The organism is Micromonospora sp. NPDC048935, from assembly GCF_043197875.1.
In the GTDB taxonomy this organism is placed as follows: Bacteria; Actinomycetota; Actinomycetes; order Mycobacteriales; family Micromonosporaceae; genus Micromonospora.
In genome coordinates this window covers 56,407-101,786 of record NZ_JBICTZ010000019.1, presented here as the reverse complement: position 1 = coordinate 101,786, position 45,380 = coordinate 56,407, and the positions used below count along the sequence as shown (strand labels likewise).

43 protein-coding genes (1 of these 43 running past the window's edge) are annotated in these 45,380 nt (G+C 72.4%); 17 read left to right on the top strand and 26 right to left on the bottom strand.

Going from position 1 to position 45,380, the window contains the following annotated elements:
• Window positions 1-378: 378 nt before the first annotated feature.
• From ACGFIW_RS33005 to groES, 4 genes are all read right to left on the bottom strand, one after another.
• A complete protein-coding gene (locus tag ACGFIW_RS33005; RefSeq protein WP_393324229.1) occupies window positions 379-771 on the bottom strand; it encodes a hypothetical protein in 393 nt (130 codons plus the stop codon).
• Between the two features lie 127 nt (window positions 772-898).
• Window positions 899-2,626, bottom strand: coding sequence for a molybdopterin-dependent oxidoreductase (locus ACGFIW_RS33000; protein WP_393324226.1), 1,728 nt, complete (start codon window positions 2,624-2,626; stop codon window positions 899-901).
• Window positions 2,627-2,753: 127 nt separating this feature from the next.
• Entirely contained in the window at window positions 2,754-4,391 is a 1,638-nt protein-coding gene (groL, locus tag ACGFIW_RS32995) for a chaperonin GroEL (RefSeq protein WP_357402942.1), read from the bottom strand.
• A 70-nt stretch (window positions 4,392-4,461) separates the two neighbouring features.
• Complete coding sequence (gene groES / locus ACGFIW_RS32990; RefSeq protein ID WP_030330046.1) at window positions 4,462-4,776, bottom strand: co-chaperone GroES; 315 nt, start codon at window positions 4,774-4,776, stop codon at window positions 4,462-4,464.
• 397 nt (window positions 4,777-5,173) lie between these two features.
• Here groES and ACGFIW_RS32985 point away from each other — a divergent pair, with 397 nt between their 5' ends.
• The 8 genes from ACGFIW_RS32985 (at window position 5,174) to ACGFIW_RS32950 (ending at window position 12,783) form a co-directional block, all read left to right on the top strand.
• On the top strand, window positions 5,174-6,406 hold the full coding sequence (locus tag ACGFIW_RS32985; protein ID WP_393324223.1) for a methyltransferase domain-containing protein: 1,233 nt from the start codon (window positions 5,174-5,176) through the stop codon (window positions 6,404-6,406).
• 22 nt (window positions 6,407-6,428) lie between these two features.
• Window positions 6,429-6,908, top strand: coding sequence for a Cys-tRNA(Pro) deacylase (gene ybaK, locus ACGFIW_RS32980; RefSeq protein WP_393324221.1), 480 nt, complete (start codon window positions 6,429-6,431; stop codon window positions 6,906-6,908).
• 180 nt (window positions 6,909-7,088) lie between these two features.
• Entirely contained in the window at window positions 7,089-8,183 is a 1,095-nt protein-coding gene (locus tag ACGFIW_RS32975; protein ID WP_393324218.1) for a sugar ABC transporter substrate-binding protein, read from the top strand.
• Window positions 8,184-8,297: 114 nt separating this feature from the next.
• The gene (locus tag ACGFIW_RS32970; protein WP_393324215.1) at window positions 8,298-9,116 is read left to right on the top strand and encodes an ATP-binding cassette domain-containing protein; all 819 of its coding nucleotides are present in this window, start codon (window positions 8,298-8,300) and stop codon (window positions 9,114-9,116) included.
• Window positions 9,113-10,375, top strand: coding sequence for a sugar ABC transporter permease (locus tag ACGFIW_RS32965; RefSeq protein ID WP_393324212.1), 1,263 nt, complete (start codon window positions 9,113-9,115; stop codon window positions 10,373-10,375). Before ACGFIW_RS32970 ends, ACGFIW_RS32965 begins: the two co-directional genes overlap by 4 nt.
• A gap of 20 nt (window positions 10,376-10,395) precedes the next feature.
• On the top strand, window positions 10,396-11,577 hold the full coding sequence (locus ACGFIW_RS32960; RefSeq protein WP_393324210.1) for an ROK family protein: 1,182 nt from the start codon (window positions 10,396-10,398) through the stop codon (window positions 11,575-11,577).
• Between the two features lie 19 nt (window positions 11,578-11,596).
• A complete protein-coding gene (locus ACGFIW_RS32955; protein ID WP_393324208.1) occupies window positions 11,597-11,893 on the top strand; it encodes a DUF1707 domain-containing protein in 297 nt (98 codons plus the stop codon).
• 149 nt (window positions 11,894-12,042) lie between these two features.
• Window positions 12,043-12,783, top strand: a complete 741-nt coding sequence (locus ACGFIW_RS32950) for a DUF4142 domain-containing protein (RefSeq protein WP_393324206.1) — start codon at window positions 12,043-12,045, stop codon at window positions 12,781-12,783.
• 24 nt (window positions 12,784-12,807) lie between these two features.
• Here the strand turns inward: ACGFIW_RS32950 and ACGFIW_RS32945 are convergent, their stop codons facing one another.
• The 10 genes from ACGFIW_RS32945 to ACGFIW_RS32900 all read right to left on the bottom strand — a co-directional run bounded on the left by ACGFIW_RS32945 (window position 12,808) and on the right by ACGFIW_RS32900 (window position 20,965).
• Window positions 12,808-13,062: a hypothetical protein gene (locus ACGFIW_RS32945; protein WP_088987640.1), complete on the bottom strand. Its 255-nt coding sequence runs from the start codon at window positions 13,060-13,062 to the stop codon at window positions 12,808-12,810.
• Window positions 13,063-13,076: 14 nt separating this feature from the next.
• On the bottom strand, window positions 13,077-14,123 hold the full coding sequence (gene tsaD, locus ACGFIW_RS32940) for a tRNA (adenosine(37)-N6)-threonylcarbamoyltransferase complex transferase subunit TsaD (RefSeq protein WP_030330026.1): 1,047 nt from the start codon (window positions 14,121-14,123) through the stop codon (window positions 13,077-13,079).
• Window positions 14,116-14,598 (bottom strand): ribosomal protein S18-alanine N-acetyltransferase, encoded by a 483-nt coding sequence (gene rimI, locus ACGFIW_RS32935; protein ID WP_393324204.1) that lies wholly within the window; start codon window positions 14,596-14,598, stop codon window positions 14,116-14,118. Before rimI ends, tsaD begins: the two co-directional genes overlap by 8 nt.
• Entirely contained in the window at window positions 14,595-15,272 is a 678-nt protein-coding gene (gene tsaB, locus ACGFIW_RS32930; protein WP_393324202.1) for a tRNA (adenosine(37)-N6)-threonylcarbamoyltransferase complex dimerization subunit type 1 TsaB, read from the bottom strand. The genes rimI and tsaB overlap by 4 nt, the downstream gene beginning before the upstream one ends.
• A gap of 137 nt (window positions 15,273-15,409) precedes the next feature.
• Window positions 15,410-16,111, bottom strand: a complete 702-nt coding sequence (locus ACGFIW_RS32925) for a uracil-DNA glycosylase (protein ID WP_393324199.1) — start codon at window positions 16,109-16,111, stop codon at window positions 15,410-15,412.
• A 65-nt stretch (window positions 16,112-16,176) separates the two neighbouring features.
• Window positions 16,177-16,659 carry a tRNA (adenosine(37)-N6)-threonylcarbamoyltransferase complex ATPase subunit type 1 TsaE gene (tsaE, locus tag ACGFIW_RS32920; RefSeq protein WP_393324196.1) on the bottom strand — a complete coding sequence of 161 codons (483 nt, stop codon included), beginning with the start codon at window positions 16,657-16,659 and terminating at the stop codon, window positions 16,177-16,179.
• Window positions 16,656-17,759, bottom strand: coding sequence for an alpha/beta fold hydrolase (locus ACGFIW_RS32915; protein WP_393324193.1), 1,104 nt, complete (start codon window positions 17,757-17,759; stop codon window positions 16,656-16,658). Before ACGFIW_RS32915 ends, tsaE begins: the two co-directional genes overlap by 4 nt.
• Before the next feature lie 114 nt (window positions 17,760-17,873).
• The gene (gene alr / locus ACGFIW_RS32910) at window positions 17,874-18,992 is read right to left on the bottom strand and encodes an alanine racemase (RefSeq protein ID WP_393324191.1); all 1,119 of its coding nucleotides are present in this window, start codon (window positions 18,990-18,992) and stop codon (window positions 17,874-17,876) included.
• Window positions 18,993-19,071: 79 nt separating this feature from the next.
• Complete coding sequence (locus ACGFIW_RS32905; protein WP_393324188.1) at window positions 19,072-20,541, bottom strand: NAD(P)H-hydrate dehydratase; 1,470 nt, start codon at window positions 20,539-20,541, stop codon at window positions 19,072-19,074.
• A 55-nt stretch (window positions 20,542-20,596) separates the two neighbouring features.
• Window positions 20,597-20,965 (bottom strand): holo-ACP synthase, encoded by a 369-nt coding sequence (locus ACGFIW_RS32900; RefSeq protein WP_393324186.1) that lies wholly within the window; start codon window positions 20,963-20,965, stop codon window positions 20,597-20,599.
• Between the two features lie 174 nt (window positions 20,966-21,139).
• Between ACGFIW_RS32900 and ACGFIW_RS32895 the strand changes: the two genes are divergently transcribed.
• Window positions 21,140-21,436 (top strand): hypothetical protein, encoded by a 297-nt coding sequence (locus ACGFIW_RS32895; RefSeq protein WP_393324183.1) that lies wholly within the window; start codon window positions 21,140-21,142, stop codon window positions 21,434-21,436.
• Window positions 21,433-23,040 carry an alpha/beta hydrolase gene (locus tag ACGFIW_RS32890; RefSeq protein ID WP_393324180.1) on the top strand — a complete coding sequence of 536 codons (1,608 nt, stop codon included), beginning with the start codon at window positions 21,433-21,435 and terminating at the stop codon, window positions 23,038-23,040. The genes ACGFIW_RS32895 and ACGFIW_RS32890 overlap by 4 nt, the downstream gene beginning before the upstream one ends.
• 4 nt (window positions 23,041-23,044) lie before the next feature.
• Here the strand turns inward: ACGFIW_RS32890 and glmS are convergent, their stop codons facing one another.
• Entirely contained in the window at window positions 23,045-24,958 is a 1,914-nt protein-coding gene (glmS, locus tag ACGFIW_RS32885) for a glutamine--fructose-6-phosphate transaminase (isomerizing) (protein ID WP_393324177.1), read from the bottom strand.
• Window positions 24,959-25,251: 293 nt separating this feature from the next.
• Between glmS and ACGFIW_RS32880 the strand changes: the two genes are divergently transcribed.
• Window positions 25,252-26,445 carry a pyridoxal phosphate-dependent aminotransferase gene (locus ACGFIW_RS32880; protein ID WP_393324174.1) on the top strand — a complete coding sequence of 398 codons (1,194 nt, stop codon included), beginning with the start codon at window positions 25,252-25,254 and terminating at the stop codon, window positions 26,443-26,445.
• 267 nt (window positions 26,446-26,712) lie between these two features.
• On the opposite strand, the gene glmM is transcribed toward ACGFIW_RS32880, so the two are convergent.
• From glmM to ACGFIW_RS32845, 7 genes are all read right to left on the bottom strand, one after another.
• A complete protein-coding gene (gene glmM, locus ACGFIW_RS32875) occupies window positions 26,713-28,068 on the bottom strand; it encodes a phosphoglucosamine mutase (protein ID WP_393324171.1) in 1,356 nt (451 codons plus the stop codon).
• Window positions 28,069-28,186: 118 nt separating this feature from the next.
• Entirely contained in the window at window positions 28,187-28,663 is a 477-nt protein-coding gene (gene rpsI, locus ACGFIW_RS32870; RefSeq protein ID WP_393324168.1) for a 30S ribosomal protein S9, read from the bottom strand.
• A 20-nt stretch (window positions 28,664-28,683) separates the two neighbouring features.
• Window positions 28,684-29,127, bottom strand: a complete 444-nt coding sequence (rplM, locus tag ACGFIW_RS32865; RefSeq protein ID WP_053653864.1) for a 50S ribosomal protein L13 — start codon at window positions 29,125-29,127, stop codon at window positions 28,684-28,686.
• 209 nt (window positions 29,128-29,336) lie between these two features.
• Window positions 29,337-30,719, bottom strand: coding sequence for a nitrate/nitrite transporter (locus ACGFIW_RS32860; RefSeq protein ID WP_393324165.1), 1,383 nt, complete (start codon window positions 30,717-30,719; stop codon window positions 29,337-29,339).
• Between the two features lie 141 nt (window positions 30,720-30,860).
• A complete protein-coding gene (locus tag ACGFIW_RS32855; RefSeq protein ID WP_151488090.1) occupies window positions 30,861-31,154 on the bottom strand; it encodes a hypothetical protein in 294 nt (97 codons plus the stop codon).
• Entirely contained in the window at window positions 31,144-31,401 is a 258-nt protein-coding gene (locus tag ACGFIW_RS32850; protein ID WP_088950199.1) for a DUF6364 family protein, read from the bottom strand. Before ACGFIW_RS32850 ends, ACGFIW_RS32855 begins: the two co-directional genes overlap by 11 nt.
• A gap of 89 nt (window positions 31,402-31,490) precedes the next feature.
• Window positions 31,491-32,186 carry a class I SAM-dependent methyltransferase gene (locus ACGFIW_RS32845; protein ID WP_393324162.1) on the bottom strand — a complete coding sequence of 232 codons (696 nt, stop codon included), beginning with the start codon at window positions 32,184-32,186 and terminating at the stop codon, window positions 31,491-31,493.
• A 237-nt stretch (window positions 32,187-32,423) separates the two neighbouring features.
• Here ACGFIW_RS32845 and ACGFIW_RS32840 point away from each other — a divergent pair, with 237 nt between their 5' ends.
• From ACGFIW_RS32840 to ACGFIW_RS32820, 5 genes are read left to right on the top strand one after another with little or no spacing between them, the layout of a single operon-like run.
• Complete coding sequence (locus tag ACGFIW_RS32840; RefSeq protein WP_393324159.1) at window positions 32,424-34,559, top strand: molybdopterin oxidoreductase family protein; 2,136 nt, start codon at window positions 32,424-32,426, stop codon at window positions 34,557-34,559.
• Entirely contained in the window at window positions 34,556-35,995 is a 1,440-nt protein-coding gene (locus ACGFIW_RS32835) for an FAD-dependent oxidoreductase (protein WP_393324156.1), read from the top strand. The genes ACGFIW_RS32840 and ACGFIW_RS32835 overlap by 4 nt, the downstream gene beginning before the upstream one ends.
• Window positions 35,992-38,529, top strand: coding sequence for a nitrite reductase large subunit NirB (nirB, locus tag ACGFIW_RS32830; RefSeq protein ID WP_393324153.1), 2,538 nt, complete (start codon window positions 35,992-35,994; stop codon window positions 38,527-38,529). The genes ACGFIW_RS32835 and nirB overlap by 4 nt, the downstream gene beginning before the upstream one ends.
• Complete coding sequence (nirD, locus tag ACGFIW_RS32825; RefSeq protein ID WP_393324150.1) at window positions 38,526-38,873, top strand: nitrite reductase small subunit NirD; 348 nt, start codon at window positions 38,526-38,528, stop codon at window positions 38,871-38,873. Before nirB ends, nirD begins: the two co-directional genes overlap by 4 nt.
• Window positions 38,873-39,961 carry a uroporphyrinogen-III synthase gene (locus tag ACGFIW_RS32820; RefSeq protein WP_393324148.1) on the top strand — a complete coding sequence of 363 codons (1,089 nt, stop codon included), beginning with the start codon at window positions 38,873-38,875 and terminating at the stop codon, window positions 39,959-39,961. Before nirD ends, ACGFIW_RS32820 begins: the two co-directional genes overlap by 1 nt.
• Before the next feature lie 43 nt (window positions 39,962-40,004).
• Here the strand turns inward: ACGFIW_RS32820 and ACGFIW_RS32815 are convergent, their stop codons facing one another.
• The 4 genes from ACGFIW_RS32815 to ACGFIW_RS32800 form a co-directional block, all read right to left on the bottom strand.
• A complete protein-coding gene (locus tag ACGFIW_RS32815; RefSeq protein WP_184178649.1) occupies window positions 40,005-40,628 on the bottom strand; it encodes an ATP/GTP-binding protein in 624 nt (207 codons plus the stop codon).
• Window positions 40,609-40,974 carry a DUF742 domain-containing protein gene (locus ACGFIW_RS32810; RefSeq protein ID WP_007465174.1) on the bottom strand — a complete coding sequence of 122 codons (366 nt, stop codon included), beginning with the start codon at window positions 40,972-40,974 and terminating at the stop codon, window positions 40,609-40,611. Before ACGFIW_RS32810 ends, ACGFIW_RS32815 begins: the two co-directional genes overlap by 20 nt.
• Window positions 40,975-41,063: 89 nt before the next feature.
• On the bottom strand, window positions 41,064-41,471 hold the full coding sequence (locus ACGFIW_RS32805) for a roadblock/LC7 domain-containing protein (protein WP_030329975.1): 408 nt from the start codon (window positions 41,469-41,471) through the stop codon (window positions 41,064-41,066).
• Window positions 41,468-44,587 carry a nitrate- and nitrite sensing domain-containing protein gene (locus ACGFIW_RS32800; RefSeq protein WP_393324145.1) on the bottom strand — a complete coding sequence of 1,040 codons (3,120 nt, stop codon included), beginning with the start codon at window positions 44,585-44,587 and terminating at the stop codon, window positions 41,468-41,470. The genes ACGFIW_RS32805 and ACGFIW_RS32800 overlap by 4 nt, the downstream gene beginning before the upstream one ends.
• Before the next feature lie 444 nt (window positions 44,588-45,031).
• On the opposite strand from ACGFIW_RS32800, the gene ACGFIW_RS32795 reads away from it, so the two are divergent.
• On the top strand, window positions 45,032-45,380 hold the start of the coding sequence (locus ACGFIW_RS32795) for an ABC transporter substrate-binding protein (RefSeq protein WP_393324142.1). The gene runs 830 nt beyond the window's last position; 349 of the gene's 1,179 nt are visible here — the first part of the coding sequence; it begins with the start codon at window positions 45,032-45,034; its stop codon lies off the right edge, out of view.

Below are 45,380 nucleotides of genomic sequence, written 5' to 3'. Positions count from 1 at the left end.
ACCGTCCAGGTCTCCGCCTACCCCGACGCCTACGCCCAGTGGGAGCAGCAGGCCACCGACCTCGTCGCCCAGCACTGGAACAGCTGACCCACCACAGCACCACCGGCACCACCGGCACCACCGCAGCACCGCAGCACTGCACCACCGCAGCACTGCACCACCGCAGCACTGCACCACCGCAGCACCAGCACCAGCACCCACCGCACGACACCGACCGCTGGCCGGCACCCCGCAACTCGGGGGTGCCGGCCAGCGGCGTACCCCTGGTGTGGTCGGAACGACGGGTTGCGACGACCCGCTGCCCAGTGCGCGCGCCCACTACGCCCACGCAGCGGTCGACCCGCCCCCGACGCCCCGCTCATGGATCCGCCGACGACCTCAGCGAGTGACCCCCGGCCGCCGGGATTGGTGACTCTGCGGCATGCGACGGGCGGCGTTGGTGGCGAGCGCCCCGGCGACCAGCGCGGTCAGCACCCCGATCAGTTGGATCAACTGGCCGGTCGCCACGTCGGCGCCGTGCCGCCCGAGCAGGTTGTCCACCCCGGTCGGGCTGATCGCGAACCCGACGGCCACGAACAGGCCCAGCAGCGCGCCCACCGCAGGCGACCAGCGCCATGGTGCGAACGCGACGAAGAGGGCGCCAGTCAACAGAATGATCATCCCGGGTGGTACGACGACGGGAAACTCGACCCCGGCGGCCCACAGCACGCCGATGCCCGCAGCGCCGACGACGAGGCCGGCGATGGTGAAGGTCCGTGCGGTAACAGTCATGGTGTCACCCTGTCCCGGTACGCTCCGGTCCGCGTCCGCCCGGCGACGTCATCGGAGGTACGGCAGTCTGCGTACTCCGGTCGTCCTTGGCGCAGCACGCCCACGCGCGAGGAGCGACCCTGGCGGCTCAGCGGACGGTGACGGTTACCGTGTGCCAGCCGGTGGCGCCGTCCGGGGCGACGTCCTGCGTCCGCTCGGTCTGGGTTTCGCCTGTCGCGTCCGTCGCGCGCACCTGGAGTCGATGCTCGCCCGGCGTGGCGTCCCAGCTCCAGGACCACTGCACCCAGGTGTCCACTGACACCGTCGGGGCCAGCTCCGCCTGCTGCCAGGGGCCGCCGTCTACGCGTACCTCGACCCGGCTGATGCCCCGGTGCTGCGCCCAGGCCACACCGGCGACCGTGACCGGGCCGGTGGTCAGCCGGTTACGCCCCCGGGGTGTGTCGATCCGCGACTGAGTCTTGATCGGGCCCTGGGCGGACCAGCCGCGTGGCACCCAGTACGCGTCGAAGTCGGCGAAACGGGTCAGCTCCAGCTCGGTCACCCACTTGCAGGCCGAGACGTAACCGTAGAGGCCGGGCACGACCATCCGGACCGGGAAACCGTGCTCGACCGGCAGTGGCTCGCCGTTCATGCCGACCGCCAACAGCGCGTCCCGCCCGTCGCGCAACGCGGCGGTGGGGGTGCCGCAGGTCCAGCCGTCGACCGACCGGCCGACGACCTGGTCGGCATCGTCGTCCGGCTCGACCTCGTCCAGCAACTCCCGAAGGGGTACGCCGAGCCAGCGGGCATTGCCGATCAGGTCCCCACCCACCTCGTTGGAGACGCAGGCCAGCGTGACGTACCGCTCGACAAGCGGCCGGGCCAGCAGATCCGCGTAGCTGTAGGTGCGCTCGGTGCCGACCCGTCCGTGGATCCGCAGCCGCCAGGTGTCCGGGTCGACCTGGGGCACCACAAGCGCGGTGTCGATCCGGTAGAAACCGAAGTTCGGGGTGACGTACGGCGCGAGCTGCGCCAACGAGCGGTCCGCGCCCGCCGGCACGGCCGGTGCCGGGGCGACCGGTGCGGGCAGGCGGATCGCGTCGCGGGCGGCGGACACCCCGCGCCGGCCGGCCAGCCAGCGTCCACCGAGACCGGCCACGACGGCGGTGCCGAGCAGCACTCCACTGCCGGTGAGGAACCGTCGCCGCGACTCGGGGTCGACTCCCGTAGCCCTCTCCGGCTCGTTCGCCGCTGCGGACTGCCCGCCCGAAGCCACCGGCACCGGCACAGCGGGCGACACCGGGCCGGCGGGCGACACCGGCGCAGCAGGCGACACCGGCACAGCAGGCGACACCGGAACGGCAGGCGACACCGCGCCGGCAGGCGACACCGGCGCAGCGGGCGGCACCATCGGTGCGGGTGGTGACCAGGACCAGGGGTCCAACTCGAACGGGCCGGCGATGAACAGCCAGAGCACCAGGGCGCCGAGGCCGGCACCGACGAGTGACGGCAGCGCGTCGGCCGCGTCGGCACCGGAGCGGGTCAGGGCGGCGGCCACGCCGACGACACCGAACGCGGCGATGCCGGCAAGGCCGAGTGCCAGCCGGCGGACGGCCAGCACACCGAAGAGTGCGGCGAACGCTCCGAGCAGCAGGCCCGTGCCGACCAGCAGTGCGATCTTGTCGGCGGTGCCGAAGAGGTCGATGGCGAACTGCTTCAGCGACTCGGGGACGGCGTCGACGACCACCCCGCCGACCGCGACCAGGGGCGCCGACCGAGGGCCGGTCAGCACGGCCACCGGTTCGGCGATTCCGATCGCGACGGCGGCGGCGGTGACCCCGGCCAGCGCGGCGTACCGCCGCGACGTGGTGCTCATCGGCCCAGTGTGCGCGATCATCTTGCCCGTTCGCCAACAACGTCAGCGATCGGTAATGACCTACCGGCTCAAAGAGCGAACCGGGGCACACTGCCGTCCGGCAGTGTGCCCCGGTTCAGCTACCGGGTCAGAAACCCGGGCCGTGCTGGTGGCCGTGACCGTGGCCGCCGCCGGCGGCGGCGGGCTCGGCCTGCTCCGGCTTCTCCACCACGAGGCTCTCCGTGGTGAGCAGCAGGCCGGCGATCGAGGCGGCGTTGGTGACCGCGTTGCGGGTCACCTTCACCGGGTCGATGATGCCGGCCTTGACCAGGTCGACGTACTCGCCCTTGGCGGCGTCGAGACCGTTGCCCCAGTCGAGGTCGGCGACCTTCTGCGTCACGACGTAACCGTCGTGACCGGCGTTCTGGGCGATCCAGCGCAGCGGCTCGACGAGCGCCTTGCGCACGACCGAGACACCGACCTTCTCGTCACCGGTGAAGCCCAGGTCGTCGTCGAGCACCGAGAGGATCTGCACCAGGGCGGCGCCGCCGCCGGGGACAGTGCCCTCCTCGACCGCGGCCTTGGTCGCCGCGATGGCGTCCTCGATGCGGTGCTTGCGCTCCTTCATCTCGACCTCGGTGGCCGCGCCAGCCTTGATGACGGCGATGCCACCGGAGAGCTTCGCCAGCCGCTCGGCCAGCTTCTCCCGGTCCCAGTCGGAGTCGGAGGCCTCGATCTCCTTGCGGATCTGGGCCACCCGGTCGGCGACGTCGGCCTTCTGGCCGCCACCATCGACGATCGTGGTGTTCTCCTTGTCGACCACGATGCGCCGAGCGGTGCCGAGCACCTCCAGGCCAACCTGGTCGATCTTGTAGCCCAGCTCCGGGGCGACAAGCTCGGCGCCCGTGGAGATCGCGATGTCCTGGAGCATCGCCTTGCGCCGGTCACCGAAGCCCGGGGCCTTGACCGCGCAGACCTTGAGGGTCTTGCGCAGCGAGTTGACCACCAGGGTGGAGAGCGCCTGGCCGTCCACGTCCTCGGCGATGATCAGCAGGGGCTTGCTGTTCTGCAGGACCTTCTCCAGCAGCGGCAGCAGCTCCTCGATCGCCGAGATCTTCTGGGTGGTGACCAGGATGTACGCGTCCTCGAGGACGGACTCCTGGCTCTCCAGGTCGGTGACGAAGTTCGGCGAGATGAAGCCCTTGTCGAACTGGAGACCCTCGGTCACGTCCAGCTCGGTGGTGAGCATCGAGCCCTCCTCGACGGTGATGACACCGTCGCGGCCGACCCGCTCCATCGCCTCGGCGATGAGATCACCGATCGTGGCGTCCTGCGCGGAGATCGTCGCCACGTTCGCGATCGACTCCTTGCTGGTGACCTCCGCGGCACGGCCGAGCAGCGCCTCGGAGACCTTGGTGGCCGCCGCGTCGATGCCCCGCTTGAGGCCGGCCGGGTTGGTCCCGGCGGTCACGTTGCGCAGACCCTCGCGGACCATGGCCTGGGCCAGCACGGTCGCGGTGGTGGTGCCGTCACCGGCGACGTCGTTGGTCTTCGTCGCCACCTCCTTGACCAGCTGCGCGCCAAGGTTCTCGTACGGGTTGGTGAGCTCGATCTCCTTGGCGATGGTCACACCATCGTTGGTGATCGTCGGCGCACCGAATTTCTTGTCCAGGACGACGTTGCGCCCGCGCGGGCCGAGGGTGACCTTGACCGCGTCCGCGAGGGCGTTGACACCGTGCTCCAGCAGGTGCCGGGCGTCGTCCGAGAAGCTCAGGATCTTCGCCATTAATGTCCCTTCGAAGCGCCACTGCCCCGGCCCGGCGAGCCGGACCGGGGCAATGGAACTGATCGGTTGCTTACTTCTCGATGACCGCGAGGACGTCGCGGGCGGAGAGCACCAGGTACTCCTCGCCGGCGTACTTGACCTCGGTGCCGCCGTACTTCGAGTAAAGGACGGTGTCGCCGACCTGCACGTCAACCGGAACCCGGTTGCCGTTGTCGTCGACGCGCCCCGGGCCCACAGCGAGGACGGTGCCCTCCTGCGGCTTCTCCTTGGCGGTGTCGGGGATCACGATGCCCGACGCCGTGGTGGTCTCAGCCTCGTTCGCCTGGACCACGATGCGGTCCTCGAGCGGCTTGATCGCAACCTTGGTCGCGGTAGTCACGGGCATACCCTCCTGGGGTACTGGTTTCGTTGCTGGCCGGCGGGGCCAACCAGCGTCAATCTGCCTCATGCCACCGGGCGGGACCGTCGTCGCGGGTGCCGGTCCGCCTGGCGTGCGCACCCGGGTCGCGAGACCCGGAAGCTGGCACCCTCAGGGTGAGAGTGCTAATCGCAGGTTATTCCGTGGCTAGCACTCCGTCAAGGAGAGTGCCAGCGCGCCGCAGTCTGTGTCGCCACATTTCCGCCAGTCGTTACCGCGACACGCCTGGATACCCGGGGGTCTCCTCGTCGGCATGCTGGAGCCGATCCCGCTTCCACACCGCGCCCGGCCCGCCGGCCAAGCCCCGACACCGGCTGGCGACACCACCCTCTGGGCGAACAGGCCGGGCCGGGACAATGGCCGGGTGGACCTCGATCAGCTGGCGGCGCTGCGTACCCCCGAGGGGTCGGCCGCGCTCGCGACGGCGGCCGGTCTGGCCGGCGGTGATCCGCTGGTCGCGGCGTCGGCGCTGCGCGCGGCCGGGGTGCCGCCGACGTTGGCCGCGGCGGCGCTCACCCAGGCCGAGCTGCGGCACCGGGCGGTCGGCAAGTTCGGTCCGGTGGCCGCCGGGATGTTCCTCACCCGTCCCGGCCTGGAGCAGGCCACCCGCCGGGTGGTCGCCGACCGTCGGGCCGCCCGGCTGTCCGCGGCCGGTGTGCGCACCCTGGCCGACCTCGGGTGCGGCCTCGGAGCGGACGCGCTGGCCGCCGCTCGTGCCGGCATCCGGGTGTACGGGGTGGAGGCCGACCCGGTGACCGCGGCGATGGCCGCCGCCAACGCCGCCGCGGCCGGGCTGGCCGAGCTGTTCACTGTCGAGTGCGGGGATGCCACCGTGTTCGACGTCTCCCGGGTCGACGGGGTCTTCTGCGATCCGGCCCGCCGCAGCAGCGGCACCGGTCGACGGATCTTCGACCCACGCGCCTACTCGCCTCCGTGGGATTTCGTCACCGGGCTGGCCGAGCGGGTGCCGCGCACGGTGGTGAAGGTGGCGCCGGGCCTGGACCACGCGCTCATTCCGGTCGGTGCGGAGGCGGAGTGGGTCGGCGTGGACGGCGACCTGGTCGAGGCCGCGCTCTGGTGCGGGGAGTTGGCGGAGGTGCCCCGCCGCGCCACGCTCTACCGCCAGGAGGGCACCGAGACCCGCCGCCACCAGCTCACCGGCTCGGGTGCCGACGAGGCGCCGGTCGGGCCGCCCCGGCGCTACCTGTACGACCCGGACCCGGCCGTGGTCCGCGCGCACCTCGTCGCCGAGTTGGCCGCCGAGCTGGACGCCAACCTGGGCGACCCGAGCATCGCCTACCTCTACGCCGACCAGCCGACCCACACCCCGTACGCGCGCTGCCTGGAGATCACCGATGTGCTGCCGTTCTCGCTCAAGCGACTGCGGGCGCTGCTGCGCGAGCGCCGGGTGGGCCGGGTGGAGATCCTCAAGCGGGGTTCCGCGCTCACCCCGGAGCAGCTTCGGCGGGATCTGCGGCTGGCCGGCGACGCGGCGGCGAGCCTGGTGCTCACCCGGGTCGCCGGCGCACCGACAGTGCTGATCGGTCGGCCGGTCGACCAGGGCGGGCGTCAAGCCCCGTCGGGCCGAGGGCTTTGACACATGCCCTAGCGTCGCTGGTGTGGCAGGACAGGGCACCCCGGCGACGGCACTGTTGGTCAAGCGGGGAGTCGCGCACCGCACGCATCCCTACCGGGTGTCGCCGGATTCCCCGAACTACGGCGCGCTGGTGGCGGTGGCGCTCGGCGTGGCACCGGAGCGTGTCTTCAAGTCGTTGGTGACCGAGGTCGACGGCGCGCTCACCGTGGCGGTCGTGCCGGTCACCGGCGAGCTGGATCTCAAGGCACTCGCGGCGGCGGTCGGTGGCAAGCGTGCGGCGCTGGCCGACCGGGCGGTCGCCGAGCGGGCCACCGGTTACGTACGCGGTGGGATCAGCCCGCTCGGGCAGCGCAGGCGACTGCCGACGGTGCTTGACGAATCCGCGTTGGATCTTCCGACGATCTACGTCTCGGCTGGTCGGCGCGGCCTGCAACTCGAACTGGCCGCGGCGGATCTGGTGGCGCTGACCGACGCCCGTACCGCGCCGTTGCAGACCCGCTGACACCCTTCGTTACGTCGACTACGCCGTGGGATACCCACGGAGTAACAGTCGCGTTGCTGAATTGTTATCGCCGCCAACAAACTAGGCACCTGAGCGGTCTTGTGGAGGCGGTGTGACGCGCAATACGTTGCCGGACACAACAAAAACAACACCTCCCCCACCCCCGAAAGGACCCTGCACATGCGTAAGGGGATCCTCACCATCGCCGCCGTGGGCCTGCTCACGACCGGCGGATTGACCGCCTGCAGCGACGACTCCGGCGGCGACAAGGCCGGCTCGGCCAAGACTCCCAAGATCGGCGTGATCCTTCCGGACAGCAAGTCCTCCCCCCGCTGGGAGACGGCGGACCGCCGCTTCCTGGAAGAGGCGTTCAAGACTGCCGGCGTCCAATACGACATCCAGAACGCCCAGAACGACAAGGCCGCATTCCAGACGATCGCCGACCAGATGATCACCAGCGGCGTCACCGCCCTGATGATCGTCAACCTGGACTCCGGCACCGGCAAGGCCGTGCTCGACAAGGCCAAGTCGCAGGGCGTCGCCACCATCGACTACGACCGGCTCACCCTCGGCGGCTCCGCCCAGTACTACGTCAGCTTCGACAACGAGACCGTCGGCAAGCTCCAGGGCGAGGGTCTGGCGAAGTGCCTGACCGAGAAGGGCGCCAAGAACCCCGTCGTGGCGTACCTCAACGGCTCCCCCACCGACAACAACGCCACCCTGTTCAAGGCCGGCTACGACTCGGTGCTCAAGCCGAAGTTCGACTCCAAGGAATACACCAAGGGCCCGGACGACGCCGTGCCGGGCTGGGACGGCCCCACCGCCGCGACCATCTTCGAGCAGCAGCTCACCGCGACCAAGGGCAAGATCGACGGCGTGCTGGCCGCCAACGACACTCTCGGCAACGCCGCCATCTCGATCCTGAAGAAGAACAAGCTCAACGGCAAGGTGCCGGTGACCGGGCAGGACGCCAGCGTCGAGGGTCTGCAGAACATCCTCGCCGGTGACCAGTGCATGACCGTCTACAAGGCCGTCCGGGAAGAGGCCAAGGCGGCCTCCGACCTGGCCATCACCCTGGCCAAGGGCGAGAAGAAGGACACCGGCCAGACGGTGAAGGACCCGGAGGGTGGCCGGGACGTCCCCTCGGTGCTGCTCACCCCGAAGGCCATCTACAAGGACAACGTCAAGGACGTCGTCGCCGACGGCTACGCGACCAAGGAGCAGGTCTGCACCGGGGCCTACGCCAAGTTCTGCGCCGAAGCCGGCATCAGCTGACCGACGCCGCAGTACCCGCCGGAACGACAATCGCCGCCCGGCACGGGAGCACCCTCCCGTGCCGGGCGGCGCCCGCCGGACGGCCCCCGACCCTCCCTTAAGAAGGAGACCCCCGTGTCCGCGACTCCCCTGCTGGAACTCCGCGGGATCGACAAGAGCTTCGGTCCCGTCCAGGTGCTCCGCGACGTCGCCCTGAGCGTCCACCCGGGCGAAGTGACCGCACTGGTCGGCGACAACGGCGCCGGCAAGTCGACCCTGGTGAAGTGCATCAGCGGCATCTACCCCACCGACGCCGGTGAGGTCCTGTTCAACGGCGAACAGGTGCACATCGGCAGTCCCCGCGACGCCGCCACGCTCGGCATCGAGGTCGTCTACCAGGACCTCGCGCTCTGCGACAACCTGGACATCGTGCAGAACATGTTCCTCGGCCGGGAGAAGCACAGCGGCATCGTCCTGGACGAGCCGACCATGGAACAGCTCGCCGCCGAGACCCTGGCGGGGCTCTCCATCCGCACCGTCACCTCACTGCGTCAACACGTGTCCAGCCTCTCCGGCGGTCAGCGTCAGACCGTGGCCATCGCCAAGGCGGTGCTGTGGAACAGCAAGCTCGTCATCCTGGACGAGCCGACCGCGGCGCTCGGCGTGGCACAGACCGCCCAGGTTCTCGAACTGGTCCGGCGCCTCGCCGACAACGGCCTGGCCGTGGTGCTCATCTCGCACAACATGAACGACGTATTCGCCGTCTCCGACCGGATCGCCGCGCTGTACCTCGGCCAGATGGTCGCCCAGGTGAAGACCACCGACATCACGCATGCCCAGGTGGTCGAGCTGATCACCGCCGGGCGCTCGGGCGGGCTCGGCCTCGCCACCGACCCGGGCAGCAACGGCGACGGCCCGCAGCCGGCCGACTCGATCTCAGGAGGCGCCCGATGACCACCACCGCCGTGCGGAAGGACGGCCCCGCGGCCGTCACACCGGCGCCGACCGTCGGGGGCCACGTCCGCAACTACTTCAGCCGGGTACGCGGCGGCGACGTCGGCGCGCTCCCGGCCGTACTCGGGCTGATCGTGCTGTGCACGGTCTTCGCGATCATGCGGCCGTCGTCGTTCCTGTCGGCCGGTAACTTCGCCAACCTCTTCACCCAGGGTGCGGCGGTCACGCTGATCGCGATGGGCCTGGTCTTCGTGCTGCTGCTCGGCGAGATCGACCTCTCCGCCGGTTTCGCCAGCGGCGTCTGCGCGGCGGTGCTGGCCAATGTGGTCACCGTGCTCGGCTACCCCTGGTGGGTCGCCGTGCTCGCCGCGATCGCCACCGGTGTGGTCATCGGCACCACGCTCGGGATGCTGGTCGCGAAGATCGGCATTCCGTCCTTCGTGGTCACTCTCGCCGGCTTCCTCGCCTTCCAGGGCGTCGTGTTGCTGCTCGTGCAGGAGGGCACCAACATCTCCGTCCGCGACGAGGTGCTGGTCGCCATCGCCAACCGCAACCTCGCCCCCGCCCTGGGCTGGGCGCTGACCGCTGTCGCCGTCGTCGGCTACGCGGCGGTGCAGTTGCTGCGCCACCGCAACCGGTCGGCCCGCGGCCTGATCACCGACCCGATCGCGGTGGTGGCGCTGCGGATCGGCGGGCTCGCCCTCATCCTCGGCACCGCGGTGTACGTGCTCAACCTGGAGCGCAGCCGCAACGTCCTCATCGTCTCGCTCAAGGGCGTGCCGATCGTGGTACCGATCATCGCGGTGCTGTTGGTCATCTGGACCTTCGTGCTCCAACGCACCAGCTACGGCCGGCACATCTACGCCGTGGGCGGCAACCGGGAAGCGGCCCGCCGGGCCGGCATCGGCGTCGACCGGATCCGGATCTCCGTCTTCGTGATCTGCTCGTCCATGGCCGCCATCGGTGGCATCGTGGCGGCCAGCCGAGCCAACTCGGTCGACCCGAACACCGGGGGCAGTAACGTACTGCTCTACGCGGTCGGCGCGGCGGTGATCGGCGGCACCAGCCTCTTTGGAGGCAAGGGCCGCGTCCTCGACGCCGTCCTCGGCGGCGCGGTGGTCGCGGTCATCGAAAACGGAATGGGCCTGATGGGTTACAGCGCGGGAGTCAAGTACGTGGTCACTGGCATTGTGCTGCTGCTCGCCGCCAGCGTCGACGCACTCTCCCGCCGCCGCGCGGCAGCCACCGGCACCCGCTAGCCGCGGGAGGTAGCACCAGGATGCGCCCAGGACCGAGCCAGGATCACGTCCGACGGCAGAACCTCGGGGCCCTGCTGAGGCACGTACACGTCCACGGGGCGACGACACGCGCCGAACTGACCACCACGCTGGGCCTCAACCGCAGCACCATCGGCGCGCTCACCGCCGACCTGTCCGCGGTGGGTCTGGTCAGCGAGGGTGCACCAAAGGAGACCGGCCGGGCCGGCCGACCGTCACTGGTCGTCCGGCCCGAGTCGGCCCGGGTCTACGCGTACGCGTACTCCGTCGAGGTGGACCGGTTGCGCGCGGCCCGGGTCGGGCTGGGTGGCGCGGTCCTGGACCGCCGCGACCTGGACCGACCGCGCGGCCTACAGGCCGCCGAGGCCGCGCCGCTGCTGGCCGGCGCGCTCAAGGAGATGCAGCAGACGGTGCCGCACGACGCGATCTGCGTCGGCGCCGGCGTCGCGGTCTGCGGCATCGTCCGCCGGGACGACGGCCTGGTGCGGCTCGGCCCCACCACCGGGTGGGTGGACGAGCCGATCGGCGCGGCCCTCGCCGCCGAACTGGGCATCGAGGTGCCGGTCACGGTGGGCAACGTGGCGGACGTCGCCGCGTTCGCCGAACACGCCCGGGGCGTGGCGGCCGGCTGCGACAACGTCATCTATCTGTACGGCGACGTCGGCGTGGGTGCCGGCATCATCGCCGGCGGGCGTCGGCTGACCGGGCACGGTGGGTACGGCGGCGAGGTCGGCCACATGAAGGTGGTCGTCGACGGGCGACCCTGTCAGTGTGGTTCCCGGGGCTGCTGGGAGACCGAGATCGGCGAGCATGGCCTGCTGCGCGCCGCCGGACGCTCCGACGCCCGAGGTCCCGACGCGCTGCTGGCCCTCTTCGACGCAGCCGACCGGGGCGACGCCCGCGCCCAGACCGCGGTCCGCCAGGCCGGTGACTGGCTCGGCTTCGGGTTGGCCAACCTGGTGAACGTCTTCAACCCGGAAATGGTCATCTTCGGCGGCACCATGCGCCACCTCTACCTTGCCTCGGCGGCCCAGGTCCGCAGCCGGCTCAACTCCAACGCGCTCGCCGCCTGCCTGGAGCACGTCCGGCTGCGTACGCCGAAGTTGGGCGAGGACGCACCCCTGCTCGGGGCCGCCGAGTTGGCCTTCGAACGGCTCCTCGCCGACCCCCTCGACGTGGGCTGATCCGCGTACGCTGTCCAGCGTGGATGTCGAGCTGCGCGCTTCCGACGACGACCGCAACCGGGTGGTCGCCGAGCTGCACCGGCACACCGCGGCGGGCCGGCTGACCCTCGACGAGTTCTCCGATCGGGCCGGTGCGGTGTGGACCGCCCGCACCCTCGGTGACCTGGCCGCGCTGACCCGCGACCTGCCACCCCTGTCCGCCCCGGCAGTCGGTGCCCACCCCGTCGAGCACGGGCGTCGGGAGCTGCTGATGCTCTTCGCCGCCGCCGCGCTCGCTCTGCTGCTGCTCGGCGGCTTCCTCGCCGTCACCCGCTGATCGGCCTGACCCGCTGCCCGCTGATCCGCGTCGCCCTGAGATGAACTGATCGCGCGATCGGTCCGTACCAGTGGGCGGACGGGCAGCCGGCAGGGTGTGGCTGCCCGGTCCAGACGCGTTTCGGTCCGGACCGAGGAGGCCCCACAGACATGGCACCGCTCAGATCCGCCCACCGCCGACTGGGCAACCGGACCCATCGAGCGGCGCTGCTGCTCATCGCGATCATCGCGGCGGTCGGTGTCCTGCCCGGCGTGGCCGTCGCCGCACCGGCCGGCGGTCAGCAGCTCAACGCCGCCGACATGACGCTGCTCAACGGGGTCCGGTTGGCCGGGCTGTGGGAGATGCCAGCCGGCCAGATGGCCGCCGAGAAGGGGCAGTCGGCCAAGGTCCGGGAGATCGGCGCGGGCATCGCCGGCGAGCACCAGCGGCTCGACCAGTTGGTCGTCGACGCGGCGAACAAGCTGGGCGCGGCCATCCCCAGCGAGCCGACCGCCGAGCAGAAGGGCTGGCTGACGGAGATGCAGAACGCCTCCGGCGCCCGGTTCGACCAGATCTTCGTCACCCGGCTCCGGGTCGCCCACGGCAAGATCTTCCCGGTGATCGGGGCGGTGCGGGCCAGCACCCGGGACGCCACCGTCCGCAAGCTCTGCGAGGACGCCAACGCCTTCGTGCAGCACCACATGCAGATGCTGGAGAGCACCGGGCTGGTCCGCTGGCCGGAGCTGCCGCCGGCCGCGCTGCCCGCCCCCGGCAAGGACGGCCTGCTGGCCGCCGCCGGGGCGAACGCCGGCCCGCAGGCCGGCGTCAGCAGCACAGTCGTCTGGCTGGTCTTCCTCGCCGCGCTGGGCACCGGCGGAATCGCTACGTACCGGATGCTGCGCCGCGGCTGATCGTCCCTCGTTGGTGGCCTCGCGTCAGCGGTCGACCTGGGTGAAGTCCCAGGAGTGCGGGGCGCGGGCCACCAGCAGGGCGGGCGGATCGGGCAGCGGGCGCGGGTTGCTGCGCCACTTGGAGATGACCACCACGCGATGATCCGTGGAGGAGAAGACCTCGCTGGAGACGTACAGCGGGTCGTGCTCCAACTCGGGCAGGGCGGTGTCGCACACCCAGGTGATCAGGTCGGCGACCCCGTACGCCTCGGCGCGTGCCTCCCACATCCGCACGATCATCTCCGCCGCTCCCGTCACACGCTGACCGTCGTCAGCGGCAGTGCCGAATCGGCCGGCAGATCCAACCGGCTGGGCGCGACCCCGGCGGCAACCAGGTGCGACCCGAGCGCCGCCACCATCGCCCCGTTGTCGGTGCACAGCTTCGGCCGGGGCACCCGCACCTGGATGCCGTACTTCTCGGCCCGCTGCTCGGCCATCGCCCGTAGCCGCGAGTTCGCCGCCACTCCCCCGCCGATCACCAGGGTCTCGATGCCCTGCGCACGGCAGGCGGCGAGCGCCTTGCTGGTCAGCACGTCACAGACCGCCTCCTGGAAGGACGCGGCCACGTCGGCCACCGGCACCGGCTCGCCGGCCCGCTGACGCGCCTCGACCCACCGGGCCACCGCCGTCTTCAGCCCGGAGAACGAGAAGTCGTACCGGTGGGCGGCGAGATCCTTCGCGGCGGTCAGCCCGCGCGGGAAGGCGATCGAGGCGGCGTCGCCGGCACGGGCCTCCCGGTCGATCGGCGGCCCGCCCGGGAACGGCAGCCCCAGCAGTCGGGCGACCTTGTCGAACGCCTCACCGGCCGCGTCGTCGATGGTGGCGCCCAGCGGGGTCACCCCCCGGGCCAGGTCGTCGACGAGCAGAAGCGACGAGTGCCCGCCGGACACCAGCAGCGCGATGGCGGGTTCGGGCAGCGGGCCGTGTTCGAGGGTGTCCACCGCGACGTGGGCGGCAAGGTGGTTCACGCCGTACACGGGCTTCTCGGCCGCGAGCGCGTACCCCTTCGCGGCGGCGACGCCGACCAGCAGCGCGCCGGCCAGCCCGGGCCCGGAGGTGACCGCGATGGCGTCGATGTCGGCCAGGGTGACGCCGGCCTCGGTCAGGGCCCGGTCCATGGTCGGCACGATGGCCTCCAGGTGTGCCCGACTGGCCACCTCGGGCACCACGCCTCCGAAGCGGGCGTGCTCCTCGACGCTGGACGCGAGCGCGTCGGCAAGCAGGGTGTGCCCCCGCACGATGCCGACGCCGGTCTCGTCGCAGGAGGTCTCGATACCCAGGATCAGCGGTTCGTCAGCCATTGTGGTGTGGTCCGTCCCCGGTCGGCTCGGCGTCGCGCCGCATGACCAGCGCGTCGGTGTTGCTCGGTTGGTAGTAGCCGCGCCGCACCCCGATCGGCTCGAACCCGTACGTCGCGTAGAGCCGCTGGGCCGCGGCGTTGTCCACGGCGACCTCCAACAGGGTGCTGCGGGCGTCGCGCCGGACCGCCTCGGCGAGCAGTTCCTCCAGCAGGACACGGCCCACACCGCGCCGCTGGACGTCCCGGCGGACGGCGATGTTCTGTACCCACACCTCGCCCGGCGGCACACCGGCGAGGCCGGCGTAACCGAGCACCGCACCGTCCGCGTCGACGGCGACCCGGTAGTGGTGCCCGTTGGCCAGCTCGTTCCAGAACATCGCCGGCGACCACTGCTCGGCGCCGAAGAGGTCAGCCTCGATCGGCAGCACCTCGTCGATGTGCCACCAGCGGAACGGTTCGAGTCGTACCCCGGTCACGGCAGGACCGGTTTGCGGCCGGTCGCCGCCACGGCGTCCGGACGGCGCAGGTAGAGGGGGGTGAGTCGCTCGCCGGGCGCGCCGGCCCGAATCCGCTCGGCGGCCAGCAGCGCCAGCACCGTGGCGTCCGGGTAGCGCGGCTCGACCCGGACGGGCAGGTCCAGCGTCTCGGCGTACCGGTGCGCGCCGTCGCCGACCGCGATCGTCGCGCCCAACTCCCGGGCGCGCGCGGCGGCCACCGCCGGGGTCGACACCTCAGGGCCGACGATCCGCTGGCCGGCACCGTCGTAGACGGCCCAGTAGAGCTCCTTGCGCCGGGCGTCGCTGGCGGCCAACACCGGCTCACCGGACGCCGCCGGGTAGCCGATCCCGTCCAGCGAGCAGACCCCGTACGTGGGGATGCCGAGCACCTGACCCATCGTCGCGGCCGTGACCAGGCCGACCCGTAGCCCGGTGAACGGACCCGGGCCCAGCCCGGCGACGATGGCGCTCAGGTCACGAGGGCGCGCGTCGGCGTCGGCGAGGACCGCGTCCACCTGAGGGGCGAGCAGTTCGCCGTGCGCGCGGGCATCGACCGTGCACCGGTGCGCCCGGGACACGACACCGTCCGCCGAGACCTCCACCAACGCCGCGGTCACCGCAGGGGTCGAGCTGTCCACCACGAGTACGAGCACGGTAAGCCAGCCTAGCCGCCCCCACCCGGCACCCCGGCCACGCCCCGCCCTCGTCCTTTACGCCCCGGCCGCTGTCGGGGGCGTTCCGGCCTGGGCGGCGCGACGGGCGGCGAGCCGCGAGCCGTCGACGGCAGAGGTCAGCCGGCGGTGCGCTCCCAGTCGATGGTGGGTCGGCCGGCGTCGGCGAGTGCCTTGTTGGCGGCGCTGAACGGGCGGCTGCCGAGGAAGCCGCGCGGGTTCATCGGGCTGGGGTGACCGGCCTCCAGCACCACGTGCTGCGGGTTGGTGACCAGGGCCGCCTTCTTACGGGCGTAGCCACCCCAGAGCAGGAAGACCACCCGGTCCGCGGACGCGTCCAGCGCCCTGATGGTCGCGTCGGTGAACTCCTCCCAGCCGGCGTTGGCGTGCGAGCCCGGGGTGGCCTGGCGCACGGTCAGCACCGCGTTGAGCAGCAGCACGCCCTGGGCGGCCCACCCGTCGAGGTTGCCGCTGCGCGGCTTGGGAACGCCGACGTCCTCGCCCAACTCCTTGAAGACGTTGCGCAACGACGGAGGCACCGGCACACCGTCACGAACGCTGAAGCTCAACCCGTGTGCCTGCCCGGCCCGGTGGTAAGGGTCCTGCCCGAGGATCAGCACCCGGGTGCTCTGCGGCGAGCACAGCCGGTAGGCCGAGAACAGGTCCTCCAGGGGTGGGAAGACGGTCTGCGTCGCGTACTCCCGGGCGACGAACTCGCCAAGCGCGGTGGTGCGGGCGGTGTCCAGGTGGGGGGCGAGCACGGCACGCCACTGCTCCGGCAGCAGGGCCAACAGGTCAAGGGTGGGGGCGTCGTCGGGCATCAGGAACCTCTCACAGCGCGGGTCGGTCCCCCGCACTCTAGGCATCGGGTACGACAGCCGCCGGGCTAGCCCAGGTCGGCCAGCCGCCGGGCCCAGTCGCCACCGATCGGGTCCAGCTCGACGATCCGGGTGTCGTCGTCGCGGCGGTCGATGCGGACCCGTAGGTGCGCGTCGACCAACTGCTCCACCAGGCCCTCGCCCCACTCCACCACGGTCACCGAATCGTCCACCGAGGCGTCGAGGTCCAGATCGTCGATCTCGGCACGCGGGTCGGTGGCGGCACCCAACCGGTACGCGTCGGCGTGCACCAGAGCGACCCGGCCACCCCGGGCCGGATCGGGGCGGTGCACGCGGGCGATCACGAAGGTCGGCGAGGTGATGTCGCCGACGACACCGAGCCCGGCGCCGACGCCCTGGGTGAGCGCGGTCTTACCAGCGCCCAACGGACCGGTCAACAACACCAGGTCACCGGCCCGCAGCAACCCGGCCAGGCGTCGGCCGAACTCCCGAGTGTCCTCGACGGTCGGCAGCTTGACGACGTGACTCACAGTTCCTCCGACTTCCCAAGTGCACCGAGGAACCGCGCGAGCGCGGCATTGACCTCGTCGGCGTGCTCCAGCATCACCACGTGACCACTGTCCTTGATCTTGACGAACTCGGCGTGCGGCAGCCGCCGGACGATCTCCTCGGAGTGGACCACGGGAGTGATCATGTCCTTGTCACCGACCACGACCAGCACCGGCGTCGCCGCCAACGCCGCCAGCGCCGGGAAGCGCGAGTGGGTGGCCAGGGTCCGCAGGTAGCGGGTCACCGTGTCGGCCGACGTCCGAGAATTCATCGTCTCCACGTAGGACACCAGCGCCGGGCTGGGCTTGCGGGTGCCGAAGCCGTACCTGCGGGTCAGCAACCAGGCCACGTTCGACGTCGACTTGCGGGCCTTGTCAATCACCGGCCCGCCGTAGCGGGTGGCGTTGCTGACCATGTAGAGCACCGGACCTCCGACCCGGCCGAGCAGCGCGGGCGCGACCAACTTGGTCTCCGCGACGAGCCCGCCCGAGGTGGCCATCAGGACGGTGCCCACCACCCGGTCACCGAACAGCTCGGGAAACAGCTCGGCGAACGCCATGATGGTCATGCCGCCCATCGAGTGACCGACAAGCACCAACGGCCCGTCCGGGGCGGTACGGTCGATCACCTGACGCAGCGTCCGGCCGAGGACCGCGAGGTCGTACTCCCCGGTCTCCAGCCGGCCGGACCGACCGTGACCGGGCTGGTCGTACGCCACGACCCGGTAGTCACCACGGGCGGCGAGCATCTGGCGCTGGAAGTGGAACGTGCCCATGTCCAGGCAGAAGCCGTGCACCAACACCACCGTCGGGTGCCCCGGCACCGGCCGGGTCGGCTCGACCACCTCGACGTGGATGTCCGTACCGTCCGGCAACGCCAGGCGGAACGCCTCGTCGTACCGCTGCTCACCGAACGCCTCGTGCGCGTAGCGGTCGGCCGGATCGGCCTTGAGCCGGCGGACCAGCGTGCGCTCGGTCGCCACCCCGGCCGCCAGGCCCGCCGCGGCCACCCCCACCGCGGCGCCGACGATCCCCGCGACCCGGCCCACCGCGGTCCGCGGACGCGGGATGCGATAGCTCACGGCGTCACCTCGGCTCGCGACTGCGGGGCTCGCAACCCCGGCTCACTCCTCGCGCTCACGGCGTCACCTCGGCTCGCGACTGCGGGGCTCGCAACCCCGGCTCACTCCTCGCGCTCACGGCCGCTCGCCGTCATACACCCGGGGCACCCGCGTGCTGCCGAACCGGGTCACGATCTCGTAGTTGATCGTGCCGACCGCCTCGGCCCAGTCGTCGGCTGTCGGCTCACCGTCGGCGCCGCTGCCGAAGAGGGTCGCCACGTCGCCGTCCGCCACCGGGTCGTCGCCGCAGTCGAGCACGAACTGGTCCATGCAGACCCGCCCCGAGATCGTCCGCCGTACGCCGCCGAGCTGCACCGGCCCGGTGTTGGAGGCGTGCCGGGGAACCCCGTCGGCGTATCCCAGCGGGACCACGGCCAGGTTCGCGTCGGATGGCGTGGTGTACGTGTGCCCGTAGGAGACCCCGGTGCCGGCGGGCACCCGCTTGGTGAGCATGACCCGGGCGCGGGCGGTCATCGCCGGCCGCAGCCCGTACGTCTCACCGGCCACCGGGGAGAGCCCGTAGACGGCCAGACCGGGGCGGACCAGGTCGAAGTGGGTGTCCGGGCGGGTCAGGGTGGCCGCCGAGTTGGCGAGGTGTCGCCAACGCGGTCGCAGCCCGGCCCGCTCGACCATGGCCAGCCCCTCGTGGAAGACGGCCAGTTGACGGTCGATGGTGGGGTGGCCGGGCAGATCCGCGTACACGAAGTGGCTCCATACGCCGACCACCTCGACCAGGCCGTCGGCCTGCGCCTTCGCGGCGGCGTCCAGCAGCGCCGGCCAGTCGGCGACTGTCGCCCCGCCCCGGGACAGCCCGGTGTCGATCTTCAGGTGCAGGCGGACGGGCCGCCCCGCGAGCCGGCTCGCCTCGATCATCTCGTGCAGTTGCGACAGGCTGGCCGCGCTCAGGTCCACCCCGGCGCTGACCCCCTCGTGCAGCGGCAGGCCGGGCGCGAGCAGCCAGGCCAGCACCGGCTGGGTCACGCCGGCCCGGCGCAGGGTGAGCGCCTCGTCGAGGGTGCAGACACCGAGCCAGTCCGCGCCGGCGTCGAGGGCCGCGCGAGCGGCCGGGAGCATGCCATGGCCGTACCCGTCGCCCTTTACCACCGCCATCAGCTCGGCGGTGGTGCCGGAGCGGAGTCTGCCCACGTTCTCGCGGATCGCGTCAAGATCGACGCGTACCTCGGCCTGCCACATACGCCCAGCCTACTTTCCGCCGTGATCACCGGGGCGGCGACGCACGCCCCCGGACGCCGATCCGGCCGCAACGGCCCGATCAGCCCAGCCGGGCGACAACCGGGCGAAGGGCGGTCACCACGTCGGGCGCGGTCACCGGCCCACCCCGGGCCGCCTCCCGACCGGCGAGCCCGTGCAGGTACGCGGCCGCGGCCGCGGCCCGGTCGGCGGGCACCCTGGCCGCCAGCAGCGAACCGAGCAGCCCGGCCAGCACGTCGCCGGTGCCCCCGGTGGCCAGTGCCGGGGAGCCGGTCGGATTGACGTACGCCCGACCGTCCGGTGTGCCGATCACCGTGCGGTCACCCTTGAGCAGCACCACCGCGTTCATCCAGGCGGCCAGCCGCAGTGCGGCGCCGACCCGGTCGGCGCCGGGCTCCTCACCGCAGAGCCGGGTGAATTCACGGTCGTGCGGGGTGACCACGATCGGCGCGTCCCGACCGCGCAGCCGGTCGGCGAGCGAACCGTCCACCAGCAGGGTCAACGCGTCCGCGTCGAGCACCACCGGCACCGGGGCGGCCAGCACCGCGCGCAGCTCGGCCGCCGCCTCCGCGCCGGTGCCCAGCCCGGAGCCGCAGACCCAGGCCTGCACCCGACCCGCGTCGGCGACCCGCGCGCTCGCGATCACCGAGGGGTGCTGGTGCAGCACCTCGGCGCGGGCACCGCCGGCGTAGCGGACCAGGCCGGTCGGCCCGGCCAGGGCACCGCCCACGGAGAGCACCGCCGCACCCGGGTAGGTCGCCGAGCCGGTCGCGACCCCCACCACGCCCCGCGTGTACTTCTCCGACGCCGGGCCCAGCTTCGGCCACCACTCGACCAGGTCGGACCACTCGGTGACCTGCAGCGCCGGGGTGCCCCGCAGCCACTGCCGCAACCCGATGTCGACAAGCTCCACCTGCCCGGCCAGGGCGGCGGCCGGCCCGACGACCAGGGCGGGCTTCAGCGCGCCGAACGCCACAGTCACGTCGGCGTGGACCGCCTCCGGCCGGCCGGACGCGGCCAGCGGCACGTGGCCGGTGTCCACCGCGACACCGCTCGGCACGTCCACCGCCAGCACCGTGGCCCGGTTGCCGTCGCGCCCGCGCAGCTCACCGAGCCGCTGGACCACCCCGCCCGCACCCGCCCGCAGCCCGCCCGCGCCCCCGATGCCGACGATGCCATCGAGAACCAGGTCGACCGGGCCGCCGGGCTGGTCCACACGTCGACCGCCGGCGGCCAGCAGCGCGGCCAGCCCCGCCGCGTGCGCACGCCCGGGAGTGAGGAGCAGCGCGGACACGTCGACTCCGCGGCGGGCCAGTCGCTCCCCGGCGTACAACGCGTCGCCGCCGTTGTCGCCCGAGCCGACCAGCAGCAGCACCCGGCCGCCGTAGACCCCGCCGCGCTCGGTGAGCAGCAGCGCGGCCCGGCGGGCCAGCCCGGCGGCGGCCCGCTGCATCAGCGTCCCCTCCGGCAGTGTGCCCATCAGCCCCGCCTCGGCCGCCCGTACGTCGGCCACCCGCCACACCGATCTCATGCCACCGTGTCCCCATCCGCTCGCGGGTGGACCCGACTGGCCCGCCCGGTCGACGTCACCGTTCCGCGACCACCATCGCCGACGCGATCCCCCCGTCGTGCGACAACGAGAGGTGCCAGTGGTTGACCCCGCGCGCCTCGGCCGCCGCCGCCACGGTGCCGGTGACGGCCAGCCAGGGACGGCCGTCCGGGTCGGCCACGATCTCGCAGTCGTGCCAACTCAGCCCGGCCGGAGCGCCGAGCGCCTTGGCCACGGCCTCCTTGGCGGCGAACCGGGCGGCGAGCGACTCCGGCGGGCGCGGGCTGCCGGAGCGGGTGTGCCGCTCGGCGGTGGTGAAGAGTCGGTCGGCGAGCAGCGGCGTCCGGGCCAGGGCCCCGGCGAACCGGTCGACCAGGACGACGTCGATGCCGACAGCGACGATCACCACACCACCCTACCGGCGGCCGGGGCCGCAGATTAGCCGTCGGGTTCGCGGTGGGCAACGCCTGTGGACAAGCCGGGGTACGACCCACCGCCCGCCGTCCACAGGGCACCGCCGGGGCCACCGGGCCCGCCTAGCGTCAGCGCGTCGATGCCGATCGGGCACGGGGGTGTGGTCATGACCGAAGAGTTGTTCGCCGTCCGGCCGGAGGAGTTGCGGGCGGTCGCCGGCACGCTCGACGACGAGGCACACCGGCTGGCGTTGGGCCTCGCGCGGGTGCCCGGGCTGCTGGTGGCCGCGCCGCAGTGGCGAGCCGGCGTGGCCCTGGCCGGGCTGGAGGCGGCCGGGCACGCCTGGTTCTGCCGCCTGGGTGCCCGGGTCGCGATGACCTCCGGTGGGGTCCGGGCGGCGGCCGAGGCGTACGAGACGGCGGACGACCGGGCCGCCGACCGGTTCGCCGCGCTGCCCCGGTGAGCGGCGTCGACTACCGGCAACTGTGGGCGGCCGATCCGGGTGGCTGGCGGTCCGCCGGGGCCGCGTGGGCCGGCTTGACCGGGCCGGTCGACCGACAGGCCGGCGAGCTGGGTGGGGCCGCCATCCGGCTGCGGGACGGGTGGTCCGGTGCGGCGGCCACGGCGGCGGGCACCCGGCTCGCCGGTCTGCGTGACGAGCTGACGTCGATCGTGCCCGCACTGATCGAGGTCGACCAGGTGCTTGCCGAGTTGGCCGGCCGACTGACGGTCGCGAAGGCGCGCCTCGCCGAGGCGGTCGCCCTGGCGGAGGCGGGCGGGCTGGTGGTGGACCGCTCGGGCGGGGTGCACGTCGATCCCGCCCGGGTCCGACCCACCGATCGGGCCGGTGTGGCGGCGGCTCGGGTGGCGGCTGCTCTGCGCGACGCGCTCGACAGGGCCGGGGCGGCGGACCGGGTCGCCGCCGACCGACTGGACGAGCTGGCCCAGGCCGCCGCCTCCGGCTTCGCGTCCCCACCACCGCCGGGTCGACCGGTGGCCGGTGCCGCACCGGCGCTGGTCCGCGCCTGGTGGTCGGGGTTGACGCCGGCACAGCGCCGGTGGCTGATCGGGCACGAGAGTGCACTTGTCGGCCGGTTGGACGGCGTGCCGGTGGCCGCCCGGGACCAGGCCAACCGGTTACGGCTCGGGGTCTGGCGCGCGGAGTTGCTGGCTGAGCGGCGACGGTTGCTGAATCGGGTGCCGCCCGGGCCGCTCGCGGCGGTCCGCCTGCACGGGGTGGCCGGGCGGTTGGCCGGCCTGGACACGTTGGTCGGGCGGTTGACGGCGGGAGGCGAGCCACGGGCGTACCTGCTCGGGTTGGATCCGGCCGGCGAGGGCCGGGCGGTGCTGGCGCTCGGCGACCCGGACCACGCCGACCGGGTGCTGACCTACGTGCCGGGGACGACCGCCGGTCTCGACGACGCTCCCGGTCAGTTGGGCAGGGCGGCGCGCGTGCTGGACCGGTGCGTCGCGCTCGCGCCCGGTGAGCGCAGCGCGGCGGTGCTCTGGGTGGACTACGACGCCCCGGATTTTCTGACCGAGGCCGCCTCGGCACGCCAGGCCCGCGACGCCGGCCCGGCGCTGCACCGCTTCCAGGAGGGGCTGCGGGTCAGCCACGAGGGGCCGCCGGCCCGGCAGACCGTGCTCGGGCACAGCTACGGGTCACTCGTGGTCGGGACGACCGCCCGGGAGCACGGGCTGGCCGCCGACGCGCTGGTCTTCGTCGGCTCGCCCGGGGTCGGCGCGTCGCACGCCGCCGAGCTGGGCGTGCCACCCGGGGAGGTCTGGGCGAGCAAGGCCCCCGACGACGTGATCCGCAAGGCCCGCCCGGTGGACGGGCTGGGCCTGCGCACCCCGCTGAGCGCGGCCCAACTGGCCGCCGTGCTGGGCTGGCCCGACCGGGTCGCGCACGAGCTGTGGTTCGGTCACGACCCGTCGGATCCGGGGTTCGGCGGTCGGGTCTTCGCCAGCGGGCGAGGCGGGCACAGCGGTTACTGGGACCCGGGCAATCCCGCGCTGGACGGGATGGCCCGGGTCGTGTTGGGCCAGGGGGTGTCGGGTGGCTGAGGGCCTACTCGACGGTGACCGACTTGGCCAGGTTGCGGGGTTGGTCCACGTCGTGCCCCCGGGCGGCGGCGATCTCGGCGGCGAGCACCTGCAACGGCACCGTGGTGACGAGCGGGGCCAACAGGGTCGGCGTACGCGGCACGTAGATCAGGTGGTCGGCGTACCGGACGACGGCCTCGTCACCCTCCTCCGCGATCACGATGGTCCGCGCGCCGCGCGCGCGGACCTCCTGGATGTTGGAGACGACCTTGTCGTGCAGCATGCCCCGGCCCACCGGCGAGGGCACCACGCAGATCACCGGTGTGCCCTTGTCGATCAGGGCGATCGGGCCATGCTTCAGCTCGCCGGCCGCGAAGCCCTCGGCGTGCATGTACGCCAGTTCCTTGAGCTTCAGCGCGCCTTCCAGAGCCACCGGGTAGCCGACGTGCCGGCCGATGAACAGCACGGTGGGCTCGGCCTTCAGCTCCCGGGCCAGCTCACGGACGGGCTCGATCCGGTCGAGCAGCTCACGCAGCTTGCCCGGGATCTCCTGCAACTGCGCGACGACCGCGCCCACCTCGTCGGCGAACTTGATCCCGCGCACCTGGGCCAGGTGCAGACCGATCAGATAGCAGGCGACGACCTGGGTGAGGAACGCCTTGGTCGACGCGACGGCGATCTCCGGCCCGCCGTGGGTGTAGAGCACGGCGTCCGACTCACGGGGGATGGTCGAGCCGTTGGTGTTGCAGATCGCCAGCACCCGGGCCTTCTGCTCCTTGGCGTGACGCAGCGCCATCAGGGTGTCCATCGTCTCGCCGGACTGCGAGATCACCACGATCAGCGTGGACCGGTCGAGCACCGGGTCGCGATAGCGGAACTCGCTGGCCAGCTCCACCTCGCAGGGGATCCGCGTCCAGTGCTCGATGGCGTACTTGGCGACCATGCCGGCGTGGTACGCCGTGCCGCAGGCCACGATGAAGATCTTGTCGACGTCGCGCAGATCCTGGTCGCTGAGGCGGACCTCGTCCAGGGCGATCTCACCGGTCTCGGTGAGCCGGCCGAGCAGTGTGTCGGCGATGGCCTGCGGCTGCTCCTCGATCTCCTTGAGCATGAACCAGTCGTAGCCGCCCTTCTCGGCCGACGAGGAGTCCCAGTCGATGTGGAAGTCCTTGCCGGCGGCGGGCTGACCGTCGAAGTCCGTGATCTCGATGCTGTCGCCGGTGATCAGGACGATCTGGTCCTGGCCCAGCTCCACCGCTTCCCGGGTGTGCTCGATGAACGCGGCGACGTCGCTGGCCAGGTAGTTTTCCCCCTCGCCCCGGCCGACCACGAGTGGAGAGTTGCGCCGGGCGCCGACGACCGCGCCGGGCACCGAGGCGTCGACGGCGAGCAGGGTGAAGGCGCCTTCCAGCCGCTGGCAGACCACGCGCATGCCGGCGGCGAGCAACTGCGGGCCGTCCGGCTGGCCGGCGGCGCGCAGGTCGGCCAGCGCGGCGGCGAGCAGGTGCGCGGCGCACTCGGTGTCGGTGTCGCTTGTGAACTGGACGCCCTCGGCCTCCAGCTCGCCACGGAGCTTGGCGAAGTTTTCGATGATGCCGTTGTGGATGACCGCGACCCGTCCGTCGCCGGCGACGTGCGGGTGGGCGTTGCGGTCGGTTGGCCCGCCGTGGGTGGCCCACCGGGTGTGCCCGATGCCGGTGGTGCCGTCACCGATGCCGATCGGGCTGGCCGCGCAGGAGGTCGGGTCGTCGGCGGCGCGCTCGGACAGCAGCTTCTCCAAGTTGGCCAGCTTGCCGGCCTTCTTCTCGGTCAGCAGCTGGTCGTCGCAGACGATGGCGACGCCCGCCGAGTCGTAGCCGCGGTATTCCAGCCGCCGCAGCCCGTCGAGCACGATCCCCAGTGCGGGGCGCGCGCCCGCGTATCCCACGATTCCACACATGGCCCGCAGCCTAACCCAGTTTCACTCATCATGGGTGCTCGAAAGTCGGGTTATCAATCACGGAATCTGAGCGATCGGCGAGTCAGGGCCCATAACCGGACGAGCTTCCCGCCCCGAGCAGCCATGCCCGACGCGCCTCCGCCCCGAGCCACCGATCCCGCTCGATCGACACGGTTTCCTTGATATGGCGGTGTCGGCGTACCCCGGACACCCCCGGTTTCACGGATGCCGAGTCGATCAAGCACGGCGGCGGGGCTGTGCCTCGCGCGGGTGGTGGCCGTAGGCTGGCGCAGGTGACGAGCACCGATCTCGACCCGCTGGTGGCCCGGATGCGGCCGTTCGGTACGACCATCTTCGCCGAGATGTCCGCGCTCGCCACGCGGACCGGCGCGGTCAACCTCGGCCAGGGCTTCCCCGACACCGACGGCCCACCGGAGATGCTCGCCGCCGCCGTCGAGGCGCTGCGCGGCGGACAGAACCAGTACCCGCCCGGCCCGGGGATCCCCGCCCTGCGTGCGGCCGTCGCGGCCCACCAACTGCGGTTCCACGACCTGTCGTACGACCCGGACGGCGAGATCGTCATCACCGCCGGCGCGACGGAGGCGGTCGCGGCGAGCATCCTCGCCCTCTGCGAACCGGGCGACGAGGTGGTCTGCTTCGAGCCGTACTACGACTCGTACGCCGCCTCGATCGCACTGGCCGGCGCGGTCCGGCGGCCGGTGACCCTGCGCCCCACGGCCGACGGCCGGTACGCCTTCGACCCGGCGGCGCTCCGCGCGGCGTTCGGCCCACGGACCCGGCTGGTGCTGCTCAACTCACCGCACAACCCGACCGGCAAGGTCTTCACCCCGGCGGAGCTGGCGCTGGTCGCCGAGCTGTGCCAGGAGCACGACACCTACGCGGTCACCGACGAGGTGTACGAGCACCTGGTCTTCACCGACGCGGCGAGCCCGCACGTGCCGCTGGCCACCCTGCCCGGGATGCGGGAGCGGACACTGCGCATCTCGTCGGCGGGCAAGACGTTCTCCTGCACGGGCTGGAAGATCGGCTGGGCGAGCGGCCCGGCGGCGCTGGTCTCGGCGGCGCTGCGGGTCAAGCAGTTCCTCACCTACGTCAACGCGGCCCCGCTGCAACCGGCGGTCGCCGTGGCGCTGGCCCTGCCGGACGACTACTACACCGGCTTCCGGGACAGCCTCCAACAGCGGCGTGACCAGCTCGTCGGCGGTCTCACCGACGCCGGGTTCGAGGTGCTCGACTCGGAGGGGACGTATTTCGTCACCGCCGACATCACCGCTCTCGGCGGCCGGGACGGGGTGGAGTTCTGCCGCTCGCTGCCGGAGCGCTGCGGCGTGGTGGCCGTGCCGACGCAGGTCTTCTACGACGACGTCGAGGCGGGTCGGCGGCTGGTCCGGTTCGCCTTCTGCAAGCGCCCCGAGGTGCTGACCGAGGCGGTCACCCGGCTGCGCGGGCTGCGCGAGCGCCACTGACCGGCGCGATGCCGGCCGGCGCGGTCAGCCGGCCGCACGGGCCGCACAGAGGCCACGGACCAGCGCGGTGCCGACCCGCGCGGTCAGCCGGCCGCACGGGCCGCACAGGCGCCACGGACCGGCGCGGTGCCGACCCGCGCGGTCAGCCGGCCGCACGGGACCCACGGACCGGCGCGGTCAGCCGGCCGGCCGGGTGATCGAAGATCTCGACCTCAGCGACGGCGAGGACGTGGCCGACACGGACGAGCGGGTGGCCGGCTCGGGGTGTCAGGCGACGGGGCTGGCGGTGCGGACCAGCTCGGCGATGCGCTCGGCGACCTCGCGGGCGGTCTGCTCGGTGGCGGCCTCGACCATCACCCGGACCAGCGGCTCGGTGCCCGACGGGCGCAGCAGCACCCGACCGGTCTCGCCCAGCTCCGCCTCGGCCCGCTCGACCGCGGCCCGGACAGCGGGTGCGGCGGCGCCGACGGTCCGGTCGCCGACCGGCACGTTGATCAGCACCTGGGGCAGCTTGGTGACCACCGAGGCCAACTCGGCGAGCGACTGACCGGTAGCGGCCATCCGGGCCATCAGGTGCAGGCCGGTGAGCACGCCGTCGCCGGTGGTGGCGTGCGCGGGCATGACGATGTGGCCGCTCTGCTCGCCGCCGAGCGCCAGCCCGGAGGCGCGCAGGGCCTCCAGGACGTACCGGTCGCCGACCTTGGTCTCGATCAGCCGGATGCCCTGCGCGGACATGGCCAGTCGCAGGCCGAGGTTGCTCATCACTGTCGCGACCAGGGTGTCCTGGGTGAGCGTGCCGGCATCCCGCATGGCCAGCGCGAGAATCGCCATCACCTGGTCGCCGTCGACCTCGTCACCGTCGGCGCTGACCGCCACGATCCGGTCGGCGTCGCCGTCGTGGGCGATGCCCAGGTGGGCGCCGTGCTGGACCACGGCCTCGCGCAACGCCTCGATGTGATTGGAGCCGCACTCGTCGTTGATGTTCAGCCCGTTCGGCTCGGCGTGGATCGCCACGACCTCCGCGCCGGCCTCCCGGTAGGCGACCGGAGCGACCTCGGCGGCGGCGCCGTTGGCGCAGTCGACCACGACCTTGATCCCGTCCAGCCGGTGCGGCACGGCCCCGACCAGGTGCTGGACGTAGTGGTCGGCACCGTCGAGCAGGTCGTGCACCCGGCCGATGCCGGCGCCGGTCGGCCGGTCCCAGGCGGTGGTGGCGTTGGCCTCCACGGCGGCCTCGATCTTCATCTCGATCTCGTCGGGCAACTTGTGTCCGCCGGCGGCGAAGAGCTTGATGCCGTTGTCCGGCATCGGGTTGTGTGACGCGGAGAGCACCACGCCGAGGTCGGCCTTGGCCTCGGCGGTGAGGAACGCCACCGCGGGGGTGGGCAGCACGCCGACCCGCACCACGTTGGCACCGGCGCTGGTCAGGCCGGCGACCACGGCGGCCTCCAGCATCTCGCCACTGGCCCGGGTGTCGCGGCCCACGACGGCCAGCGGCGGATGGCTGCGGTCCGTCTCGGCGAGCGTGTGCGCGGCGGCCACCGCGAGCGCCAGCGCCAACTCCGGGGTGAGATCCGCGTTTGCCCGCCCGCGTACGCCGTCCGTGCCGAACAACCGACCCATACCCGCCAACCTCCGTGGTGCGCTGCCGAAGTGGAGAAAGCGAAACGGCCGGCTGCCTCCCCCGAATCGGGGGGAGGCGAACCGGCCGTCCGTCAGAAGTACAACGCGCTGGAAAAGATCAGCGCTTCGAGTACTGGGGAGCCTTACGGGCCTTCTTGAGGCCGTACTTCTTGCTCTCCTTGACCCGGGCGTCCCGGGTGAGGAAGCCGGCCTTCTTCAGGGCCGGACGGTCATCGGGCTCGTTGACGATCAGCGCGCGGGCGATGCCGAGCCGCAGCGCACCGGCCTGGCCGGTGGTGCCGCCGCCACGCAGGTTGGCGATGACGTCGAACGCCTCAAGCTTCTCGGCGGTGACCAGCGGGTCCTTGATGAGCTGCTGGTGCACCTTGCTCGGGAAGTACGCCTCGAGGTCCTGGCCGTTGCAGGTGATCTTGCCGGTGCCCGGGACGAGACGGACCCGGACGATGGCCTCCTTGCGGCGGCCCACGGTCTGGATCGGCCGGTCACCACGAGGCGCGCGGGCGACTGGCGCGGGCGCCTCGGTGGCCTCAGGGGCTTCCGGGGCAACCTCGGTCTCGGTGGTGATGTCGGTCATGCTGCTTCCTTCGCCCGCGCTCACTGCGCGATCTGCTTGATCTCGAACGGCACCGGCTGCTGCGCGAGGTGCGGGTGCTCGGCACCGGCGTACACCTTCAGCTTCTTGATCAGCTGACGGCCGAGCTTGTTGTGCGGGAGCATCCCCTTCACAGCCAGCTCGATGGCCCGCTCGGGGCGCTTGGTCAGCAGCTCGTCGTAGCCGATCTGCTTCAGACCACCCGGGTAACCGGAGTGGCGGTAAGCAACCTTGGTCTGGCGCTTGTTGCCGGTCAACGCAACCTTGCCCGCGTTCACGATGACGACAAAGTCGCCCGTGTCGACGTGCGGCGCGAAAGTCGGCTTGTGCTTACCACGCAGCAACGTGGCGGCGTGGGTGGCCAGGCGGCCCAGCACGACATCAGAGGCGTCGATGACGTGCCACTGACGCTCGATCTCACCCGGCTTCGGGCTGTACGTACGCACAGGTCTACCTTGTCTCGTCGTCGGTCTGGGGTCGCGCGCCGAGGTGACCAGATCTTGCAGGCCGGACCAGCGCGCACGAACGACCAAGCGTACCTGATAGGGCACGCCTCTGGATGTCGTACAACAGCAGGCAACGATACCCGGCGCGGTGTCCGCAGGTCAAAACGGGGGTGCGGTGCCGCCCGGCGGCCCGCCGACCGTGGCCCAGCTCACACTCCGGCGAGCCGGTCGGCACCCGGACGACGGTAGACGACCCAGGTGACCGCGAAGCACAGCGCGTACCAGCCGATGAAGGCCACGTAGGCGGCGTCGGCGTTGCCGGAGCCGAGGAACGACTGGCGGAACGCGATGTTGACGAGCACCCCACCGGAGGCGCCGATCGCACCCGCGATGCCGATCAACGCGCCGGTCATCCGCCGCGCCCAACGAGCGGCTTCCTCCGGATCGCGCCGGCCGTCGGCCACCGACTCCGCCGCCCGGGCCCGGAAGATCGCCGGGATCATCTTGTAGGTGGAGCCGTTGCCGATGCCGGAGAAGACGAAGAGGGAGAGGAACCCGGCCAGGTAGAGCCCGAACGACTGCTCCCGGGCCGCGTACAGGACGGTGCCCGCGCCGGCGGCCATCGCCACGAAGTTCCAGAAGGTCACCCGGGAGCCGCCCAGCCGGTCGGCGAGGTGCCCGCCCAGCGGCCGGATCAGCGAGCCGATCAGCGGGCCGAGGAAGGTCAGCCAGGCGGCGTCGACCGGGGTGGGGAACCGCTCGGCGAACTGGAGCTGGAGCACCTGGCCGAAGGCGAACCCGAACCCGATGAACGAGCCGAAGGTGCCGATGTAGAGCAGCGACATGACCCAGGTGTGCGGGTTGCGGGCCGCCTCGCGCAGCGCGCCCGGCTCGTTGCGCGCCCCGGGCACGGTGTCCAACCAGCGGGTCGCGGCCAGCGCGGCCAGCACGATCAGCGGCAGGTAGACCGCCGGGACCAACCGGGGGTACGCGGCACCGGCGGTGGCGAGGACCGCCAGCCCGACCAACTGCACCGCGGGTACGCCGAGATTGCCACCCCCGGCGTTGAGCCCGAGGGCCCGACCCTTGAGCCGCTGCGGGTAGAACAGGTTGATGTTCGCCATCGAGGAGGCGAAGTTGCCGCCACCGACGCCGGTGAGGCAGGCGAGCACCATCAGGGTGGTGTAGGACACCCCGGGCTCCAGCAACACCGTCATCGGCACCGTGGGCACCAGCAACAGCAGGGCGCTGATGGTCGTCCAACGCCGCCCGCCGAAGCGGGCCACCGCCAGCGTGTAGGGCAGCCGCAACACCGCCCCCAGCGCCGCCGGGATGGCGGTGAGCAGGAACTTCCCGGCCGGGTCGATGCCGTACGCGGGGCCGAGGAAGAGCACGGTCACCGACCAGAGGCTCCACACCGAGAAGCCGACGTGCTCGGCGAAGATCGAGACCCAGAGGTTGCGCCGGGCGATCGGCGCGCCCGTCGTCTGCCAGAACTCGGGGTCCTCGGGACGCCAGTCGTCGAGCCGCCGCCCGCGCGCGGTGGCGGCCGGCGGCGCGGCGGTGACTGCGGTGCTGGTGAGCGTGCTCACGGCGGCTCCTTCTCGTCGATGTGACGAGGAGAAACGCTAGGAACGCCTGGTTACCTGGCAGTGCCCGTCCTGGGTCGGCCCGGAAACGGGGACCGCACCACGGGCCGGCGGCGATCGTGAGCGCGTGCCGCCCGGGCCCGCTCAGAGCTGTTGGAGGATGCGCAGCGCGCGGCCGACCCGGAGCATGGTGTCGGTGTCGGCGACGTCCACGCAGTCGGTGAACCACTTCTTCATCGGCGAGGAGATGCGGTCGGGCATCACCACGTACCGGCCCATCGACACGGCGAGCGGCGAGTCGCGTAGCAGCGACTCCTCGACCACCTCGACGACGATCACGATGGGCACGTCGGTGGAGTTGTAGACGTCCGAGCTGATCACGAGGCCGAGGCGTTCCCGGGCGCCCTCGATGCGCCAGACCTCTCCCCTACGCAGCACGCGGTCGTCCGCCGGAGAGCAGGTCGTTGACCATGCCCACCTCGCGGGCGTCGGCGAGAGCGGCGGACTCCAGGTCCAGACCGGCGCGGCCCACGGCGGCGGCGTGCGCGGTGAAGACCTCGCGCAGCGCCTTCTCGCGGGCGGCCTGGTCCATCCAGGCGGAGAGCGACAGCCCCTCGCGCTTGGCGAACCGCCGCGCCTCCTCGATCGTCTCGTCGGTAAACGACAGAGTCACCTTGGCAGTCATGCCGCTGAGACTACCCAGCGGTATGACCACCAGTCATCCCGCGCAGGCCGACTCGACCACGGGTGTCCAAACGCCCATTCCGGCAGCTCTCACCGGGCCCGGCCGCCGAACACCGCGAACCGCCACTCCTTGAAGTAACAGTCGACGTCGACCAGACCGGCCTCGGCCAACCACCGGCACTGGTCGGTGACGGTCGCCGGCAGGTCGTGCCGCATCCGCCCCCGGGAACCGGCGATCTCCTCGGGGGACGCGCCCAGCTCGGCGATCCGTTCCATCCACACCTCGTCGTAGCGCCGCTCCAGCTCCGGGGTCGGCCCGGCGACCTGCTCGGCGTTGACGAACACCCCGCCCGGTGCCAGCGCGGCGGCGGCCCGCCGGTAGAGCGCCTGCTTGCCGGCGTCGTCCAGGTGGTGGATCGCCAGCGCGCTGACCACCGCGTCGTACCGGCCCGGCGGCAGCTCGCCGGACAGGTCGGCCAGCACGGACCGGTGCGGCACGTCCCGGTCACGCAGTTGCCCGGTGGCGCGCGCGAGCATCGCCGGCGCTCCGTCCACCAGGGTCAGCCGGACTCCGGGCACCGCCGCGGCGAGCAGCAGCGAGAGCAGCCCGGTGCCGGCGCCCAGATCCAACACCTCCGGGGTACGCCCGGCGGCGAGCGCGGCGCGCAGCGGTGGGGCGGCCACCTGGACGGCGGTGCCGTAGAAGGCGTCGAAGCAGGGAATCAGTCGCCGTCGTGCCTCGTCATACGTGCCGGCCACCGCGTCGAAGACGTCCACCACGCTCATCGCGTACTCCCATTTAATGAGACGATTTTCCCACATAGTAAGCGAGAGGAGCGGGACAGGCACCCCACCGCCCGCTGCGTGGGACGTGGCGGCTCGGGCCACGGACGGCGAACGGCAGGTCGGCCGACACCACCCACCCGCCACGCCCGCTGCCCCCGTGCGGTGTGAGGCGCACTTGACAGGACCGAAACAGAAGGGACCCGGACCGGAAACCGCCTGGCGGCACGCTTTGCCGACATGACAGACGGTGCACGGTCGGCAACTCGATCGGGGGGCATACCCCGACAGGTGGCGACGCACTGTCCGTACTGCGCGCTTCAGTGCGGGATGGTGCTACGCGAGGACGACACCGGGGTGACGGTCCACCCCCGCCAGTTCCCCACCAACCGGGGTGGGCTCTGCCAGAAGGGCTGGACCTCCGCCGAACTACTCGACCACCCGGAGCGGCTGACCACACCCCTGGTGCGCGACCCCGCCACCGGTGCGCTGCACCCGGCAAGCTGGGACGTCGCCCTCGACCGGGTCGTGGCGGGCATCCGCGCCGTCCAGAACGAGGCCGGCCGGGACGCGGTCGCCGTCTTCGGCGGCGGCGGCCTGACCAACGAGAAGGCGTACGCGTTGGGGAAGTTCGCCCGGATCGGGCTCCGCACCCGGCACATCGACTACAACGGACGGTTCTGCATGTCCTCGGCGGCAGCCGCCGGGATGCGCGCCTTCGGCATCGACCGAGGGCTGCCGTTCCCGCTCTCCGACCTGGGCCGGGCCGACACGTTGCTGCTGGTCGGCGCGAACCCGGCGGAGACCATGCCGCCGCTGGTGCGCTGGCTCACCGAGCAGCGCGGCAACGGGGGTCAGTTGATCGTCGTCGACCCCCGGGTCACCGCCACCGCCCGCCAGGCCGACCTGCACCTGCAACCACTGCCCGGCACCGATCTCGCGGTGGCCAACGCGCTGCTGCACATCGCACTCACCGAGGGTTGGGTCGACCGGGAGTACGTGGCCGAACGCACCTCCGGGTTCGAGGCGGTCCGTCGCAGCGTCGCCGCCTGGTGGCCGGCCCGCGCGGAACAACTCTCCGGAGTGCCGGTGGCCGACCTGGAGGCGACCGCCCGCGCGCTGGGCACCGGCGGTCGAGTGATCATCCTGACCGCTCGGGGCGCCGAGCAGCACGCCAAGGGCGTGGACACGGTCAGCGCGTACGTCAATCTCGCCCTCGCCCTCGGCCTGCCCGGCCGCGACGGTTCGGGGTATGGCTGTCTCACCGGCCAGGGCAACGGCCAGGGCGGGCGGGAGCACGGGCAGAAGGCCGACCAGCTCCCCGGCTACCGGAAGATCGACGACCCGGTGGCCCGTGAGCATGTGGCGGGCGTCTGGGGAGTGTCGGCCGACGAGTTGCCCGGTCCCGGTGTGCCGGCCTACCAACTGCTCGACTCGCTCGGCACACCGGCCGGCCCGCGGGCGTTGCTGGTGTTCGGCTCGAACCCGGTGATCTCCGCCCCCCGGGCGGCACGGATCGAGGGCCGGCTGCGCGACCTCGACCTGCTGGTCGTCGCGGACCTGCTGCTCTCCGAGACGGCCGCGCTCGCGGACGTGGTGCTGCCCACCGCGCAGTGGGCCGAGGAGGACGGCACCATGACCAACCTGGAGGGTCGGGTACTGCGTCGGCGCGCGCTCCGCCCACCCCCGCCGGACGTCCGGACCGACCTGGCCATCATCTCCGACCTCGCGGCGCGACTGGCGACCGCCGAAGCAACGGACGCCGACGTCGCGGCGGCGCGGTTCCCGGCCGACCCGGCCGCCGTCTTCGCCGAGTTGCGCCGCGCCTCGGGCGGCGGGGCCGCCGACTACGCCGGCATCAGCTGGGCCCGGATCGACGCCGACGACGGCGTCTACTGGCCCTGCCCGAGCGAGGACGGGCCGGACACGCCACGGCTCTTCGCCGACCGGTTCGCCACCCCGGACGGCCGAGCCCGGTTCCACCCCGTCGACCACCGGCCCGCCGCCGAGGAGGTCAGCGCCGCGTACCCGCTGCACTTCACCACCGGCCGCGTGCTGGCGCAGTACCAGTCCGGCACCCAGACCCGCCGGGTGGCCGCGCTACGCCGCGCTGCCGGTGAGGCATTCGTCGAGCTGCACCCCGACCTGGCCGCCCGGCTGGGCGTCGACGACGGTGACCCGGTGCGGGTCACCTCGCGGCGCGGTGAGTTGTGCGCCCCGGCCCGACTCAGCGCCGGGATCCGACCGGACACGGTGTTCGCCCCGTTCCACTACGCGGGGGCCGGGCGGGCCAACTCGGTGACCAACGACGCGGTCGACCCGATCTCCGGGATGCCCGAATTCAAGATCTGCGCGGTCCGGGTGGAGAAGGCATGACCGCCCGGGTGGTGATCGTCGGCAACGGGATGGCGGGTGCCCGCCTCGCCGGAGAGCTGCACGCCCGGGAGGGCGACCGGAAGGTCACCGTGCTCGGGGCGGAGCCGCACCGGGCGTACAACCGGATCATGCTCTCCACCCTGCTGGCCGGCCGGGTCGACGAGCCGGACGTGGAGCTGACCGAGGCCGCCGGGCACGGCATCGACCTGCGCACCGGCGTCCCGGTGACCGGGGTCGACCGGTCCGCCCGGGAGGTCCACACCGCCGACGGCGAACGCATCGGCTACGACCACCTGGTGCTGGCCACCGGGGCGCGGGCGGTGGTGCCGCCACTGCCCGGCCTCGACCCGGCCGACCTGCCGGAGCGGGTGGTCCCCTTCCGGACCCTGGACGACTGCCGACGGATCCTCGCCGCGGCGGACGGCGCGCGCAGCGCGCTGGTGCTCGGCGGCGGCCTGCTCGGGTTGGAGGCCGCCCGCGGCCTGGCCACCCGCGGGTTGACCACGACCGTGGTGCACCCCCGGGGGCACCTGATGGAACGGCAGCTCGACCCGGCGGCCGGTGCGGTGCTCGCCGGCACGCTCGCCGGTCTCGGCGTCACCATCCAACTGGCGGTGCCGGCGATCGGCGTGGCCGCGGACGCCACCGGCGTACGCCTCGACCTGGCCGACGGTCAGACGCTGCACGCCGACCTGCTGGTGCTCTCCTGCGGCGTCCGCCCGGACACCGCCCTGGCGCAGGAGGCCGGGCTGAGCGTCGGCCGTGGCGTGATCGTGGACGACCGGCTCCGCACCAGCGACCGGTTCATCTCGGCGATCGGCGACTGCGCCGAGCACGACGGAGTGCTCACCGGGCTTGTCGCACCCGCCTGGGCCCAGGCCCGGGTGCTCGCCGACGTGCTCAGCGGGACGGACCCGCTGGCCCGCTACCGACCCCGGCCGGTGGTGACCCGACTCAAGGCCGCCGGGATCGATCTGGCCTCGATGGGTGACGCGGTGGGCGGTGGGCCGGGTGAGGAGCTGACCTTCGCCGACCCGAGCCGGGGCACGTACGCCCGGTTGCGGATCCAGGACGAGCGGCTGGTCGGCGCGATCCTGCTCGGCGACAACCCGGCCGTCGGCACGGTGATCCAGCTCTTCGACCGCGGCCACCCCGTGCCGACCGACCGGCGGGCACTCCTGCTGGGCCGGGCACTCGGCACGGTTGGCGCGACACCTGCCGCGTCACCGGCACTGATGCCGGACGGGGCCACGATCTGTCAGTGCAACTCGGTGAGCAAGGGCGCTCTGGTACGCAGTTGGCGCTCCGGCGCCCGCACGGTCGACGCGGTGTCGGCCGCGACCCGGGCCGGCACCGGATGCGGCGGTTGCCGCGACGCGGTGGGCGGCATCGTCGACTGGCTCAGCCAAGCGGAATCGGTGGAGGTGACGCGATGAACGGCGGCGAACTGGTCGTCATCGGTAACGGCATGGTCGGTCAGCGTTTCGTCGACGCGCTGCGCGCCCGGGACCCGCAGGGGCACTGGCGTGTGACCGTGCTGGCCGAGGAGGGGCGTCCGGCGTACGACCGGGTGCGGCTCTCGGCGTACTTCGACGGGGTGAGCGAGGACGAGCTCAACGTGCACACCCCGCACGAGGGGGTGCGGCTGCGCCTCGGTGAGCCGGTCACCGCCCTCGACCGGGAGCGGCAGGTGGTGACCACCGCCGTGGGCGAGTACCGCTACGACGCGCTGGTGTTGGCCACCGGGTCGTACCCGTTCGTGCCGCCGGTGCCCGGGGCCGACCTGCCCGGCGTGTTCGTCTACCGGACCCTGGACGACCTGGCGGCCATCCGGGAGTACGCGCAGGGCCGGCGGGTCGGCGCGGTGATCGGCGGTGGGCTGCTCGGTCTGGAGGCGGCGAACGCACTGCGGCTGCTCGGCCTGAGCACCGACGTGGTCGAGTTCGCGCCCCGGTTGATGCCCGTGCAGGTGGACCAGGCCGGCGGTGCGATGCTCCGCCGCTACGTCGACGACCTGGGCGTACGAACCCATCTCGGAGTGGCCACCACGGCGATCCGGCCCGGCCCGGACGGCGCGGTCGCCGCCCTGGAACTCTCCGACGGCAGCGCGGTCGACGCCGAGCTGGTGGTGGTGGCCGCCGGCATCCGGCCACGCGACGAGCTGGCCCGGACGTCCGGTCTGCCGGTGGGTCCGCGCGGTGGGGTGCTCGTCGACGAGACGTGCCGCAGCGCCGACGAGCGGATCTGGGCGGTCGGTGAGTGCGCGGCTGTCGACGGCACCTGCCACGGCCTGGTCGCGCCGGGGTACGCGACGGCCGAGGTGGTGGCCGACCGGCTGGTCGGTGGCGCGGCGACCTTCCCGGGCGCGGACACCGCCACCAAGCTCAAGCTGCTCGGCGTCGACGTGGCCTCGTTCGGTGACGCCCACGGCACGACCCCGGGCTGCCTGGACGTCACGTTCACCGACCCGGCCACCCGGGTCTACGCGAAGCTGGTCCTCTCCGACGACGCGCACACCCTGCTCGGTGGGGTGCTGGTCGGCGACGCCAGCGCGTACCCGACGCTGCGGGCCAGCGTGGGCGGTCCGCTGCCGGCCGCGCCGCTGGCGTTGCTCGCCCCGGAGGGCGGTGGCGCGGACGCCGGCGCGTTGCCCGCCGCCGCCCAGGTCTGCTCCTGCAACGCGGTGACCCGTGGCGACGTGGACGCCGCCATCGCCGACGGCTGTGCCGACGTGCCGGCGTTGAAGGCGTGCACCAGGGCCGGCACCAGTTGCGGCTCCTGTGTGCCGATGCTCAAGCAGCTCCTGGACGCGGCCGGGGTGGAGCAGTCCCGCGCGCTCTGCGAGCACTTCGACGTCAGCCGGCGGGAGCTGTTCGAGATCGTCCGCGTGCGCGGCATCCGCACCTTCTCCCAGCTCATCGCCGAGCACGGTCGGGGGCGCGGCTGCGACATCTGCAAGCCGGTGGTGGCGTCGATCCTCGCGTCGCTGGGCAGCGGGCACGTGCTCGACGGTGAGCAGGCGTCGTTGCAGGACACCAACGACCACTTCCTGGCCAACCTGCAACGCGACGGCAGCTACTCGGTGGTGCCCCGGATACCGGGCGGCGAGATCACCCCGGAGAAGCTGATCGTGATCGGCGAGGTCGCCCGGGACTTCCAGCTCTACACGAAGATCACCGGCGGGCAGCGGATCGACCTGTTCGGTGCCCGGGTGGAGCAGTTGCCGCAGATCTGGCGGCGCCTGGTGGACGCCGGTTTCGAGTCCGGCCACGCGTACGGCAAGGCGCTGCGCACCGTGAAGTCCTGCGTGGGCGAGACCTGGTGCCGTTACGGCGTACAGGACTCGGTGGGGCTGGCCATCGCGTTGGAGCTGCGCTATCGGGGGCTGCGCGCCCCGCACAAGCTCAAGTCCGCGGTCTCCGGTTGCGCCCGCGAGTGCGCCGAGGCACGCAGCAAGGACTTCGGCATCATCGCCACCGAGACCGGCTGGAATCTCTACGTCGGTGGCAACGGCGGATTCCGACCCCGGCACGCCGACCTGTTCGCCACCGACCTGTCCACCGAGGCGCTGATCACGCTGATCGACAGGTTCCTGATCTACTACATCCGCACCGCCGACCGGCTGCAACGCACCGCCGGCTGGGTCGAGGCGATGGACGGCGGTCTGGACCACCTGCGCGCGGTGATCGTGGACGACTCGCTGGGGCTCTGCGCCGAGCTGGACGCGGCGATGGCCCGACACGTGGCGACGTACTCCGACGAGTGGCGCGACGTGCTCGACGACCCGGATCGGCTGCGCCGCTACACCTCCTTCGTCAACGCTCCCGACGTGCCCGACCCGTCGATCACCTTCGGCCGGGAACGCGGCCAGCCGGTGCCCGTACGCGACCACCCCCCGACCGGATCCGAGCCGACGAACGGGCACCGTCGGCAACCGGTCACCCTCGGCCTACCGGAGGTACGGCGATGACCCAGACCCTCACGCTGACCTGGACCACCGTGTGTCTCCTCGACCGGTTGGAGCCGGACCGGGGCGTCGCCGCCTTGGTCGACGGGGTGCAGGTCGCCCTCTTCCGGACCGCGGACGAGCTGTTCGCGATCGACAACCGCGACCCGGTCTCCGGGGCGTACGTGCTGTCCCGGGGCATCGTCGGCAGCCGTGGCGGGGTGCCGACGGTCGCCTCACCGCTGCACAAGCAGGTGTACGACCTGCGCAGCGGGGACTGCCTCGACCTGCCGGGGGTGACCGTCCGGCGGCACGACGTGCGCTGCCGCGACGGGCTGGTCGAGGTGCGGCTGCGACAGGAGGGTTGATGCGGGAGGAATTGGCGGGCTTCACCATCGGGGTGACCGCCGACCGGCGGCGCGACGAGTTGGCGGCGCTGCTCGAAAGGCGTGGTGCGCGGGTGGTGCTCGCCCCGGCGTTGCGGATCGTGCCGCTGTCCGACGACACCGAGCTGCGCGAGGCGACCCGCGCCTGCCTCGACCAACCACCGGACATCCTGATGGCCAACACCGGCATCGGCATGCGCGGCTGGCTGGAGGCGGCCGAGGGCTGGGGGCTGGCGGAACCGCTGCGTTCGGTGCTGACCAACTCGTACGTGGTGGCCCGCGGCCCGAAGGCGCGCGGTGCGATTCGTGCGGCCGGGCTGCACGACCAGTGGTCACCGTCCTCGGAGAGCTGCGACGAGGTCGTCGACCACCTGCGCCGGCGCGGCGTGGCCGGGCAGGTGATCGCCATGCAGCTGCACGGTGAGCGGCAGCCCGACTGCACTCTCGCGCTGGAGGCGGCCGGCGCCACGGTGATCGAGGTGCCGGTCTACCGGTGGGCCCCGCCGACCGACCCGGCGCCGCTGCACCGGTTGATCGACCTGATCACCGGCCGGTTGGTCGACGCGGTGACCTTCACCTCGGCGCCCGCGGTGGAGGCCCTCCTGCGCGCGGCCGGGGACCGTACCGACACGGTGCTGTCCGCGTTCCGCACTGACGTCCTGGCCAGCTGCGTCGGCGCGGTGACCGCCGAGCCGCTGCTGCGGCGCGGGGTGCCGGTGAGTGCGCCGGGCCGGGCCCGACTGGGCGCTCTGGTGCGGACCATCGTCGACGAGTTGCCCCGCCGGACCGTGACGTTCAAGGCCGGCGGGCATCTGCTCACGCTGCGCGGGCACGCGGCGGTGATCGACGGCGAGTTGCGGCCGCTCGCCCCCGCCCCGATGGCGGTGCTGCGGGCGTTGGCCCAGTCCCCCGGCCGGGTGCTGTCCCGCACGGCGCTGCTGCGGACACTGCCCCGGGGCGCGGACGAGCATGCCGTGGAGATGGCGGTGGCGCGCCTGCGGGCTGGCCTGCGCGCGCCGCGCGTGGTGCAGACGATCGTGAAGCGCGGCTACCGGCTGCGCGTCGACTGACGCGTCACGGCCGGCCGGTGGGCGCCGGCCGTGACGGCACGTATCAGCCGACCGGCGTGGGGAAGCCCCGCCCGTGCTCCGCCTGGAGGCGCAGCATGGCGTGCTCGACGACAGTCACCAACACCTGCTTGACCGAGTCCCGGTGTCGGGCGTCGGTCATCACCAGCGGCACCTGCGGCGAGATGGCCAGCGCCTCGCGGACCTCCTCCAGCTCGTACTGGGGAGCACCGTCGAACCGGTTCAGCGCCACCACGTACGGCAGGTTGCGGTTCTCGAAGTAGTCCAGCGGGGCGAACGCGTCGGTGATCCGGCGCGTGTCCACCAGCACGGCGGCACCCACCGCACCTCGGATGATCTCGTCCCACATGAACCAGAACCGGGTCTGACCGGGTGTACCGAAGAGGTACAGGATCAGGTCCTGGGCCATCGTGATCCGGCCGAAGTCCATGGCGACCGTGGTGGTCTCCTTGCCCGGCACCTTGGACGGGTCGTCGATGCCGACACCCGCCGCGGTCATCAACGCCTCGGTGGTCAGCGGTGTGATCTCGGAGATCGCCCCGACCAGTGTTGTCTTGCCGACGCCGAAACCGCCCGCGACGACGATCTTCGCGGAGACGATTCCCCGGCCTGGCCGCCCCCCAGCGGGGTCATAGCCTGCGAAGTCCACTTAGCACCCTTCCAAGCAGTTCCATCCGCTCCTCGAACCCCTCGGCGGGAGCAGCAGTGTGTAACGTCAGCAGGCTCTCGGCCACCATGTCGGCGACCAACACCCGGGCGACGCCCAGCGGCATCCGGGTGTACGCGGCGATCTCCGCCAGCGACTGTGCTCGGCCCTCACAGACCGTGGCGATGCGGTGCTTGTCATGCCCGGCGAAGCGGGACTCGGCAACCTGGGTGGGGGACGCGGTGAGGACTGCCTCCAGGGCGATGTCCTGCCGAGGCTCGGTACGACCCCGGGTGACCGCGTACGGACGCACCAGCGCGCCACGCGGGTCAGCGCGCCGTTGGTCCATCCCCGATCACCTCCTCGTCCCCTGCGGAGCCGGTGTGTGCCGCCTCCCCTTCCTGACTCGGCGCGTGGCCGAGCGCCGTTCTCTCCGTGCTACGAGCGCACCGCGTCGCGCGGCAGCGGCACCAGCGCGGCACCCACCCGCTCGACCAGCAGCGCCATCTCGTAACCCACCTGGCCCACGTCGCAGCTGCGCGCGGCCAGTACGGCCATCGACGACCCGTCGCTGATCGACATCAGGAAGAGGTATCCGCTGTCCATCTCGATGACTGTCTGCAACACCCCGCCCGCGCTGAACATCCGGGCAGCGCCCTCGGTCAGGCTCACCACGCCGGAGGTGATCGCGGCGAGCTGGTCGGCCCGGTCCGCCGGCAGATCCCGGGAGGACGCGAGCAGCAGCCCGTCGGCGGACACCGCCACCACGTGGGCGATGCCCGCCACGCTGTCGGCGAAGTTGGTGAGCAGCCAACCCATGTCCTGCATGGCAGCTGGCCTGTTCATCGGCTCTCCTTGGTCGAGGTGCTGTTCAGGTCCGTTCCGGCCGTCCGACCACGTTGTACACCGCGGTGGTAGGCCGACAACAGACCGCGTACTTCATCGGGGGTCCGCCGGCTGCGGTCCCGGCCGCTCTTCGGTTCGATGCCACCCGGCACGAGCTGCGCCTGCGGCACCCGCTTGGGCAGTCCGGAGCGGGTGGTTCCGGCGGGAGCCGGCTCGGCTGCCCGGCTGGCCCGGGACCAGCCCTCGTCCGCTGCCGTGCGCCAGGCATCCGGGTCGACGGGGGGCGCGGCGGGAGCGGCGGGCGCGGCCGGTGTCGGCCGGGCGGCCGGCGGCGGCGCGTACGACGGTGGTGTGCCGAGCCCGCCGGTGGTCGCGCTGCCACGGCCCCCGATGCCCGGCGTGGTGGTGCCGTCGGTGTTGGAGCTGCCCGGCGTGCGGGTCGGCAGGGGCGGTCGGGCCGGTGCCGTGGGCGGCGCGGACGCGGCACTCGGCTGGCCGCTGCTGCCCGTGCGCATGCCGGCGTCGGCCCCAGCGGCGGGCGCTGGCGGCTCGTCGAACGTCGGCCGGGTGAAGATCGCGGTGGCGTCGTCGCCGTGCGACCGGAACCAGACCGCCTCCATCTCCCGGAAGATCGGCGCCTCGGCCGGGAAGTCGGGCCGGTTGGTGACCGGTGTGGCGGGCACCGACGGCGCGGGCGGCGGTGCCACCGTGCCGGCGCCGGCGACCGGGCCGACCGGCAGACCGGAAGCGCCGCGGCCGTCCGCGGCCTCCGCGGTCGAGCCGCGCCGGGGCAGCGGATCGATGGTCGGGTAGGCCACTGTCGGGCCGCCCGCCGGGCCACCCGCGCTGGTGCCGTACGCGGGACGCGTCGGCGGGAGCGGGGCGACGGGTGTCGGGGCGGCCGGTGCCGGCGAACGGGTAGCGGCGAAGCCACCCGCCTGGACGGCGGGGGTGGTGTCCCGCGAGTCCAGCGGGGACTGCCACTGGGCGGGAGCCGGCGTGTTGGTGCGCCACTGGTCGGGCAGGGTCGCCGCCGCGGTCGCGGCACCGGCGAACTGCTCGCTGTGACCCGACGGGGTGAGCGGCGTCTGCTCCACGGCCATCGGCTGACGCGGTCGGGTGAGCACCTGGTCACGGCCCCGGCTGCTGGGCAGCACCACGGTGGTGGCGGGCAACGTCACCTGGGCGACGGTGCCGCCCTCGACGTTGCGCCGCAGCTCCACCCGGATGCCGTAGCGGGAGGCGAGCCGACTGACCACGGCCAGACCCATCAGCCGGAACGCGGCGACGTCGACGCTCGGCGGGGCCGCCAGCCGGCGGTTGAGCGAGTCGAGTTGCTCGTCGGTGAGGCCGAGCCCACGGTCCTCGATCTGGATCAGCACGTAGTCGCGGATCCGGCGGCCGTCGGCGACCACAGTGGTGTTCGGCGGGGAGAAGCGGGTGGCGTTGTCGAGCAGTTCGGCGACGAGGCGTACGACGTCGTTGACGGCGTGCGCGGCCACCGAGATGTCGGTGTCCACCGTGCCGAACTCGATGCGGTTGTAGAGCTCGACCTCGGACTGGGCGGCGCGCAGCACGTCCACGACAAGCGCGTCGTCGCGGCGCGGTACGGCGGAGTCGGCGCCGGCCAGGACCAGCAGGTTCTCGTCGTTGCGGCGCATTCGAGTGGCCAGGTGGTCAAGCTCGAAGAGCTGCGCGAGCCGCTTCGGGTCCTCCTCGCCGCGCTCGATCGCGTCCAGCTCGCCGATCATCCGGTCGACCAGGGTCTGACTACGACGTGCCAGGTTGAGGAACATCGCCGAGACGCTGGTCCGCAACGCGGCCTGCTCGGCGGCGACCCGCACCGCCTCGCGGTGGACGACGTTGAAGGCCAACGCCACCTGGCCGACCTCGTCGCGGGTGTTGAGCTGGATCGGGTCGCGCACCTGGCGGACGATCTCCTCCACTCCGCCGTCGCCCACGCTGCCCATGGTCTGCAGCCGCCGCACCGCGTCGGGCAGATCGTGGTTGGCCACCGAGAGGGCACCCTCACGAAGCCGGCGCAGCGAGTGGTTGAGCGAGCGGGCCAGCACCACGGCCAGCGACACGGCGATGATCAGGGTCAGCAGCACCAGGATCGACTCGATCGCGGCCTGCCGGATGACGTCCGAGCGGGCCTGGTCGGCCTGCTGGAGCAGCCGGTCCTGCAGTTGGATCTCGGCCCAGCGCATCAGGTCGTTGACGGCGCCGATGGCGGCGGTGGCGTCCTGCGCGGTGACCAGTGGGCGCTGCCCGACCGATCGGGTGATGTCGTTGGCGACCCGGTCGGCCAGGCCGACCGCGTCACCGGAGACGGTGCTGTCGACAAGGGCGCGCTGCACCGGGTCGGCGGCCAGGGAGAAGGCGACCAGGGCCTCCTGCTGGCTGGTAAGCGTGGCCACGAAGGAGGAGAACTGCTCCGAGTCGAGTTGGCCCGCCGTCAGCGCGGTGAAGGCGACCGCCTCCTCCTCGGCGACGGACGCCTTGGCGCGCGCGAACGCGGAGACCGCGCGGCGGCTGTCCGACAGGCTCTCGTCGCCGGGGAGCTGGGCCAGGCCGTCCCCGTAGGCGACCAGGTCGGTGAGGATGACCCCGTAGCGGAGCACCGCCTCGGCGACCGCCATCTGCCGGCGATCGAGCACCTTCTGCCGGGTGCCGTCCAGCGTGGCGAGGTGGTCGTCGATGGTGGCCAGGCGGTCCCGCAGGGCCGCCGGCACCTCGCCGATCCGGCCCCGCTCGGCGCGGTACTCGTCCACCTTCTGCTGCGTCTGGCGGACCCGCAGGTTGTACGCGTCGGCCGGCTGCTGCGGGGTGGCCAGGTAGGCCGCGGCGGCCATCCGCTCGGCCTGTAGGTCCTGGGTGAGAGCGCTGACGTCGATGGAGAGGGCCGTCAGCGACCGGGCTCGGGTGGCGTCGAAGGCACCCTCACCAACGGAGATCAGCCGGACCGTGGCCAGGGCGATCACCGCCGCCACCGGGACGACCAGGATCAACGCCAGCTTGGACCGGATCCGGGCGTCCCGCAGTCTCGGCATCCGCCGGCGGGTGGGCTGGGCGCTGTCGCCGAGCGCGGGCAGGGTCGTCGGTCCGGTGCTCACGACATCGCCTCCGTCGTTTCTTCCCCACCTGACCCGCCGAGCCATGCCGTAAGCGGAGGGGACCACGCGCGGCACGGCCGCGATTTCATCAGAGAAGATCCTGTTTGGGAAGCCGCAGTGAGGTAGGAAACGGTCGGACGGAGCGCATCCCGTGATCCGGGCAACTGATACCTTCATTTCCGCAAGCCCCTGAACAGGGCATGTAACTCCTGAGTGGTCACGCGTGTATGCAAAGTGAGCTTTTGCAAACATTGCGTTACCCCAGCATGTGGGATGGCCGTCCCGAAAGTGCTGCCGGGGTCCGCGCTTGACCACAGCGCCGGCCATTGGCAAGGTTTTGCAGGCTTCGCGCACACCGTACGGCAGAGGAGATCCCGTCTTCCACTGAGGACGGATTAGCGGCGGTGACCGGGCAGCGCCCGCGCCCGCACCTGGAGGACTGAGTTGAGCCCCATCCGCTCCGCGACCATCGCGGCGCTCGCATCGGCCGTAGTGGCCACCACGCTCACCGGCTGCCAGTTCGGCGGGGCGGAGCAGGACACGAGTCCGATCGTGATCGCTGCCGACCTCGAACTCTCCGGCGCCGCCGCCCCCATCGGGCGGGCATACCAGCGCGCGCTGGAACTCAAGAGGGACCAGTTGAACTCCTCCGGGGCACTGAACAACCGGAAGATCGAGCTGAAGGTGAAGGACAACCGTTCCGACTCGGCCGAGTCACTTCGCAACATCGTCGACTTCAGCGGCGATTCTCGGGTCAGTGCCATCATCATGGGTGGCTGCAACGAATGCGCGG

Excerpts from the sequence above, each read along its gene's own strand:
- ACGFIW_RS32810 (WP_007465174.1), bottom strand. The coding sequence starts at position 40,974 with ATGGACCAACGGCGCGCTGACCCGCGTGGCGCGCTGGTGCGTCCGTAC.
- rpsI (WP_393324168.1), bottom strand. The coding sequence starts at position 28,663 with ATGACCGACATCACCACCGAGACCGAGGTTGCCCCGGAAGCCCCTGAG.
- ACGFIW_RS32845 (WP_393324162.1), bottom strand. The coding sequence starts at position 32,186 with ATGAGCGTGGTGGACGTCTTCGACGCGGTGGCCGGCACGTATGACGAG.
- ACGFIW_RS32905 (WP_393324188.1), bottom strand. The coding sequence starts at position 20,541 with ATGAGATCGGTGTGGCGGGTGGCCGACGTACGGGCGGCCGAGGCGGGG.
- ACGFIW_RS32945 (WP_088987640.1), bottom strand. The coding sequence starts at position 13,062 with ATGATCGTGCGGATGTGGGAGGCACGCGCCGAGGCGTACGGGGTCGCC.
- ACGFIW_RS32835 (WP_393324156.1), top strand. The coding sequence starts at position 34,556 with ATGACCGCCCGGGTGGTGATCGTCGGCAACGGGATGGCGGGTGCCCGC.
- ACGFIW_RS33005 (WP_393324229.1), bottom strand. The coding sequence starts at position 771 with ATGACTGTTACCGCACGGACCTTCACCATCGCCGGCCTCGTCGTCGGC.
- ACGFIW_RS32965 (WP_393324212.1), top strand. The coding sequence starts at position 9,113 with ATGACCACCACCGCCGTGCGGAAGGACGGCCCCGCGGCCGTCACACCG.
- tsaD (WP_030330026.1), bottom strand. The coding sequence starts at position 14,123 with ATGGCTGACGAACCGCTGATCCTGGGTATCGAGACCTCCTGCGACGAG.
- ACGFIW_RS32850 (WP_088950199.1), bottom strand. The coding sequence starts at position 31,401 with ATGACTGCCAAGGTGACTCTGTCGTTTACCGACGAGACGATCGAGGAG.
- groES (WP_030330046.1), bottom strand. The coding sequence starts at position 4,776 with ATGCCCGTGACTACCGCGACCAAGGTTGCGATCAAGCCGCTCGAGGAC.
- ACGFIW_RS32960 (WP_393324210.1), top strand. The coding sequence starts at position 10,396 with ATGCGCCCAGGACCGAGCCAGGATCACGTCCGACGGCAGAACCTCGGG.
- ACGFIW_RS32805 (WP_030329975.1), bottom strand. The coding sequence starts at position 41,471 with ATGAACAGGCCAGCTGCCATGCAGGACATGGGTTGGCTGCTCACCAAC.
- ACGFIW_RS32925 (WP_393324199.1), bottom strand. The coding sequence starts at position 16,111 with ATGCCCGACGACGCCCCCACCCTTGACCTGTTGGCCCTGCTGCCGGAG.
- glmM (WP_393324171.1), bottom strand. The coding sequence starts at position 28,068 with ATGGGTCGGTTGTTCGGCACGGACGGCGTACGCGGGCGGGCAAACGCG.
- ACGFIW_RS32975 (WP_393324218.1), top strand. The coding sequence starts at position 7,089 with ATGCGTAAGGGGATCCTCACCATCGCCGCCGTGGGCCTGCTCACGACC.
- nirD (WP_393324150.1), top strand. The coding sequence starts at position 38,526 with ATGACCCAGACCCTCACGCTGACCTGGACCACCGTGTGTCTCCTCGAC.
- alr (WP_393324191.1), bottom strand. The coding sequence starts at position 18,992 with ATGTGGCAGGCCGAGGTACGCGTCGATCTTGACGCGATCCGCGAGAAC.
- ACGFIW_RS33000 (WP_393324226.1), bottom strand. The coding sequence starts at position 2,626 with ATGAGCACCACGTCGCGGCGGTACGCCGCGCTGGCCGGGGTCACCGCC.
- glmS (WP_393324177.1), bottom strand. The coding sequence starts at position 24,958 with ATGTGTGGAATCGTGGGATACGCGGGCGCGCGCCCCGCACTGGGGATC.
- groL (WP_357402942.1), bottom strand. The coding sequence starts at position 4,391 with ATGGCGAAGATCCTGAGCTTCTCGGACGACGCCCGGCACCTGCTGGAG.
- ACGFIW_RS32950 (WP_393324206.1), top strand. The coding sequence starts at position 12,043 with ATGGCACCGCTCAGATCCGCCCACCGCCGACTGGGCAACCGGACCCAT.
- ACGFIW_RS32895 (WP_393324183.1), top strand. The coding sequence starts at position 21,140 with ATGACCGAAGAGTTGTTCGCCGTCCGGCCGGAGGAGTTGCGGGCGGTC.
- ACGFIW_RS32820 (WP_393324148.1), top strand. The coding sequence starts at position 38,873 with ATGCGGGAGGAATTGGCGGGCTTCACCATCGGGGTGACCGCCGACCGG.
- nirB (WP_393324153.1), top strand. The coding sequence starts at position 35,992 with ATGAACGGCGGCGAACTGGTCGTCATCGGTAACGGCATGGTCGGTCAG.
- ACGFIW_RS32840 (WP_393324159.1), top strand. The coding sequence starts at position 32,424 with ATGACAGACGGTGCACGGTCGGCAACTCGATCGGGGGGCATACCCCGA.